Below are 56,318 nucleotides of genomic sequence, written 5' to 3' on the forward strand. Positions count from 1 at the left end.
ATCTCAAATGTCAGCGGGATTGCGTCAGACCCAACATTGGACGCCGATCGGGGGGCAACTTTGCGCGCCGTTTGACACGAGAATGGCCTTCGCGCCAATATGGACGAGGTCGCAACGCTAGCGCACCAGATGATCGCCATCATCAGACGAGGCGCGCTACGGCCTGATCCTCAAACCGGATGGCTCACCTCCGCCCCAGCCCCTGCGAGCGGCGGGGTGGACAGCGCTATAGCCACGATCTGGACGGCGGCCATGGCCGTGGCCTGCAACACCGTCATCATGCGCCAGAACGATCTGAACGACGACGATGGCCCGGTTGATGTCCTGAATGAGCAGGGCGCCATCATCGCGGCGCTGAAGAAGTGGCTACAGCCCGACAGCGTCTATCTCGAAGGCGTGCGGGAGTTGCTTCACCCGGCCGACCTCGCCTCCCTCTCCCCGGCCGCGACGCCCGTGTATGAGGCTGAACCGGAGCGTGTCCTTCTGGATGGCGGGTGGCGCACCAAGCACGATGACCTGTTGCGTGCGAACGGCATCCTGCAGTCACAGCTTCGGGAATGCCAAGAGGCTCGCCGGAAAGCCATGGGCGGGGATGTTGACGAGATTGCGCGATGGAAGCGCGATAGCGAGTTGCTGAGCGCGATCCAAGATGAGTGCTGGGATGTGCGCTTCACGAACAGCCCAAACGCAGATGCGGGCGATTACAACATCAACATCGAGATCGTGGGTCACTTCATGGCCGATCCGCAAGAGCGGGTCGTGGGCGAAAACTACAACGAGAACCTTCGCGCCGCTTTAGAGCAGGCCATGACGGCGGGGCCTTACCCGCCAGCGCGACCGATCTACGATGAGCCCGAAGAGCCCGAAGACGCCGCCCTGTCTCAGGCCACCTCTGCCGGGAGGGACGCCTCCCTCGTCACCAACGCGGAGGCGGGCGCCTGATGGATGACCCGCTCAACAACAATCAGCTGAAATCCATCGTCGAGCGCGTCGAGCGCCTGATCGAAGAGCGCAAGACGATCAACGACGACATCAAAGAGGTCTACGCCGAGGCCAAGGGCAACGGCTACGACACCAAGATTCTCCGCAAAGTCGTCGCCCTTCGCGCCCGCGATCTCGACGAGCGCAAGGAAGAGGAAGCGATCCTCGATCTTTATCTCCAAGCAGTGGGAGAGGTCGCATGACCGACGCCGTCAATCATCCCCAGCACTACACCGAGCATCCGTCCGGCGTGGAGTGCATCACGGTCGTCGAGCACATGGGCTTCAACCTCGGCAACGCCGTCAAATACATCTGGCGCGCCGGTCTGAAGTCGCCAGATGCCGTCGAAGATCTACGCAAGGCTCGCTGGTACTCGACCGCGAGATCGGCCGGATCACCTCCGAAAGCGGGAAAGGGAAAGCTCATGCCGGCGATCACGTTTAAGCTTGAGCTGCCGACGTGGCAGCGCCTGTCCATGCGCTTGCGGATGACGCGTCGCCGCCGCGACCACCGCTCGCGGAATGCGGACAAGCTACGCGCCATCGCGACGCTGGAGCGGGGACTTAGCGGCGAGAATGTCTCGATCCGGGAGACTTTCACGGCCATTGATACGCTTCTTGGTTATTACCGTTCCGCTCGCTGCAGCGAGGATTGCCTTGTCGGCCAGCGCGCCCTGGCGCTCGATCGGCAAGAGATGCACGAGGCATTGGCGCGCGCTCGTCTGGGTCAGATGGAGGATTGCGCCATCCATCTGGGCAGAGGCCTGCCCCCCGAATTTCGAGGAATCGCCGACGCGCTGGAACGCCATCTGGAGCGCAGCCGGTGAAGCTCGTCATCGAACGCACCGACCTGCTCAAGGCCGTCGACCCGGCCGCGAAGGTGATCCAGCGCCGAAACACCATCCCCATCCTGAACAACATCAGGATCGCGGCTGAGGGTTCGCAGATCACCGTCACCGCGACCGATCTTGAAATCGAGATCCGCACGATGGCGCCGGCCGGCGTCGACGTCGCGGGCGCTATCACCGTCCCTGCCGATCATCTGCTCGATCTCATCCGCCGCATGCCGGACGGCAGCCAGATCAGTTTCGAGCTTGAGCCCGATACGCGGCTCAGCATGCGCTGCGGCCGGTCGCATACCCGCCTGCCGACGCTGCCGGCGAGCGACTATCCCGATATCGCGCCGGGCGAGATGACGCATCGCTTCGATATCGCCGGCGACGACTTGACCACGCTACTGCGCGATACCGTCTTCGCCGCATCGAACGAGCCGACGCTCGCTCGCATCTGCGGCGTGCACTGGCACCAGGTCGAGGAGGAGGGCGGCCCCAGGCTCGCCGCCGTCGCGACCGATGGCAGCCGCATGCTCGCGCGGCGCGTCCTGTCCTTGCCGGAAGGCGCGGCAGGCCTGCCGTCCATCACGATCCCGACCAAGACGGTGAGCGAGATCACCCGCCTCGTCGACAAGAACAAGGGCGAGATCGCCATAGCGCTCTGCGCCAGCAAGATCCGCGTCATCATCGGCGAAACGGTCCTCACCTCCAACCTGATCGCCGAGGGCTTCGTCGATTACGCCCGGGTCGTCCCGAAGAATGCGACGAACAAGATCACCGTCGAGTCCTCGCCGTTTCTGGCGGCGGTCGAGCGCGTCAACATCATCGCTGATCGCGAGAACATCCGCTCGACCGCCTTCGCCTTCGAGGAGCGCAAGCTGACGCTCACCATGGCCAACCGCGCCTCGGCCGATCTGCGCGAGGAGGTACCGTGCGACTTCGAGGGCGAGCCTTTCACCATCGGTTACGACCATCGCCTTCTGGCCAAGCTGCTCGGCGTCATCGGCGGCGACACGGTCCTGATGCAGATCGGCGACGGCGATATCGCCAACACCATCTTCAGCACGCGCGCCAACAGCGATCTCTTCGTGCTGCTCGCCAAGATGCAGGTGAAGTGATGGCGGAAACCATGGACAACATGGAGCTGCAGGCGCTCATCGCGGCCGTCGACCGTGGCGAGAGTAGCTATGCCTGGGGAGTTGATCGTCGCGGCGTGATGGTCACCCCGCGCCTCATCGAGACCTTGCACGCTCGCATCGTCGCAACCCGCAAATTCGTCTTTTGGGAGCATGTGCGGCTGATCAATCGGCCGTCATGGCGTGGTCGGATTGTCGGATTCTATCGCACACCCGCCGTCCAATACGGGTATTGCGTGCAGGGCGACCGCGGGCATGGCGAGGTCCGGACCTATCCGGAAGGCAGGCTGGAGCTAGTCGACGAATGATGCTCGGAGGAGAGCGTTTTCGCCCCTCGTGGCACGGGCTTGAACCCGGCGACCCGTGGACCTTCATCACAGGCATTCCGATCCGCCAAGGCGTCAACGGTCACGCGTCCCGCATCGGTTCGACGATTGAATGGCTACCCGACGATGGCGCGCCGCTCTTGTTTCGGGTCGACGATATCGCCGTCGTCGATCAGCGTGTTGGGTTGCTCGCCTACAGCTGCACGCATATCCAGCAGCCGCCGGCGTTTCGAGAGGCGACCTGATCATGCCTCAGGTCGAGACCCGCCCCAGGCGCGCCGATGTTCTGCCGATCTCGCTGCCACCCCGTGGGCTCAACCGTGTTGAGTCGGCCGCCTATATCGGGGTCTCGACCACGAAGTTTGACGAGATGGTCGCCGATCACCGCATGCCTCGCGCCAAGCGCATCGACGGCCGGGTTGTATGGGACCGTAAGAAACTCGATGCGGCCTTCGACCAGTTGCCCGATGATGAGCCCGCAGGCGACGCCAACGACGAATGGGGCGTCGCGGTCTGATGGGGGCAGCGGTGCTCGTCGAGCTGAAGCACGTCTACGAGGATTGGGATCGCCACGGCAACGCGCGCTATTATTTCTGGCGCGGCCGGGGGCATCGCAAGATCCGCATCCGCGAGCAGCCCGGCACCAAGGCCTTCCGCGACGCCTATGATATCGCTGCAGCCAGCGACACGACCAAAGAGACGCAGACACCTCAACAGGCCGCCGGCCATGCTGAGCACTCGACGATCGTCCTGCCCAAGCCCGGCACCTATCGCTGGATGTGCGCTCGCTACATGGCCGAGTGCGCCGAGTACCTGCAGCTCGGCGATCGCACGCGGCATGTCCGCCGGCAGCTGCTTGAGCACACTTGGGCCGAGCCGCTGAAGCCCGGATCGTCGAAGACTTTCGCCGACATGCCGCTAGAGCGTTTCGATCTCGCCGCGGCCTATGTGCTGAGGGACCGTAAGGCGCTCTTGCCCGAAGCGGCGAACGGCCGGATCAAGGCGCTGCGCCAGGTCTTCGCTTGGGCAACGCAGCCGAACGTCGCTCTGGCCAAGCACAATATCGCCCGCGACGTCCCTTACTTCAAAGGCAAGGGCGAGGGCTTCCATACGTGGACGATCGACGAGGTGCGCCAGTTCGCCAAGCGCCACCCGATCGGGACCAAGCCACACCTGGCGCTCGGCCTGCTCCTCTTCACGGGCGTGCGCCGATCCGACGTCGTCAAGCTCGGCCGGCAGATGCGCCGGGAAGGCTGGCTGCATTTCACCGAATTCAAGGGCCGGGAGCGCCAGCCGAAGGTCCGGCAATTGCCGCTTCTTCCCGTGCTCGATCGAATCATCGCCGCGTCCGCGCTCGGCAACATGACCTTCCTTGTCACCGAGTTCGACCGGCCGTTCACCGCCGAGGGCTTCGGCAACTGGTTTCGCGAGCGCTGTATCGAAGCCGGCGTTCCCGGGCGCGCCCATGGCTTACGCAAGGCAGGCGCGACCATCGCGGCCGAGAACGGCGCGACCGAGCATATGCTCATGTCCATCTATGGGTGGGAGAGCCCCAAGCAGGCGGCCCTCTATACGAAAAAGGCCCGTCGCAAGAAGCTTGCGCAGGCCGGCATGCGATATCTCGATTTAGGGGATCTCGACGGGATCGAAGACCTCGACATCGAGGACGGCGAGGGCGCCGACGAGGACGAAGCCTGAACGGACGTTTCCCACTTTTCCGGGGCGGTGGTGCCCGGTGAGAAAAATCAGGCGAAAAAGCTAAGCAAAATCAACGGATCGGGAAAGGAATGGTGCCCAGGGACGGAGTCGAACCGCCGACACTGCGATTTTCAGTCGCATGCTCTACCAACTGAGCTACCTGGGCGAACCGGGAGCGGCGCGAGGCCGTCCGTGTTGGTGGGGGCGATATAGAGGCAGGCGCTCGGCCTGTCCAGTCACTTCAGCCGGCTTTCTTCATCGCGGCGTCAACTGGCTCCGAACCTGTGGATTGAGGCATCGTCAACCTGGCAGCGTGCGAAAGCGCTTCAGGACGCTGCCGCCTGCCGCGACTCGCTGTGTCCGAGCACGGCGGCCAGGCGATCGATGGCCGTGAGCGCCGCATGGCGCGCGCGTTCCGATTCGGCGATCGCCGCCTGGCTGTAGAGCAGCCTGGCGAAACCGATCACGTTGTTCATCACCTGGAACGAGGCCTCATGCAGCTCGCTCGATGCCCGCAGCACATCGTGGAGGCGCGCGACATGGATTTCCGCGCTTTCCTGCAGGGCCTTGGCGTTGAGAACGCCGGCCTTGAGCACGTCGACGCGCAGCGTCTCGATGTCGCGTGCGAGCAGGTCCTGGATACAGTCAGCCATCGCCGCTCCTTTCAAAGGAGGTTGCCCCGGTCAGCCAGAGATCAGATTACCATCGAAGCGTACGGACGGCAGCGGAAAGCCTGACCTTTGGTTAGTCGCTTCTTTCCAGGATCGGGACGGCGCGCAAAAGCCCGCTTGATTCTTCGAAGCCTGCGCGATGACACCGCCCGCTACGCGAAACATGGCGTTGACGCCGCCGGTCGATGCGGAAACGATGGGGCATGCTTGCTGCTGCGGCTCCCGCGTGCCGGGGTCCATTTCGGCCGGGACGATGGCATGAACGCATTTGCGTGAGCGCTCCCGTTTTGCCGCAGAGCTGCCAGGTCCTGATCTCCCGGAGTTTCCAACGATGAACCAGACGAGTCCGCTCGCGGCGGAGGCGGATGCGCCGCTGCGTCTCACCAGCCTGGCCCATGGCGGCGGCTGCGGCTGCAAGCTGGCGCCCGCCGTGCTCCAGCAATTGCTCTCCGGGCATCCGGCCGCCGGCCCTTACGCTCAGCTTCTCGTCGGCACCGAGACCGGTGACGATGCCGCCGTCTGGCAGGTCGATGACGAAACCTGCATCGTCGCGACCACCGATTTCTTCATGCCGGTCGTCGACGATCCCCACGATTTCGGCCGCATCGCCGCGACCAACGCGATCTCCGACGTTTATGCGATGGGCGGCAAGCCGATCATGGCGCTCGCGATCCTTGGTATGCCGCTCGACAAATTGCCGATCGAGGTGACGCGAGAAATCCTGAAAGGCGGCGCCTCGATCTGCGCCGAGGCCGGCATTCCGGTCGCAGGCGGCCATTCGATCGACGCGCCCGAGCCGATTTATGGGCTCGCGGTCATCGGCCTGCTCAAGCCCGCGAACCTGCGCCGCAATAGCGGCGCAAAGCCCGGCGACGCGCTGATCCTGACCAAGGGGCTGGGCGTCGGCATCTATTCGGCCGCCTTCAAAAAGGGCGAGCTCTCCGCTGCGGCCTATGACGAGATGATCGCCTCGACGACGCTGCTCAACCGGATCGGGGCCGAGCTGGCGCAGGACGATGCCGTTCATGCGGTCACCGACGTCACCGGCTTCGGCATTCTCGGCCACGGCCTCGAAATGGCGCGCGGCTCGGAGGTCACGCTGAAGCTCCGGCTCGCTGACCTGCCGTTCCTGTCGCAGGCGGAACGCCTGGCGCAGGAGGGCAGGGTAACCGGCGCCTCCCATCGCAACTGGGCGAGTTATGGCGAGGGCGCTGTCCTGCCGGCCGGCTTGCCGGACTGGCAGCGCCATCTGCTGACCGATCCGCAAACCTCGGGTGGCCTGCTGATCTCCTGTGCGGCGGGGCGGGCCGAGGCCGTGCTGGCGCAGATCAAGGCTGCCGGCTATCCGGCGGCGCGGATCATCGGTTCCGTCGAGGCCGGGCCGGCGCAGGTCGTGGTGAGCTGAGACGCGTCACCGCGTCTCCTGCACCTCAAGGTTCCGGCCCCAGACGTCGAAGAAGGCGCCCTTGTTGAGGGTGAGCCGGTCCTCGCGCAGCGCCGCTTCGAGCTCGCGCAGCCGGTTGCGTGCGGTCGCATCCGGCACGAGCCCGCCATCGTCGTCGCGGGTCGGGAAGAAGGCGGCGCCGTCCCAGTTGACGCCGGCACCGCGCAGCATCAGCACGATGTCGCCCCAGTCGATCTCGTTGCCGACGACATGGACGAAGGTCGAGCGCAGCGGTTCGACCTTGGGCTCGGCGATCTTCACCAGCACGATCAGCGCCGTGAACGGGCCCTTGCGGAAGAGCTTGCCGAGCCAGCGGTCGAAATCGGTTCCCAGCCCCCTAGAAGTCGACACGCGGCGTCTCGGGCATGTAGCGGTCGAACAGGGCGTAGAAATCGCTGCCGGTCTCGGCGCTGTACCAGTCCTCGAAGGCGGCGAGGGCCTCCTGCACGGTGTCCGGGCTGTCGCGGTCGTCGGCCATGGCGGCCTGCAAGGCTTCGAGGACGGGCGTCAGCTGCGTCAGGACGAGGTCCTGCCGTGGCCCGATCTCGTCCCAGCCCAGCGATTGCGCCACGGTGAGCCGTGCGCGAGCGACTGCCTCGCCGGGGTCCTCGGCTGCCGCGAGGGTCGTGCTCGCATGGCGCAGCAAGTTGAGGCGCCGGAAAGCCCGGCTGCGGGCCTGCGCGAGCGCATCGATGCGCCCTGCGGCCTCACGGCGATAGGCGTCCTCGGTCGCGCGCGCGTCTTCCGCCGCCTGCTCGAAGCGGGCGATCAGGTCGAAGGCGGCGGTTTCGGCGTCCGTCATGCGCCCCTCAGTGAACTGGCGGAAGAGAATGGGAGTCGAACCCACCAGAGACCGTCTGACGGCCCCTCCCGGATTTGAAGTCCGGACGCCCCACCGGGGACGCTTCTCCTCCATCGCTCAAGCCGGGCGGGGGACCGAACAGGTCGAGCCGCCGCCGGTTGATGCGTCTCAGGTCGCCGCGGCGGATGGTGACGCCATGGCGATCGAAGAACTCGAGAATCTGGATAGCGACCTTTCGGCCGTTGTCGAGCCTGTCGCGGAACTGGGCCGCATTGAAGCCGGCCGGATGCAGCCCCGCAAGCTCGGCCGATAGGCCGACCATCTCGGCGAGCGTGTCGCGCAGGAAGAAATGGTCGAGCGCGACCTCATGGACATCGCCGCGCCGGCCAGTGAGCCGCAGCAGGCGCCGAATCTCCTCCTCGGGCCGCCCGAGCAGATGGCCGATATCGCGCACGCGGGGCGGACGGAAGCGCTCGCTATCGGCAATCAGCGGCGAGACCTTCTTCCAGAGCGCTTCGTCCTCCGGCAGGAGCCGGGCTTCATGGCCGGGCCGCCTCAGCCATGAGCCGGCGGGCACCAGCACGCCGTCATCCTCGAACCGGACGAGCGCCTGCCGGAACAGCGGCGCCGGCCAGCGCGGCGCGATGGCGAAGCGCAACCGCGCCAGCCCGATGCCCGGCAGGTCCGGATGCTCGGCATGGAAGGTGTCGAGCCTTTCGGTCGCGGCCTGCGCCAGTGCCTGCCAATGCGCGGTGAGCAGCGCGAGCGGGCCGATCCTGACGAGGCCGAGCCGGGTCGTGAGATCTCCCGCCGCACCGGGGCCAAGCGCGCGGTCGCGCACGAAGCCGTCGAGATCGGCATGGTGAGGCGGTGCCGAGAGCAGGGCCTGCAGCGCTTCCGCAGGATCGGGCCGGCGGAGCGCGGCGAGCTGGGCCAGCCGCTCCGGGCTGCGGCGCCGGCGTTCCGGCGCGCGCAGGTCGAGGAAGCGCCCGCCGCCGATCGTGCGCGAGGCGCTGGCATCGCGCAGCACGAAACGGTCGAGGGCCGCGGCGGCGAGCGGCTCGTCGAGCACGAGCTGGATCAGGCCATCTGTGCCGGCTGCCACTTCATCGCCGAGCAGTACAACGCGCCCGCCGATCTCGGACGCGGCATGGTGCAGTCGCACAGGCTGCCACATCGTCAGCGCTTTTTCGCCCGGCAGCAGTGAAACCTCGGCGTCGATCCGCGTCGTGGGAGCATGAAGGGCGGGTGTCACCACCATGTCGCCGTGCCGGATGGCGTCCTTTGTGATACCGGGGCCGCTGAGGTTGAGCGCGCAGCGCTCGCCGGCCATGCCGCGCTCGGCGGGGCGGTTTTGCGCATGGATCGAGCGCACGCGCGCCGGTAGGCCGCCGGGTGAGACGATGACGCTCTCGCCGATCGCCACGCTGCCGGACAGGACCGTTCCCGTCACCACCGTCCCGGCGCCCTGCAAGGTGAAGCAGCGATCGACTGCAAGCCTGAAGGCGCCGTCGCCTTGCCGCGCCTGGCTTTCGTGAGCCCGCGCCGCGAGCAATGCAGCCAACTCTGGTAAGCCTGCCCCGGTTAGCGTCGAGACCGGCAGCATCGGCGCCCCGGCGAAGGGGCCTGACATCAGCAGCGCCGCGATCTCGCCCTCGACCGCCTCGATCCGCTCCGCATCGACCAGATCGGCCTTGGTGATCGCGACGACGGCCTCGCCGATGCCGAGCAGGCGGGCGATGGCGACATGCTCGCGCGTCTGCGGCATCACGCCGTCATCGGCGGCGACGACGAGCAGCATGAGGTCTATGCCGGCGGCGCCGGCCAGCATCGTGTGGACGAATTTCTCATGGCCGGGCACGTCGATGAAGCCGACGACCGAGCCGTCGGCCTGCGGCCAATAGGCGAAGCCGAGCGCGATCGAGATGCCGCGCGCCTTCTCCTCCTTCAATCGGTCGGTATCGACGCCGGTCAATCGCCGGACCAGCGAGGTCTTGCCATGGTCGATATGGCCGGCGGTGCCGATGATCATGGCGTCGTCTCTGTGGGAGAGACGGCTGCGCGCGCGGCCTTGATGAAGGGCGCGGCGAGCGGGCTGCCCTTGCCTTCGGCCGAGAGCAGCAAGGCAAGCGCCCGTTCGGCATCCGGTGACACGCCCTGGCCGAGCAAGGTCGCGGCGCCGAGCATGGCCTCGGAATCCGGGTCGCCGGCCGCCATGCCGCGCTGCCACCATTGTGTGGCCGCCTTGGCGTCGCGATCCACGCCGAGCGCATCGTGATGCATCATCCCGAGCCGGGTCATGCTGGTGGCGATGCCGGCCTCCGCCGCGGCCTGTGCCCAGCGCAGGGCCTCGGCGCGGTCGGCAGGGTCTCCGCCTTCCAGCAGCATCCAGGAGAGCATGTCCTGCGCCGGGGCGTCGCCCTGCTCGGCGGCGAGCCGATAGAGCCGCATCGCCTCGGCATCGCTCTGCTCGACGCTTTCGCCCTTGAAATGCAGGGCCGCGAGATTGCGCCGCCCGACCGGGTCGCCGCCTTCCGCCGACAGGTTCAGCCAGCGCAGAGCCAGGGCCGGATCGCGCGCGACGCCGAGCCCCTCGGCGAAACAGGCGCCGATATTGTTCTGCGCCCGTCCGATGCCGGCATGGGCGAGTGGTCCCCAGAGCGCGAGCGCGGCCGCGTGGTCGCCGCGTTCGACGGCCACCGCGGCGGCGGCCATCTTGGCGGCGACATCGTCATCGGCGGCTTCGTTCCGGCCGAAAAGGCGCTCAAGCCAGCGCATCGGGCGATCCGGATTTCAGGGCGTCGAGCTGGCCCGCGAACAGTGCCTCGTCCTCCAGGCAGCGCAGGTCGAAGATCAGTGCGCCCTGTGCGATCCGCCCGATCACCGGTACCGGCACGGCGCGGAAGGTAGCCGCCAGCTTCTCGACGGCGGAGCCGGCCGCCTTGCCCGCCGGGCGCAATGCAAGTCCAGCGCTCGGCAGCGTCTCCAGCGGCAGCGCGCCGGAGCCGATCTGGCTGGCGCAGTCGATGATCTCGACAACCCAGCCCGGGCCGACCGCCGCTGTGACCTTCGGCTGAAGGCGTTCCGCCAACGCGCGCAGGTCTGCGGCCGTCCGCGTGAACAGCCTGAGCGTCGGCAGGCGCTGCGCCAATCGATCGGGATCGCGATAGAGCCGGAGCGTGGCTTCCAGCGCCGCGAGCCGGAGCTTGTCGAGGCGCAAGGCTCGTTTCAGCGGATTCTTGGCGAGTTTCGCGATCAAATCCTTGCGCCCGGCGACGATGCCGGCCTGCGGGCCGCCGAGCAATTTGTCGCCGGAGAAGGTGACGAGATCGGCGCCGCCTTTCAGGGCATCCTGGACGGTCTTCTCCTTGCGCAGGCCCCAGCGCGAGAGATCGATCAGCGTGCCCGAGCCGAGATCGTCGACGAATGGCAGGTCGTGCTGGCGCGCGAGCTTGGCGAGCTCCGTCGGCTCGACCTCGGCGGTGAAGCCCTGCACCACGTAATTCGAGGTGTGGACCTTCATCAGCAGGCCGGTCTCGGGGCCAATCGCCTCGGCATAGTCCTTGAGATGCGTGCGGTTGGTCGTGCCGACCTCGCGCAAGGTCGCGCCGGCGCGCGCCATGATGTCCGGCATGCGGAACGCGCCGCCGATCTCGATCAACTCGCCGCGCGAGACGATGGCCTCGCGCCCCCTGGCGAGCGTGTTGAGCACGAGCAGCACGGCCGAGGCGTTGTTGTTGACGAGGATCGCGTCCTCGGCCCCGGTCAGTTCGCGGACGAGATCGCGGACATGCGCGTCGCGCTCGCCGCGCTGTCCCGCCTCGACTACATATTCGAGATTGGTCGGCGCCCGCATCGCCGCGACCACGGCCTCGATCGCCTCCTCGGCCAGCAGCGCACGGCCGAGATTGGTGTGCAGCACCGTGCCGGTGAGGTTGATCACCGGGCGCTGCGAGGGCCGTTCGCGCTCTTCGAGCCGGTCCAGCGCCATGCGGCCGACCTGCTCGACCGAGGCGGCTGCCGGTTGGCCATCGGTGCGCAAGCGCTCGACCGCCTGCCGGATCGCATCGGTCGCGGCCGCCCGTCCATGGCGCGCGATGGCGAGTTCGCCATTGGCGCTGCGCAGCACCGTATCGACCGATGGCGGGCGGAAGCGTTCGGGCTTGTTCATCAGGCTCCCTCCGGGAGACGCTTGATCGATAATCCGTTGACTGCCCCAGCCCGAACCACCGCCGTCATTCCGGGGCGGCCCGAAGGGCCGAGCCCGGAACCCATGAACACCGGACGAACCGAATAGAGCCTCCCCTTCGAGCCCGGCCTTCCAGAGCGGTGTTCATGGGTTCCGGGCTCATCGCTGCGCGATGCCCCGGAATGACGGCGGTGTTCCGCGCAAGATCATGTCCACGGCGATTCTCTCAGTATCCGAGCAGGAATGGGTTCACCCCCGCGCGCCGCCAGCCGGCTTCCGTCACCAAGAGGTCGAGCCCGAGGCTCGCGACATCGTCGGCCACGGCCTCCAGCTCGGGCGCCTTGCGCCGGTTCAGGATCTTCACATAGGTCCGGCACTCGTCGCAGGTCTCGGCCTTGATCGTGTCGGCGATCCCTTCGATCTCCTGATAGGCGATGCCCTTGGTCGAGCCGCAGGAGACGCATTTGACCCGGACATGGTTCCACTGCGCCGCGCAGAGCGAGCACTGGACATAGCGCACGCCCTCGACATGGAGGTCGGCGACCACCGCGCTCGCGACCGGCGGCCCGCCGCAGCACGGGCAGACGCCATCGGCGACCGGCTGGGGCAGGGCGGGATCGAGCAGGGCGCTGCGCCCCGCCGCGACGACCTGCAGGGCGGCGGCGGCGAAGATATGCTCGGCCACGGCCTCGACCGGCACCGCATCGGCCAGCACGGCGGCGAACATCGCCCGCCTTGCTTCCGGTTCCGCCGCGGCGGCCCGCGCAAGGGCCTCGCGAGCCAGATCCGGCATGGCGACATCGGCCAGCAGTTCCGCGAGCCGGTCGAAGGCCTCGGAAACGGCGGGATCGGTCGCAAGCTCTTCGCGCGGCAGCAGCGGCATGGCATTGCCGGCGCGCATCCTGAGGTCGCCGGGGGAGGGCATGTCGGGGGCGCCGATCGCTGCCGACAGCGTCGCCTGCGCCTCGCTCACTCCGCCAAGAAAACGGAGATAGGCTTCGAGCTGATGGCCCGACGCGAGCGCGGCAAACCGCGCCGCCCGCCGGTCGAACAGCGTCGCGGGTTCGGGCAGGCGCACGAAAGGCGGCTTGTCGCGTTCGGCAATGCCGACCTCTTCGAGGGCGGCGTAGCCCGGATCGTCACTCATTTGGCATCCTCTCGAACCGCACGGGTCACGGGAGGCGGCGTGGCCTTGGACCGCGCCGCAGGCGAATTCATTCGGCCGGGCCGGGGCTGTGGCGGCGCGGCGGCGTCTGGCGCTCGTCGATCACGCCCTCGCGCGCTTCCTGCCGCAGCCAGAGCCGGTGGTGGCGGAAGGCCCAGCCGCCCGTCACCTTGCCCTCGGTCATGGCGCTGATCGTGCCACGGACATAGAAGCCGGCATAGATATGGACGATGACGACGAGCAGCATGGCGACCGCCGCCAGCGCATGCACGATATGGCCGAGGCGCTGCTGATCGATGGTGAAGCTCGCGCCGAAATACTCGTACCAGATCATGATGCCCGTCCCGAACAGGACGAGGATCAGCAGCGTCATCAGCCAGAAGACGATCTTCTGCGCGCCGTTATACTTGCCGATCTCGGGCAGGTTCTCCTCGCGGCCCGACATCACCTCGCCGATATGGCCCATCCACTTTGTGTCGGCCTTCGTCCAGAAATTGTACTTGACCATCTGGACGAACAGGATCGCGAAGCTCGCGAGCAGGACGACGCCGAGCCAGGGATGCAGTGCCCGCGTATTGGAGCCGCCGCCGAACAGGCTCGACAGGAAGAACAGCGACGGGTGGAACAGCGCGGCCCCGCTCAGCGTGAGCAGGATCAGCGAGATCGCGGTGACCCAGTGATTGACGCGCACGCGGCCGGGATAGCGGTCGACGGTCGTGCGCTCCTCTTCACGCCTGACGGCCACGGGATGCCTCCTCGTCGATCAGATGCTCGGCCTCGCGATCCTCCGCGCGGCTGACATCGTTGCGTCGCGCCACCGTCGCATGGACGAAGGCGAAGGCGGCGGCAAAGCCCACGACCGCCATGCCGGCATATTTGGTCAGCCCCTTCCAGAGCTCGACGACCTGGCTGATCCGCGGATTGTTCGGCAGGTTGGCATAGAGCTGCGGCTTGTCGGCGTGATGCAGGACATACATCACATGCGTGCCGCCGACGCCGGGCGGGTCGTAGATCCCGGCATTCTTGAAGCCGCGCGACTTCAGGTCGGTGATGCGGCCCTGGGCATGGTCGAGCATGGCCTGCTTGGTGCCGAACACGATCGCGCCGGTCGGGCAAGCCTTGGCGCAGGCCGGCGCCTGGCCGACCGAGACCCGGTCCGAGCAGAGCGTGCATTTATAGGCCTTGTGGTCGGCCTTGCTGATGCGCGGGATGTTGAACGGGCAGCCCTTCACGCAGTAGCCGCAGCCGATGCAGTTCTCCGAGACGAAGTCGACGATGCCGTTATTATACTGCACGATCGCGCCGGGCGAGGGGCAGGCCTTGAGGCAGCCCGGATCGGCGCAGTGCATGCAGCCATCCTTGCGGATCAGCCATTCGAGATTGCCGCTGTCCGGGTTCTCCCATTCGGTGAACCGCATCAGCGTCCAGGTGTTTTCGGTCAGGTCGTGCGGGTTGTCGTAGACGCCCCGGTTGATCCCGACTTCCTCACGCAGGTTGTTCCACTCGAGGCAGGCCGCCTGGCATGCCTTGCAGCCGATGCATTTGGAGACGTCGATGAGCTTCGCCACCTCGAAGTCGTGGCGGACATCCGGCGGCCTGAAGGTGGTCGCCGAGATGCGGGCGAAGTCCTGACTTTGCAATCCTGCCATTGGACCCTCCCTAGCTCGTCGCCGGACCGTTGGACGGCTCGACATTCACCAGGAACGCCTTGAACTCGGGCGTCTCGATGTTGGCGTCGCCGACGAACGGGGTGAGGCTGTTGGGGCCGAAGCCCTTGCGTGCCGCACCGGTGAAGCCCCAGTGGAGCGGGATGCCGACGACATGGACGGTCTTGCCGTCGCAGATCAGCGGCTTGATGCGCTTGGTCACCACCGCCTTGGCATAGACCGCGCCGCGGGCCGAGGAGACCTTCACCCAGCCGCCCTTCTGGATGTTCTTCTCCGCGGCCAGCTGCTCGCTGATCTCGACGAAGAACTCCGGCTGGAGCACCGCATTCACCCAGACATGCTTGGTCCAGTAGTGGAAGTGCTCGGTCAGGCGGTAGGAGGTCGCCGCATAGGGGAACTTGTCGGAGGTCCCGAGCGCGGCGAGGTCGTCCTTGAAGATGCGCGCGGCGGGATTGCCGCGGATCTTGGGCGCCATGACGTTGGCGACCGGGCTTTCGAACGGCTCGTAATGGGCCGGGAAGGGGCCGTCCTTCATCATGCCGCGCGAGAACAGCCGCGCCGTTCCCTCGGGGTTCATGATGAACGGGCCGACATCCTGCGGTTTGGCGGTGACCGCGATATCCGGCACGTCGTAGCCGGTCCAGGCCGCGCCGTTCCATTCGATCAGCTTGCGCTTGGGATCCCAGGGCTTGCCGTCGATATCGGCCGAGGCGCGGTTGTAGAGGATGCGCCGGTTGGCCGGCCAGGAGAAGGCCCAGTTGGAATAGGCGCCGGTATTGGCCGGGTCGCTGGTGTCGCGCCGGGCCATCATGTTGCCCCGCTCGGTCCAGCTGCCGGCATAGATCCAGCAGCCGCAGGCCGTCGAGCCGTCGTCGCGCAACTGCCCGAAGGTATCGACCTGCTTGCCCCTCTCCAGCAGGACCTTGGTCGGATCGACCGGGTCGGTCACCGTCGAGACGACATAGCCGTTCATCTCCTTGGCCATCTCGTCCGGCTGCGGGTCGTCCGGCAGGCGATAGGGCCAGTGGAGATTGAGGATCGCGTCCGGGAAGGCGCCGCCTTCCTTCTCGTAGAGGGCGCGCAGGCGCTGGTAGATCTGCGCCATGATCCAAGTGTCGGCCTTGGCTTCGCCCGGAGGTTCCTGCCCCGGCCAATGCCATTGCAGCCAGCGGCCGGAATTGACCAGCGAGCCCTCGTCCTCGGCGAAGCAGGTCGTCGGCAGCTCGAAGACCTCGGTCTGGATCGACTCGGGCTTGACGTCGTTATGGACGCCCTCGTCCTTCCAGAACCGCGCGGTCTCGGTCTGCAGCGGGTCCATCACCACCAGGAACTTCAGCTTCGACAGCGACGCCGAGACCTTGCCGCGATTGGACAGGGAGAGCAGCGGGTTGAAGCCTTGGCAGAAATAGCCGTTCACCTTGCCCTGGTGCATCATGTCGAAGTACCGGAGCATGTCGTAGCCGGGAACGTCGAGCTTCGGCAGCCACTGGTAGGCGAAGTCGTTTTCCGGCGTCGCGGCCTTGCCCCACATCGACTTCAGGAAGCTCACCATGAACTTCTTGTAGTTCTGCCAGTAGCTCATCTGGTTCGGCCGCAACGGCTTGAAGCCGCGCGTCGACATGTAGGTCGTGAAATCGACCTCCCTGTCGGTTCCCAGCGTGAGATAGCCCGGGATCAGGTTCGACATCAGGCCGATATCGGTCAGACCCTGGATGTTGGAGTGCCCGCGCAGCGCGTTCATGCCGCCGCCGCGCACGCCGATATTGCCGAGCAGCAATTGCAGCATCGCCATCGAGCGGATGTTCTGCGAGCCCTTGGAATGCTGTGTCCAGCCGAGCGCGTACATCGAGGTCATGACCTTGTCGCGCGCGGAGGTCTCCGAGATCATCTTGCAGATCGCCAGGAACTTGTCCTTCGGCGTGCCGCAGATGCGCTCGACCATCTCCGGCGTATAGGCCGCGATGTGCTTCTTCAGGAGCTGGTAGACTGAGCGCGGATGCTGCAGCGTCTCGTCGACCTGGACATAGCCGTCCGGCCCGAGCTCGTATTCCCAGCTCGAGCGGTCATAGTCGCGCTTGGCCTCGTCATAGCCCGTGAACAGGCCGTCCTGATAGCCGAAGCCTTCCTTCACGATATAGGGCGCGTTGGTGAAGGCGCGCACGTAGTCGTGCTGGATCTTGTCGTTGTCGATGCAATACTTCATCGCCCCGAGCAGGAAGGCGATGTCGGTGCCTTGCCGGATCGGCGCATAGAAATCCGCGACCGAGGCCGAGCGCGTGAAGCGCGGATCGACGACGATCAGCTTGGCGCCGCGCTGGGCCTTCGCCTCAGTGACCCATTTGAAGCCGCACGGATGCGCTTCGGCAGCATTGCCGCCCATGATGATGACGAGGTCGGTGTTCTTGATGTCCGTCCAGGAGTTGGTCATCGCACCGCGACCGAATGTTGGGGCCAGACTGGCCACCGTCGGTCCGTGTCAAACGCGCGCCTGGTTGTCGAACGCCAGTATCCCGGTGCTTCGCACGACCTTGTAGGTCAGGAAGGCCGTCTCGTTGGTGGTGGCCGACGCGGCCAGGAAGCCCGTGGTCAGCCAGCGGTTGACCGTGACGCCGTCCTGGTTCTTGGCGACGAAGTTCTTGTCGCGATCGTCCTTCATCAATCGCGCGATGCGGTCGAGTGCCTCGTTCCAGCTGATCTGGCGGAAGGCCTTCTCGCCGGGGCCACGATATTGCGGCACCTTGGTGCGCGTCTCGGAATGGACGAAATCGAGGAGGGCGGAGCCCTTCGGGCAGAGCGTGCCGCGATTGGTCGGATGGTCCGGGTCGCCCTCGATATGGATGATCGCCGGATGGGCGTTCTTGGACTTGTCGCCCAGGCTGTACATGATGACGCCGCAGGCGACGGAACAGTACGGACAGGTATTTCGTGTTTCCGTGGTGCGCGCCAGCTTGAAGGGCCGCACGGCCTGGGCAAGCGCCTCCTCGGCACCCCCGAACCCAAGCGCGGCGACGGCAGAACCGGCGACACCCGCACCTGCGGCTTTCAGAAACTGGCGACGCGAGAGCTCATGCAGCATCTCAACCTCCCAGGCGACGACGAAGCGTCGTTCGATTTGGAATAGTGAAACTCTAGGCAGGGGGCGTCAAGGCGCGGTCCCCGTGGCCGGAGAGGTGGGTTCTTAGACTTTCGATCTACGATCCATGCGGCCTTGCGCGGTTCGCCGCAGCGACGTGGTCAGCCGCGAAGGGCCGGCACGGGGGCGGCCGGGAGCGGCTCATGGGCCACGTTGATATCGGCGGCCGCGCCGCCGCCCCAGGCCGATGCGAGCTGCGCGACGACATGCCGGCCGAAGCTCTCGTAGGGAATGCGGATCGAGGTCAGCCAGGGTGCGATCCAGTGGTTGATGGCGTTACCGTCGATGCCGACGAGGGTGCTGCGTTCGGGGATGGCGATGCCGGCTTCCGTGGCGCGGCGATAGGCGCCATAGGCGATCATGTCGCTGACGCAGAGCGCGCCGTCGGGCCAGCCGAAGCTCTCCTCCAGGCTTTTCGCGGCTGCGTAGCCGATCTCGATATGCGACAGGCCGGGCGCGCTGGCCTGCCGGATTTCGGTCTCAGGCACGCCCTGCGCGACGAGGCGGCGGATGAAGCCCTCGGCGCGCTCGGCGGTACTGGAGGCGTTCTGCGTCGCCATCAGCACGGCCGGGCGCCTGATGCCCTGCGCCAGCAGGTGATCGGCGGCGTCGGCGCCGGCCTTGCGGTTGTCGATGCCGACATAGGCGCCGCCGCCGAGCGGATTGCGCCGTGCGACGAAGACCATCGGGTCGCCGCGCGCGAGGGTATCGGCGAGACCGGCGCTGGCGACCGCGCTGACCATGACGTAGCCCGCGACGAACTGGTCGCGCATCGCGCGCAAGTAATCGTCCTGCAGGTCGGCGCGGTCATGCGTGTCGCAGAGGATCATGACGTAGCCTGCGTCGCGCAGCGCCGCTTCGGTCGAGACCGCGATCGCCGCCATCGCGGGATTGTCGAGATTGGGCGCCAGCATCGCGACCACCCGGCTGGCCCGGCGCTTGAGCGCGCGCCCCACTGGATTGGGCCGATAGCCGAGCTGCGTGATCGCCTGCTCGACGCGGGCGATCGTTTCGGCTGAGGCCCGCCCGCTCTTGCCGTTGACGATGCGCGAGACGGTCGCGACCGAGACGCCGGTCTCCCGTGCGACCGTCGCCAGCGAAACGCCGTCCTTCGGCGGTCTTGCGGGTTTTGCCGTCATGGCCTCCTCAGGGTGCCCCGCCAATTCGGTGAATGCGAAGCCGGCTCAAAAGGCTCTCGTGCAGCCATGCCGGTTCGCCTGCCCGTTGACAAGTAAGGCAATCGTTTGCCTTAGTGATTGTCAAGGCGCTCGACGAGGCGCCGTGACCGGTACAGGGATGGAACGCAGATGCAGGGGAAGCACTGGATTTCCGCGCTCGCGCTGACGGCTGGCCTCACTATCGGCGGCGCGGCCTTCGCCCAGACGACGGTGCGCATCGCCTGGTATTCCGATGGCAACGAGGGCGAGGTCGTCTCGGACCTGCTCAAGCGCTTCGAGGCACAGAACAAGGACATCAAGGTCGTGCTCGACCAGGTGCCCTACAAGGCGATCACCGAGAACCTGCCGGTCCAGCTTGCCTCGGGGCAGGGGCCGGACATCGCCCGCGTCGTCGATCTCGGCGGCATCGCCCGTTATGCGCTCGACCTGCGCCCGTATCTCAAGGACGCCGCCTACTGGGAGAAGAACTTCGGGCCGTTCCTGCCCTGGATGCGCCCTGAGGGCGATTCCAGCGCGATCACCGGCTTCATGACGCAGCTCACCGTCACCGGCCCCTTCGTCAACAAGACGCTGTTCGAGCAGGCCGGCATCGCCATGCCCGGCGCCAAGGCGACCTGGGAGGATTGGGGCAAGGCCGCGAAGGATGTCGCCGCCAAGGTGCAGGCGCCGTTCCCGCTGGCGATGGATCGCTCCGGCCATCGCTTCTTCTCGGTCGCGGTCTCGGAGGGCGCCAAGGTCTTCGACGACAAGGGCGAGCCGGCCGTGATCGACGACGGCTTCAAGCGCGCCGCCAAGCGGGTCTATGACTGGCACCAGAGCGGCGTGATGAAGAAGGAGCTCTGGGGCTCGGTCTCCGGAACCGCCTATCGTGGTGCCAATGACGAGTTCAAGAACGCCCAAGTGGTGCTGTACCATTCCGGCTCCTGGCAGATCGCCCAGTTCGACAAGACGGTCGGCGACGCCTTCGACTGGGTCGCCGTTCCCTCGCCCTGCGGCGCCGGCAATTGCTCGGGCATGCCGGGCGGTGCCGGCCTCGTCGCGATCAAGACGACCAAGAGCCCGGAAGCCGTCGCCAAGGTGATGGATTATCTCGCCAGCGAGCCGGTGCTGAGCGAGTTCTATGCCCGCTCGCTCTTCGTGCCCGGCCATCTCGGCATCGCCGCCAAGGGACTCGACTACAAGGACGCCAGCCCGCAGGCCAAGGCCGCGCTCAAGGTCTTCTCGGATCAGGTCGCGCAGCTCTCGCCGGTCGCCTACAAGCTGCAGGGCTATGTCAACAACCGCGTCATCTTCAACGCGGTGATCAGCCGCCTCGGCCAGGCGATCTCGGGCGAGGGCACGCTCGAGGAGGCCTATAAGCGGATCGAATCCGACATCGCCCAGCAGATCGCCGAGCGCAAGAAGTAAGGCCGATGGCCTCCGCCGAGACAAAGCCGCAGCGGGAACATGCGGGCGCCGTCGGCCTTCTCGCCGCGCCGCTCGCGCGCCTGATGCGCCTCGTCGACGGGCCGATGCGAGCGCTCCAGCGCCTGATCGGCGAGCGGCGGATGGCCTATGTCTTCATCCTGCCGAACCTCGCCTTCTTCTCGCTCTTCGTCTTCCTGCCGCTCGTCATCAACTTCGTCTTCTCGGTGACGGGCGGGGCAGGGCTGTTCCCGAGCGAACGGCCTTTCGTCGGGGCGCAGCAATACGGTTATCTCTTCGATTGCGGCTCCTTCCTCGATCCGTCCTCCTGCCGCGAGGACCATTTCTGGCGCGGCGTTTCCAACACCGCCCGTTTCACCGTCTTTCAGGTCACGGCGATGGTGCTGTTCTCGCTGCTGACCGCGATCGTCCTCAACATGAAGATCAGGGCGCGCGGCTTCTTCCGCGCCGTCTATTTCTTCCCGGTCCTGCTTTCGCCGGTCGTGGTGGCGCTGACCTGGAAATGGATTCTCCAGCGCGACGGCCTGCTCAATGCCGCGCTCACCTCGCTCGGCGGCGAGCGCATCCTGTTCCTGGTCGATCCGAGCTGGGCGATGTTCTGGATCGTCTTCGTCTCGGTCTGGGCCCATATGGGCTTCTACACGCTGATCCTGCTCGCAGGCCTGCAGGCCATCCCCGCCGATCTCTACGAGGCGGCCGAGATGGATGCGACGCCGCGCTGGCGCGTGTTCTGGCGCATCACCTTGCCGCTGCTCTGGCCGAACATGATCGTCGTGATCGTGCTCGCGCTGATCAAGGGCGTGCAGACCTTCGACGAGGTCTTCGTGCTGACCGGCGGCGGACCGGGCACGGCGACGCTGATGATCGTGCACTACATCTATGAGACGGCCTTCGCCAATCAGGTCCAGAATTTCGGCCTGGCGGCAGCGGCCTCCGTCGTGCTCGGTGTCGTGCTCTTCGCGCTGACGCTGGCCCAGCTCGCGGCGAGCCGCCGCAAGGGGGCCGCATGAGCCTCGCCAGCCGCATGATGACTGCAAGGCGCAAGCCCGGCCGCTGGCATTGGACCGACATCGCGGCCTATGCCTATCTCGCGCTCGGCGTCGTCCTGATGTTCGGCCCGGTGCTCTGGCTCGGCCTGTCCTCGTTCAAGACGCAGGCCGGTTTGCTCGAATTCCCGCCCTCGCTGCTGCCGATGTCGCAGAAGGAGGTGGCGGTGCCCGGCCAGCCGCAGAAGCTGCCGCTCTTCGAGGTCGAGATGCCCGATGGCACGAAGCGCGTGCTGGCGCAGGTCCGCCGCATCGGCATCCAGGCCCAGATGGTCGATCCCGAGAAGCCCGGCGAGACGATCCGCGTTCCCATCGACAAGCGCACCCCCGTCCGGGAGTTCAAGCTCGCGACCGAGAACTACACCGAACCGCTGGAGCGCTTCGCCTTCACGCGTTTCCTCTGGAACTCGGTCTTCGTCACGCTGGTCGCGACGATCATCACGCTGATTATCAACTCGATGGCGGCCTATGCGCTCTCGATCTACGAATTCCCCGGCAAGACGGCGGTGATGCTGATGGTCATCGGCACGCTGATGATCCCGATCACGATCATCCTCGTGCCGGTCTATCTGGTCATCACCAAGCTCGGCCTCGTCAATTCGCTCTGGGCTGTGATCCTGCCGGGCGCCGCGACGCCGACCGGCGTCTTCCTCCTGCGGCAATACATGCTGACCCTGCCGCGCGACCTGATCGAGGCGGCCCGCATGGACAAGGCCTCGGAGTGGCAGATCTACTGGCGCATCGTCATGCCGCTCGCCATGCCGGCGCTGGCCGTGCTCGCGATCTTCTCGATCATGTGGCGCTGGAACGAGTTCCTTTGGCCGCTTGCCGTGCTGACCAAGACGGAATCCTACACGCTCCAGATCGGCCTCAACGCCTTCCAGGGCGAGTTGCAGACGCAGTGGCACTACCTGCTCGCGATGACCGTGGTGACGCTGTTGCCCGTCGCGCTCGTCTTCGTCTTCCTGCAGCGCTTCATCACCACCGGCATCGCCAATACGGGAATGAAATAATGGCCGGCCTGACGCTTTCCGGGGTCCGCAAGGCCTATGGCGCGACGACGGTGCTGCACGGCATCGATCTCGACGTGGCCGATGGCGAGTTCGTCGTCTTCGTCGGCCCCTCCGGCTGCGGAAAATCGACCCTGCTGCGCTCGATCGCCGGGCTGGAGGAGATCACCGGCGGCACGATCGCGATCGATGGCGCTGACGCCACCCATCTGCCGGCCTCCGAGCGCGGGCTTGCGATGGTGTTCCAGTCCTATGCGCTCTACCCGCATATGAGCGTTTACGCGAACATGGCCTTCGCGCTGGAGAACATGGGGTTCAAGCGCGACGAGATCGACAAGCGCGTGAAGCGCGCGGCCACGATGCTGCGCCTCACCGACTATCTCGAGCGCAAGCCCAAGGCTTTGTCCGGCGGCCAGCGCCAGCGCGTCGCCATCGGTCGCGCCATCGTGCGCGATCCGAAGATCTTCCTGTTCGACGAGCCATTGTCGAACCTCGATGCCGAACTGCGCGTCGCCACCCGCAAGGAACTGGCCGCGCTCCATGCCGAGATCGGCGGCACGATGATTTATGTCACCCATGATCAGGTCGAGGCGATGACGCTGGCCGACCGGATCGTCGTGCTGCAAAGCGGGCGCATCGAGCAGGTCGGCACGCCGCTCGACCTCTACAACCGCCCCGACAATCTCTTCGTCGCCGGCTTCATCGGCTCGCCGCGCATGAACCTGCTGCCCGGCCGGGTGACGGCTGCCGGCAAGGTCGCGCTGGGCGAGGGGGGCCACGAAGTCGCCTGCGCCACCGGCAGCCTCGCCATCGGCAGCAAGGTCACGCTCGGCATCCGTCCCGAGCATCTGGCCCTGGCGCCGGGAGGGCAGGGGCTGCCGCTCGCCATCGACCTCGTCGAGCGGCTCGGCGGCGAGAGCTACCTTTATGGGACCGCCGCCGGTCTTCCCCAGATCACGCTCCGGCTCGACGGCCAGAGCGAGCATGAGCGTGGCCACAGCGTCGCGCTCGCCTTCCCGCAGCAGAGCCTGCACCTGTTCGACGAAGCCGGCCGGGCAATCCGGCCCTAGAGACTGCCGAGAGAGATTCCATGAAAGCCCTCAGCCAAGGCCGCTATCTCGGCCGCAATGGCGAAGCCGCCCTGTTCGATCTCGGGCTCGGCCATGCGCTCACCGTGCGCATTCTCGAAGGCGATATCGGCCGGGTGACGCTGAAGCCGCAGGACGGCTACCGGCTCGACCGCGGCTGGTCGATCGCGCCCGGCGGGCTGGAGCCGGCCTATGAAGGGCGCCCGCGCGACAGTCTCGAAGGCTTCGCCTGTCCGAAGACGGATATCCGGGCGGGCGCCGACAAGGTCGTCATCGCTGCGGGCGGATTGAGCGCCGAAGTCACGCTCTCGCCCTTCGGCATTGCCTGGCGTCGCGACGGTGAGGACAAGCCCTTCCTGCAGGACCGTACGACGCAAGCCTATCTGGTTTCGCCGCGCACTGGCGCGCTCGCCCATTTCATGGCGCGGGATTATCACGAGCGCCATTACGGCCTCGGCGACAAGGCTGGTCCGCTCGACCGCACCGGCCGCCGCTTCGCCATCGACGCCGTCGACCCCTGCGGCTTCGATGCTGAATTGTCGGACCCGCTCTACAAGATGCTGCCCTTCTTCATCGTCGACGGGCCGGCGGGAGCCCACGGCATCTATTACGACAACCTCTCGACCGGCAGCGTCGATTTCGGCTGCACGCTCGACAATTACCATGGCCTGTTCCGCTCCTGGAAAGGCGATGACGGCGATCTCGATTACTACGTCATGGCCGGCCCGACCGTGCCGGATGTCGTCAGGCGCTTTTCCTGGCTGACCGGCGGGCAGGCCTTCGCGCCGCTCTGGTCCTTCGGCTTCGGCGTCACCTCGATGGCGATCGCCGACGCGCCCGATGCCGATGCCCGCATCAGCGACTTCATCGGCAAGCTCACGACGCATCGCATCCCCTGCGATAGCTTCCATTTCGGCTCCGGCTATACCCAGATCGGCCATCGCCGCTACGCCTTCAACTGGAACCGGCAGAAGTTCCCGGACCCGAAGGCGACGATGCAGCGCCTGAACGATGTCGGCATCTTCACGGTCGCGAACCTCAAGCCCTGCCTGCTTGACGACCATCCGCGCCTGAAGGAGACGCTCGACGGCGGTTTCCTTGTTCAGGATGGCAAAAATGGCAAGCCGGCCGTCGCCCAGTTCTGGGACGGGCTCGGCTTCCATCTCGATTACACCAACCCGAAGGGCCGGGCCTGGTGGCGCGACGGCATCGAGACTGCGCTGCTCGATTACGGCTTCACCACCGTCTGGAACGACAACAACGAATACGAGATCTGGGACGAGGACGCGCTCTGCGACGGCGATGGCCGCCCGTTCAGGCAGGCTCTGGCGCGCCCGGCCCAGCCGCTCTTAATGACCAAGCTCTCCTATGAGGCTCAAGCCGATCGCCAGCCCGGCAAGCGCCAATATGCGATCACGCGCGGCGGCTGCGCCGGCATCTCGCGCTATGCCCAGACCTGGTCGGGCGACAACGAAACCGCCTGGAAGACGCTGCGCTACAACCTGACGCAGGGGCTCAACATGAGCCTGTCGGGGATGTTCTCGATCGGCCACGATGTCGGCGGCTTCCATGGCCCGACGCCCGGTCCCGAGCTTTTCGTGCGCTTCAATGAGTTCTGCAGCCTGTGGCCGCGCATGGTGATGAATTCCTGGAACGATGACGGCGTCGTCAACCTGCCCTGGATGTATCCGGAGATGGTGCCGCAGGTGCGCGAAGCGATCTCGCTGCGCTACCGGCTGATGCCCTATCTCTACACGCTGATGTGGCGCGCCAGCCGCGACGGCACCCCGGCGATCCGCCCGCTGCTCTGGGATTTCCCGCAGGATGCGAACGCCGTGAAGGCCGACGACGCCTTCATGCTCGGGCCGGATGTGCTGGTCGCGCCCGTGCTGGAGGAGGGCGCCCGCGAGCGCAGCGTCTACCTGCCGGACCATGAGGGCGGCTGGTACGACTGGCACACCGGCCAGCACTTCGACGGCGGCGCGGTCGTGACGGTCGCGGCCCCGCTCGGCCGTCTGCCTGTCTTCGTCCGCGCCGGCGCGCTGATCCCGCTCGGCAATCCCGAGGGCATCGACGATCTCCGCGAGGTCCTCGTCTGCGGACTCCTCGAGGGTGCATCCGGCGAGCTCTACGAGGATGACGGCGACACCGCCGACTGGCGCGGCACTGGGGCGACCGTCATCCGCTTCCGCGTGAAGGACGGCGAGATCGCGGTCGACCAGCAGGGGGATCGCGATCCTTTCTTCGACCGCATCGCGATCCGGCAGATCGCGGATGGGGCGGCTGCTCGCTAGGCTGCGCCGCATTCCCAGGCAGGCCGCACGCCTGAGCTAGCCACCGCAGTCATGCTCGGGCTTGACCCGGGCATCTCTTGCCGAGGAAGGCTCCCGCGCCTCACTCCTCAGAGATTCTCGGGTCAAGCCCGAGAATGACGCCTTGCCATGGTTACGAACCGCTCCGTCCTGCTCGTAGCTTACGAGCCCAGCCTTGAGGTCGGCTCGGAACGAAGGGGCCATCCCCAGTGGTAGGTTCGACAGCGTCGGCATGACCGCAAAACACAGAAGTAAGGTTGTCAGACAACTGATACCATGACAATGCTGCGAGGGACAGGAACCCGCCATGCAGCTCTCTTCGATTGGATCACGCCCCAATCTCGCCAGCGATGCCGCCACCGCGCTGGCGACGTCGATCCGTTCGGGCGCCTTGCAGCCCGGCGCGCGTTTGCCCTCCGAGACGGAGCTTGCCCGCCAGCTTGGCGTCAGCCGGCCGGTGGTGCGCGAGGCGATCGCCTATCTCAAGGCCGACGGCATCGTCGAAAGCCGGCGCGGGCTCGGGCTCTTCGTCAACCAGCAGGATTCCTTGCGCCTGCGCCGCGCCGAGATCGCGGCTTCCGAGCAGTCGATCCTGCAATTCCTGGAATTCCGCCTCGGGCTGGAGGTCGAGGCGGCGCAACTGGCCTCGCTACGCCATACGCCGGAGGACCTCGCCCGGATGGAAGCGGCCGAGGCCGCTTTGAACGCGGCCGACGATGCCGGCGAGGACAGCGCCGCCCATGACCTCGCGCTTCACCTCGCCATCGCCACGGCCGCGCATAACCCGCTCTTCCTGACCGTGCTCCAGTTCGTGTCGAGCCCGCTGCTCAACTCGATCCGCAGCATGCGCGACAAGGATCGCGGCGAGGATTCCAATATCGCGATCCGCCGCGCCGACCATGCCGCGATCCTCGATCGGATCCGCGCCCGCGACCCGGCCGGCTCCGGCGAGGCGATGCGCAAGCATATCGGTGAATCCTATCGCCGCTACGCCACCCAGCTGACCGCGAGCGGCACGATGCCGGCCCATCCGGCCCTCCAGAACCCGACGACATAGGACGCCTCCCGTGACCTCTCCCTTCGATCTTTCGGGGCGCACCGCGCTCGTGACCGGTTCCTCGCGCGGGCTCGGCCGTGCCATGGCCGAGGGGCTCGCGGCAGCGGGCGCGAGCATCATCCTGAACGGTGCCGATGCCGGGCGCCTCACCGAGGCGGTCGCGGCGATGAATGCGGCCGGCCACAAGGCCCGCGGCCTCAATTTCGACGTGACCGACGAGCAGGCGGTTGTCGCCGCCTTCGCCGCGCTCGATGCCGAGGGCGTCGCGGTCGACATCCTCGTCAACAACGCCGGCATCCAGTTCCGCAAGCCGATGCTGGAGCTGGAAACCGCCGACTGGCGCCGTGTGCTCGACACCAACCTGACCAGCGCCTTCGTGGTCGGCCGCGAGGTCGCCCGCCGCATGGCCAGGCGCGGCCATGGCAAGGTCATCAATATCGGCTCGCTGACCAGCGAACTCGCCCGCGCCACGGTCGCGCCCTACACGGTGGCGAAGGGCGGCATCAAGATGCTGACCAAGGCCATGGCGGCCGAATGGGGCGAGCTCGGCATCCAGGCCAATGCGATCGGCCCCGGCTACATGCTGACCGACATGAACCAGGCGCTGATCGACAACCCGACATTTGACGCCTGGGTGAAGGGCCGCACGCCGGCCCGCCGCTGGGGCCGCCCGGACGAGCTTGCCGGCACCTGCGTCTATCTCGCCTCCTCGGCGTCCGACTATGTCAGCGGCCAGATCATCTATGTCGACGGCGGCATGATCTCGGTGCTGTGAGCCCCCGATAACCGACAAGCGGCGAGGGGGCTTCGCGCCTGCTCGCGACAGATCGAACAGGACGAAACGCCATGAAGATCACCGCCATCGAAACCCTGCATGCCGAGGAATTCGGCAATGTGCTCTGGGTCCGCGTCCACACCGATTCCGGCCATATCGGCCTGGGCGAGACCTTCTACGGCGCCCGGTCGGTCGAGGCGCATATCCATGACACGCTCGCCGGCCGCTTGCTCGGCAAGAACCCGCTGCATATCGAGGCGCTGCATCGCGAGATGACCAACCTGCCGATGGCGCAGTCCTCGACCGGCGCGGAATCCCGCGCGACCTCGGCGATCGACATCGCGCTCTGGGACCATTTCGGCAAGGTCTGCGGCCAGCCGGTGCACCAGATGCTGGGCGGCCTCTGCCGCGACAAGCAGCGCATCTACAACACCTGCGCCGGCACCCGCTATGTTCGCTCCAGCAACATCAAGCCGGTCTCGAACTGGAGCCTGGGCGACGAGGCCAGCCCCTACGAGGACCTGGACGGCTTCATGAACCGCGCCGACGTCTTGGCCGAAAGCCTACTGGAGCAGGGCATCAGCGCGATGAAGATCTGGCCCTTCGATCCCGCCGCGATCGAGAACCACGGCCTCCACATCACCGCCGAGCAGATGAAGAAAGCCGTCGAGCCCTTTGAAAAGATTCGCAAGGCGGTCGGCGACAAGATGGAGATCATGGTCGAGTTCCACTCGCTCTGGAACCTGCCGACCGCCAAGCAGATCGCCCGCGTGCTCGAGCCCTACAAGCCGACCTGGTACGAGGACCCGATCCGGATGAACTCGCCGCAGGCACTGGCCGAATATGCCCGCTCGACCGATGTCTGGGTCTGCGCCAGCGAGACTTTGGGCTCGCGCTGGCCCTACAAGGACATGCTGGAGCGCGACGCCGCCCATGTCGTGATGGTCGACCTCTGCTGGACCGGCGGCCTGACCGAGGGCCGCAAGATCGCCGCGCTCGCCGAGACCTGGCACCGCCCCTTCGCACCGCATGACTGCATCGGCCCGGTCGGTTTCGTCGCGGCGGTCCATACCTCCTTCAGCCAGCCGAACACGCTGATCCAGGAATCGGTGCGCGCCTTCTACCGCGGCTGGTATCTGGAGCTGGTCACCGAGATGCCGCGCATCGAGAACGGTTATGTCTACCCGATGGAAGCGCCGGGCCTCGGCGTCGATCTGCTGCCGGCCGTCTACGAGCGCTCTGACCTGACCGTGCGCCGCTCGACGCTCTGACGCGCCGCCACAAGCCTGGAAACAAAAAAGCCGCCGCCGGGATGCCGGCGGCGGCTTTCGTCTTGTTGCGGGCCGGGATTACTCGGCCGGGGCCATCAGGGGCTCGTCGAGGAAGTCCGGCAGTTCGCCGGCGAGCGCCGCCTTCAGGCGGTTCTCGTCGAGCTCGCCTTCCCAGCGCGCCACCACGATCGTGGCGACGGCATTGCCGATGAAGTTGGTCACCGCGCGGCATTCCGACATGAAGCGGTCGATGCCGAGGATCAGCGCCATGCCGGCGACCGGCACGGCCGGGACGACGGAGAGCGTCGCGGCGAGCGTGATGAAGCCCGCTCCGGTGATGCCGGCCGCGCCCTTCGAGGACAGCATCGCGACGAGCAGCAGCAGGATCTGGTCGCCGAGCGGCAGGTGGATATCCATCGCCTGCGCGATGAACAGCGCCGCCAGCGTCATGTAGATGTTCGTGCCGTCGAGATTGAAGGAATAGCCGGTCGGGATGACCAGGCCGACGACCGAGCGCTTGCAGCCGGCCGCTTCCATCTTCTCCATCAGGCTCGGCAGCGCTGCTTCCGAGGAGGAGGTGCCGATGACGAGGAGTATCTCGTCCTTGATGTAGCGGATCAAAGCCAGGATCGAGAAGCCGTTATAGCGGGCGACAGCGCCGAGCACGACCAGCACGAACACAGCGGCCGTGATGTAGAAGGTCAGGATCAGGAAGGCGAGATTGGCGACCGAGCCGATGCCGTAGCGGCCGATGGTGAAGGCCATCGCGCCGAAGGCACCGATCGGGGCCGCCTTCATCAGGATCGCGACCAGCTTGAAGATCGGGGTCGAGAGCGCCTGCAGGAAGTCGAGTACCGGCTTGCCGCGCTCGCCGACCATCGCCAGCGACAGGCCGAACAGCACCGAGAAGAACAACACCTGCAGGATGTCGCCCGAGGCGAAAGCGCCGACGATCGTCTCCGGGATGATGTTCTGCAGGAAGCCGACGATGCTGGTGTCATGCGCCTTGGCGGCGTAGCCCTGCACGGCCTTGGCATCGAGGCTGGCGGGATTGATGTGCAGGCCGGCGCCGGGCTGGATCAGGTTGCCGATGACGAGGCCGACGATCAGCGCCAGCGTCGAGAAGCACAGGAAATAGATCATCGCCTTGCCGGCGACGCGCCCGACCTTCTTCATGTCGGTCATGCCGGCGATGCCGGTCGAGACCGTCAGGAAGATCACCGGCGCGATGATCATCTTCACCAGCTTGATGAAGGAATCGCCGAGGGGCTTCAGGGCAGCGCCCTGTTCTGGCCAGAAATGGCCGAGCAGGATGCCCGCCGCGATGGCGAACAGAACCTGCACATAGAGATGCTGGTAAAACTTCTTCGGGCGCGCCGGCTGAGCGGGCGCGATGTCGATCATGGTCGCCATGTTCTGCTCCTTGGGTCGGCGGTCGTCTTGGTTTTGTTCGAAACCGCTACCCCTCTTTCGCAACCCGCGTGCCAATCGGCCGGAATTAGGGAAGACAAACGAAATCAATGAGTTGCGATTCCTGGTAGAATCAGTTTGCGAAAGCTCCGAGCGGAATTCCGCACGCTCCCTCTTGATTTGTGCGGAATTCCGCACAACGACTTGGCGATGAGCCGTTCCGGGCGCGATCCATGGCAGAGTGGCGCGACGCAGCGCTGGCTGGTCTTCGGGCTGGTCGTGGCGGCGCTGGCTATCGCCTCGCTCTTCGCCGCCGGTGAGATCGGTCGCAGCCGCGCCGTCGCCGCGACCGAAAGCCGGGCGACCGATGGTGGCACGCTGGCGCTGGCGATCCTGCGCGGCGAGCTGGAGAAGCAGCGCGCGCTTCCCGTCATCCTGGCCCGCGATCCCGATGTCCGGCAGGCCCTGACCGGCGGCAGCCGCCACGGGCTCGACCTCAAGCTGGAAGCCATCGCGAAGGAGGCCCGCACCGCGGTGATCTACCTGCTTGGCCCGGACGGCGTCGCGATCGCAGCGAGCAACTGGAACGAGCCGACCAGCTTCGTCGGCAGCGACTATAGCTTCCGCGACTATTTCAGGGGCGCCGTCGCGAACGGGGCTGCCGAGCAGTTCGCGCTCGGCACGGTCAGCCAGCGCCCCGGCCTCTACATCACCCGGCGGATCGAGGAGGGCGGCCGCAGCCTCGGCGTCATCGTCGTCAAGGCCGAGTTCGACCGCGTCGAGGCGGATTGGCGCGCGCTCGGCGGCCAGACCTATGTCGTCGACAAGCGCGGCGTCGTGCTGCTCTCGACGGTCGAGGACTGGCGCTTCCGGGTCGAGGCGCCGCTCGATCCGGCCACCGCGGCCGCGATCCGGGATTCGCTCCAGTTCGGCACCGCGCCGCTGACCCTGCTGCCGCTGCAGGAGCGCGGCGATCTGGTTCAGGGCACGGGCGCCTTTGCCGGCCGCTCTATCCGCATCCGCCAGCCCGTCGCGACGACCGACTGGCTCCTGGAAGTGCTCCAGCCGGTCGATGCAGCGATCACGGCGGGGCGCTCGCAATCGCAGGCGCTGGCGGCGCTGCTGCTCATGCCGGGGGCGGCGCTGGCCGGTTTCGCGCTCTATCGCCGCCAGCGCAATCTTGTCCGGCAGGAGGCCGATGCCCGCTCCAAGGCCGAGCTGGAGGAGCGCGTCGTCGAACGCACGGCCGAGCTTGCCGGCGCCAACGAGCGCCTCGTCGCCGAGATGGCGAAGCGCACCCGCGCGCAGGAGCGTCTCTCCAATCTCCGCGAGGAACTCGCCAAGGCCAATCGCCTCGCGACGCTCGGCCAGATCACGGCCGGCGTGGCCCATGAGGTCAACCAGCCGCTCGCGGCCTTGCGCACCTATGCCGAGAACGCCCGCACCTTCCTCAAGCGCGCCGAGCCGGCGGATGCGGACGGCGCGCTGGTCCGGATCGTCTCGTTGACGGACCGGATCGGCGCGATCACCGAGGCTTTGCGCGGCTTCGCCCGCCGCAGCAAGGAACCATTGGCCCCGGTCCCGATCGGCGCGATCATCGATGGCGCCCTGACCCTGCTCGAAGGCCCCTTGCGGCAAGCGGGCGTGACGCCGCTCGTCACCGTCCCGCCGGAGCCGGTCCATGTCATCGCCCGCCCGATCGAGCTGGAGCAGGTCTTCGTGAACCTGCTGCGCAATGCGATCGAGGCGCTGATGGAAGGCGGGCAGGGTGGCGAGCCTGCGCTCGCGATCACGGTCACGCCAAATGACGAGCGGGTCGAGATCGCGATCACGGATCGCGGCCCCGGCCTGTCCGAGCAGGCGCTGGCGCAGCTCTTCACCCCGTTCAGCACCTCCAAGCCGAAAGGGCTCGGCCTCGGGCTGGTGATCTCTCAGGACATGATCGTCTCCTTCGGCGGCACCTTGACCGCGACGAGCGTCCTTGGCGCCGGCGCCAGCTTCGTCATCACTCTCGAAAGGGCGGCGGCATGAGCGATTCCGCAGGCTCCATCGCCGCGATCGAGGTCTCCTTCGTCGACGACGATCCCGACCTGCGCGACGCCAATGTTCAGGCTTTGCGCCTCGCCGGCTTCCAGGCGGTGGCGCTGGCCTCCGGCGAGGCGACGCTGGCGCGGATTGGCTCGGATTATGCCGGCATCGTCGTCACCGATATTCGCATGCCCGGCATGGATGGGATCGAACTGTTCCGGCGCTTGCGGGCGCTCGATCCCGATATCCCGGTGATCATGATCTCCGGCCATGCCGATATCGCCACCGCCGTCGGCGCGATGAGCGAGGGCGCCTATGACTTCATCGCAAAACCCTATGCCGGCGAGCGCCTCGTCGAGACGCTTCGGCGCGCCGCCGAGAAGCGTGCGCTCGTCCTCGAGAACCGGCGCCTGCGGGCGCTGGCCGAGCAGGGCGAGGAGGAGACCGCGCTGATCGGCGAGACCGCCGCGATCACCCGCCTGCGCCAGACCATCCGCGAACTCGCCGATGTCGATGTCGATGTGCTCGTGCTCGGCGAGACCGGCACCGGCAAGGAGGTCGTCGCCGGCCTGCTGCACCGGCTCGGCCGCCGCCGCGACAAGCCCTTCGTCGCGCTGAATTGCGGCGCGCTGCCCGACAGCGTCATCGAGAGCGAACTGTTCGGTTACGAGCCCGGCGCCTTCACCGGCGCGCAGAAAAAGCGTATCGGCCGCATCGAGCATTCCAGCGGCGGTACGCTCTTCCTCGACGAGCTGGAGAGCATGCCGCCCTCGGCACAGGTCAAGCTGCTGCGCGTTCTGGAGATGCGCGAGATCGCACCGCTCGGCTCGAACGACCTTCGGCGCGTCGATCTGAGGGTCGTGGCCGCGACCAAGGCCGATCTCGGCGACCCCGCCCAGCGCCGCGATTTTCGCGAGGATCTCTATTACCGCTTGAACGTCGTGACGCTGCGCATTCCGCCCCTGCGCGAACGCCGCCGCGACATTCCGCTGCTCTTCACGCGCTTTCTCGCCCGCGCGGCGGAAAAGTATCGCCGGCCGGTGCCGATGCTGGATCGTGCCGTCGAGCGCCATCTGGTCGAGAACGATTGGCCCGGCAATGTCCGAGAACTCGTCCATTTCGCCGAGCGCGTCGCACTCGGCCTCTCCAGCGACTTGCCGGCGCAGTCCAACCGCTCCGATGCCCCGGTGGCCAGCCTGCCGGATCGGCTCAACGCGATCGAGGCGAACCTGATCCGCGAGGCGCTGGAGGCCAATCGCGGCGATGTCCGCGCGACTCTGGAGATGCTCGGCATCCCCCGCAAGACTTTCTACGACAAGCTCACCCGCCACGGCATCGACCGCGCCGCCTATACGATAACGGAGTGAGCGAGGCTCACCCGAACAGCGCCTGCGGGTCCGGCGTGTACCGCCCCAGCTTGTCGCGATCGATGGTCACGCCGAGCCCCGGCAGGTCGGGGATCGTCAGCCAGCCCTCGGCATCGAGCGCGAAGGGCTTTGCCAGGATGCCATCGACATAGGGGCTGCCACCGATGAACTCGACGAGATCGGCATCGGGGAAGGCGCAGGCCATCTGCAGGTCGGCGGCGAGGCCGAGCGCCGTGTTCCAGCCGTGGCCGACATATTTGATGCCGAGATCATAGGCCATCCAGGCGATGCGGCGCTGCTCCGAGATGCCGCCGACCTTGGTGACGTCGGGCTGGACGATGTCGAGCGCACCCGTCGTCAGCCAGGGAATGAAGCTCTGGCGCCGGGTCAAAACCTCGCAGCCGGCGATCGGCACGGGCGAGGAGCGGCGTAACTCGCGGTAATCGTCGATCGCGTCAGGGCGCACCGGCTCCTCGAACCAGCCGACCTCGTAGTCCGCCAGCATTTCGGCCGTGCGCTTGGCCCATTTCAGCCCATGCGGCCAGAGTGCGTCGCTGGCCCCGGCATCGACGAAGAGCTTGGATTTCTCGCCGGCCGCCTCGCGCGCGGCGCGCACGATTGCCTCGTCGAGCTTGGTGTCGAGCGCCCGGCCGAACGGCCCCCAGCCGATCTTGAAGGCGCTGAAACCCTTGTCGCGATAGCTTGCGACGACATCCTTCATCGCCGCGGGCTCCTCCATCAGGAGCGAGCAATAGGGCTGGACGCGCTCGCGATAGCGCCCGCCGAGCAGGCGCCCGACGCTGAGCCCCGTGGCCTGGCCGAGAATGTCCCACATCGCGATGTCGATGCCGCTGATCGTATGGGTCAGCGTGCCGCCGCGCCCCATCCAGAAGGTGTTCTGGTGCAGCTTCTCGCTGACGAAATCGGGCGAGAGGGCATCGGCGCCGAGGAAGAGCGGCTCCAGCACCTTCAGGCCCGCCTGCACGAGGCGGCCATCGGTGAAGACGCTGCCATAGCCGGTCAGGCCCTGGTCGGTATGCACCGCGATCAGCGCATGGATCGAATCCTCCGGCCGGATCTCGGCCGACCAGCCGCCCTTCGGGCTTTCGCCGAACAGGGGAGCGGCCTCGATGCGGGTGATGCGGAAGGGCGGGAGCCCCGCCGTCCGCCCGGCTGCGCGCGTCTGGATCGGCTGGTCGTTCACGGCAAATCCCTTTCCTTGCGGCGCTGCGCGACGATGGCCTCGTAATCCATCGCGTGGTTCATGACGGTGATGTGCTCGTCGAGCGTGCGCGTGATCACCGCGATATCGCCGGCCTCGAAGGCCGCGAGCAGGTCGACATGCTCCTCGACCACGCCGGCCATCGGCTTGCCGAAGGTGGCGAGGCCGAAAATGATCGTGCATTGCGGCGCAAGCGTCTCCCACAGGTCGAAGGTGACGCTGTTGCCGCCGAGCCGGCAGAGTGCGCGGTGAAAGCCGGTATCGGCGACCGCGACGCCATAGGCGCTGCCGCGCGCCGCCATCAGCTCCATTTCGGCAACGGCGGCGCGGAGTTCATTGAGATGGGCGCCGCGATTGCGGCCGGCCGCGACAGCGCGCACGACCGCGCTGGCTTCCAACGCGATCCGCGCCTCGATCAGGTCCGAGACACGCTCGTTCGTTACGGGGCGCAAGCGGATGCCCTTGTAGTGCTCGCTGACCACGACGCCCTGGCTTTCAAGCAGGCGCAGCGCCTCGCGAACCGGTACGCGGCTGACGCCCAGCTTGCGGGCGAGATCGACCTCGACGATCCGGTCGCCCGGCAGGATCAATCCGGCGGCGGCGCCGGCGATGATCGCCTCGATCGCATGGTCGACGAGCGTCTGCGGCTGTAGTGGCTGCCAATCGGGAGCGGCGCTTTTCGCCCGCTCCTGTGTCGCTGTTTCGGCTGCCCGCATCTGCTCGCTCGTATCCGTCATCCGGCTCTCTGCCTCTCGCTTGACAGGTCGTATGATCGTATACAATCATACGAAACGCAAGAGCGAGGAGGGGTTCGCCATGGCGTCGGAAAGTCGGATTCGGTGCGAGATCGACTTCGAGGCAGCGGGGCGGCAGGCCGGCTATTTGCGCGCGCCGCTCTCGCGCAACACCTCCGGCTGGGGCGTCGTCGAAATCCCCGTGATCAGCGTGAAGAACGGCTCCGGCCCGACGATCCTCTTCACCGGCGGCGTCCATGGCGACGAGTACGAAGGCCAGATCGCCGTCTCGCGCCTCGCCCGCAGCCTTGATCCGGCGAAAGTGCAGGGGCGGGTGATCATGATCCCGGCGCTTAACATGCCGGCCGTGCTCAACGATACCAGGCTCTCGCCGGTCGACAACCGCGACATGAACCGCTGCTTCCCGGGCAATCCGCGCGGCACCTTCTCGGAGATGCTGGCGCATTTCGTCGATACCGTCGTGCTGCCGCTGGTCAATGTCTCCGTCGATCTCCACACGGCCGGCCATTCCGGTGACTCGGCGCTTTCGACCAATATGCATTATGTCGCCGATGCGAAGCTGCGCGAGCGCACCATGGCAGCGGCGGCAGCTTTTGGGGCGCCCTACAATGTCGTGTTCTGGGGCGTCGACGAGGGCGCGACGCTGACCTCCTCGGTCGAGCGGCGCGGCATCCTCTCGCTCGGCACCGAGCTCGGCGGCTGGGGGCGGGTCAATGTCGAGGGCGTTCGCATCGCCGACCGGGCGCTGACCAATATCCTCAAGCATTGCGGCCTGATGGACGGAAAGCCCGACACGACGCAGCGCGACGGCTCGCCCGGCACCCGCCACATGATGGTGCGCGATGCTGCCGGCTATTCCTTTGCGCCGGCAGGCGGCTTGTTCGAGCCGCGCAATGTCGTCGGCGATCTCTGCCGCGCCGGCGATCTCGCGGGTTACCTGCATTTCGTCGAGGACATCGATCGCGACCCGCTGGAGGTGCGCTACCGCCGTGACGGCGTGCTCTGGATGTCGGCGGGACCGGGTCGCGTCCAGCGCGGCGATGCGGTTGCCGTGCTGATGGAGGATTACGACGCGGTGCGCGCCGCCGCCTGATCAAGCTTACGCCTGAACCACAACGTGCCTGACCATCAATCCTGAGGGGACAAGAACATGGCAAAGCACATCATTTTCGGCGCCGCCCTCGCGGCGGCACTCATGCTCGGAGGGGCTCAGAACGCTCTGGCCCAGCGCAAGGGCGGCGACGTCGTCATCGGCATCAGCCAGGCGCCGCCATCGCTCGATGCGCAGATCACCTCGGCGCAGGCCTCGCGCAACGTCACGCTCCATATCTTCGAGACGCTCTATGCCCGCGACGAGAACGCCAAGCCCGTGCCGGAGCTGGCCGAGGGCGTGACGGTCTCGCCCGACGGCAAGACCTATGTCTTCCCGATCCGCAAGGACGTGACCTTCCATAACGGCAAGAAGCTCGATGCCGCCGATGTCGTCGCCTCGCTGGAGCGCTACCGCAAGGTCGGCGCCTCGCCGGCGCTGGTCGCCGCCATCGACACGATCAAGGCGAGTGGCGAGCACGAGGTCACGGTCACGCTGAAACAGGCGCAATCGACCTTCCTCGACAATCTCTCCTCGCCGCGCGCCCCGATCGCGATTTATCCGGCGAGCGAGGCCGCCAAGGAAGCCGGCAAGATCGAGATCATCGGCACTGGCCCTTACAAGTTTGTCGAGTACAGGCCGGACAGCCACGTCAAGCTGACGCGCTATGACGGCTATGCGCCCAATCCGAAGGGCACCGGCCGCGACGGCTTCGCCGGCAAGAAGGAGGCCTTCCTCGACACCGTCACTTTCCGCTTCATGCCGGAAGGCGGCGCCCGCAGCGCGGCGCTCGAAGCCGGCCAGATCCAGTTCAACGAGACCGTGGATGGTCCCACTGCCAAGCGGCTGGGCACCGATAACCGCTTCACCATCCACAAGATGGTGCCGTTCGGCCTGCAGGTGATCAAGTTCAACCAGGCGCAGGCGCCGGCCAACGACGTGAACTTCCGGCTGGCTGTCCAGGCGGCGCTCGACATGGAGGAGATCATGGCGATCTCCTATGCCGATATCTACCAGATGGACCCGAGCTGGCTCTATCCGGGCGCGGCCTTCCATTCGGCCGTCGGCAGCGACAAGTACAACAAGTCCGACGTCAAGCTCGCCAAGGAACTGCTCGCCAAATCCTCCTACAAGGGCGGCAAGATCACCTTCATCACCGACAATCTGCGCCCCAATGTCGACACCGCGACGCTGGTCCAACAGAAGCTGAAGGAGATCGGTGTCGAGGTCGACATCTCCGTCGCCGACTGGCCGACCGTCTCGAAGATCGGCTTCACGCCGACCGGCTGGACCTTCTGGACGCACGGCTTCGGCATCGAGCCCTATGAGGGGCCGGGCTCGGTCATGGCGCCCTGGGTCAACGGCCTCTCGCAGCAGGCCAAGGACCCGGAGATCGACCGCATCGCCGCTGCCTTCAACGCCGAGATGGACGAAGCCAAGCGCAAGGCCCTCTTCGACGCCTTCCAGAAGCACATGTACGATGCGGCGGTGGCGATGAAGGCCGGCAATTACGGCATCTTCCAGGCCTCGACGGCCAAGCTCAAGAACTTCAAGCCCTATCGCATCCCGCGCATGTGGGGCGTCTGGCTGGAGCCCTGAGCGCAGTTCTCAACTGTCCAGAACGAAGTCATCCCGGGCGACCGGAGGGAGATCCGGGATCCATGCCTGAACCTTCTTCGGAAACGCTCCGGCATGGATCCCGGATCTCCCTCCGGTCGCCCGGGATGACACGCATCCCTTTCCGATCATCGACAAGCGCTCGAAAGGAGGGCGGCATGGGGCATTTCCTGATCCGCCGGCTCGCGGGCGCCTTCCTTGTGCTCGTCCTGGTCTCGCTGATGTCCTTCGCGTTGATCTGGCTGGTGCCGGGTGATCCGGCGGCGGCCTTCCTCGACGCCTCGGCGACGCCTGAGCAGGTCGCCAAGCTGCGCAGCGCGCTCGGGCTCGACCTCTCGCTGCCGCAGCAGATGTTCGGCTGGTACGGCCGCATCCTCAGCGGCGATCTCGGCCAGTCGATCCTGCTCAACCGTTCGGTGACGGCGGCCTTGATCGAGCGCCTGCCGGTCACGCTCTCGCTGGCGGCGCTGGCGCTGGCCTTCGCCGTCTTCTTCGGCGTCGCGGCCGGCATCGTCGCCGCCGTCAATCACAACCGCTGGCCCGATCAGGCGGTGATGACCACGGCCTTGCTCGGGCTTTCGGTGCCGGATTTCTGGCTCGGCCTCGTCATGGTTCTGGTCTTCGCGGTGTCGCTCGGCTGGCTGCCGAGCGGCGGCTTCACGCCCTTCCTGGAATCGCCGGGTCAGTGGCTGCGCGGCATGATCCTGCCGGCGCTGACCCTGGGGCTGGTGCAGGTCGGCTTCATCGCCCGGATGGCGCGCGCCTCGATGCTGGATACGCTCAGCCAGGATTATGTCCGCACCGCCGATGCCAAGGGGCTGGCCAAGCTCCATGTCGTCCTGCGCCATGCCCTGCCCAACGCGATGATCCCGATCCTCACTGTCATCGGCATCGTCTCAGGCGCTCTGCTCGGCGGCGCGGTCATCGTCGAGCAGGTCTTCTCGATCCCCGGCATCGGCCGCCTGATCGTCGGCGCCATTGCCTCGCGCGACTTTCCGGTTCTGCAGGGCGGCCTGCTCTTCCTCGCGGTCGTCTATCTCGCGATCAACCTCGTCGTCGACATCCTCTACGCCGTGGTCGATCCGCGGGTGAGGCTGGCCTGATGCAGCGCACGCCCCTCATTGGCCGCGCCGTCTGGGGGCGCCTCTTTCGCAACCGCTCCTTCGTGATCGGGGCCGTACTTGTGCTCGTCATGGTCGCGGTCGCGCTCTCCGCCGACTGGCTCACGCCCTTCGACCCGCTCAAGAGCAATGTCCGCGCGCGGCTCGCGGAGCCCAGCGCCGTGCACTGGTTCGGCACCGATCATTTCGGCCGCGACATCCTCTCCCGCGTCATGATCGGCGCCCGCATCTCGCTCGCCATCGGCGCCTTCACCGTGGTGCTGGCCGGCATCGCCGGCACGCTCTGCGGCGCCATCGCCGGCTATTTCTATCATCTCGATCAGCCGATCATGCGGATCATGGACGCGCTGATGGCGTTTCCGTCGATCGTGCTGGCCATGGTCGTCTCGGCGGTGCTCGGCGCCTCGCTGACCAATGTCGTGATCGCGCTCGCCATCGCCACGACGCCGCATACGGCCCGCATCGTCCGCGCCTCGGTCCTCATCGAGAAGGAGCAGGAATATATCGCCGCCGCCCGCTCGATCGGCGTCGGCGAATGGACCATCCTGTTCAAGCATGTGCTGCGCAACGTCGCCGGCCCGTTGATCGTGCGCCTGACCTATGTCTTCGCCATCGCGGTGCTGGCCGAGGCCGCGCTCTCCTTCGTCGGCGCCGGCCCGCCGCCGCCGGCCGCCTCCTTCGGCTCGATCATCGCCCAGGGGCGCGATTTCATGCGCGAGGCGCCCTGGATCACGGTGTTCCCGGGCCTCGCGATCATCGCCTGCGTGCTCGGCCTCAACCTGCTCGGCGACGGCCTGCGCGACGTGCTCGACCCCCGCCTGAAATTCTGACCCGCCGGAGCCGCCTGATGAAGCGCATCCTGATCGCCGACTGCAAGCAGGAGATCTCCTCCTTCAACCCGCTGCCGTCGCATTACGAGAACTTCCTGATTCACCATGGCGATGGCCTCTACGTCCAGCGCGGCCAGAATCAGGAACTGGGCGGCGCGCTCGCGGTCTTCGAGGCGAGGCCCGATATCGAGATCGTGCCGACGATCTGCGCCCGCTCGGGCAGTGCCGGCCCGCTTTCGGCCGCAGGCTGGAAGAAGCTCTCCGCGGAAATCCTCGCCGCGATCTTCGCCAAGCTCGACCGCATCGACGGCATCTATGTCTCGCTGCATGGCGCGATGGGCGCCGATGGCGAACTTGATCCGGAAGGCTACCTGCTGGAGAAGCTGCGCGAGCGCGTCGGGCCGGACATGCCGATCGTGATCTCGCTCGACCTGCACGGCATCCTGACCGACCGGATGCTGCGCCAAGTCGACGGCTTCGCGATCTACTGGACCTATCCCCATGTCGATTTCGCCGATACCGGCCGGCGCGCCGCCGAACTCCTGCTGAAGCTGATGGCTGGCGGCATGAGGCCCGTTGCCGCCCGCGTCGTCATTCCCGCTTTGGTGCGCGGCGACGAGCTCATCACCAAGACCGGCTGCTACGGCGAGCTCCTCGCCGAATGCCGCCGGCTGGAGGAAGAGGGGCGGGCGCTCGCGGCCGGCATCATGATCGGCAACCCCTTCACCGACGTGCCCGAGCTCTGCTCGCAGGTGCTGATCCTCACCGATGGCGACAAGGCAACCGCCGAGCGCGAGGCGATCCGGCTGGCCGAGGAGTTCTGGCCCTTGCGCTTCCGCATGCAGGGCAAGCTCGTTCCGCTCGACCGTGCCATCGCCCAGGCCCGCAGCATCGACGGCCCGGTGATTTTCACGGACGCTGCCGACGCGACCTCGTCGGGCGCCTCCGGTGACAGCAACCTGATCCTCGCTGCCTTGCGCAAGGCGCGCTACGGCAAGCGCGTGCTGGCGCAGATCGTCGACGCGCCGGCCGCCGCAGCCGCGCACAAGGCCGGTATCGGCGCGACGATCGAGATCACGCTCGGCGGCTCGATCGATCCCGCCCGCTTCTCGCCGATGCAGGTCAAGGCCAAGGTCAAGCTGCTCTCGGACGGCGAAGCGGCGCTGGAGACGATGAAGGCGCCGTTGAGCGCCGGGCCGACCGCGGTTCTGACCTGGGACAATGTCACCGTCGTGGTGATGAGCCGCTCGGTCAGCCTGTTCGACCGCGCGATGTACTACGCCAACGGCATAGGCCCGACCGATTTCGACTTGATCGTCGTGAAGTCGCCCCACACCGAATTCCATATGTTCGACCAGTGGTGCGCGCGAAACTTCAACATCGATGCGCCCGGCGCGACCTCCGCCAACCTGAAAAGCCTCGGCCACACCATCTGCGCCCGGCCCATCTACCCGCTCGACGAGGGCGTCACCTTCGCGCCCCGCGCCACGATCTACGAACTGTGAGGAGAAGACCCGTGCCCAGGATCGAGGCCGTCGATTTCTTCTATCTCGCCATGCCCGTCGTCACCGACGAGGCCGATGGCAGCCAGGATGCGCTGCTGGTCAGGGTCGCGGCTGGCGGCCATGTCGGCTGGGGCGAATGCGAGGCGGCGCCGCTGCCCTCCATCGCCGCCTTCATCTGCCCGATGTCGCATGGCGTCTGCCGGCCGGTCGCCGATTCCGTGCTTGGCCAGACCTTGGAAAGCCCGGAGGACATCGCCCGCATCGCCGCCGCCGTCGCCTATAACTCGATGGACCTGCTGCAGGCGCCGCATACCTTCTCGGGCGTCGAGATGGCGCTGTGGGATATCCTCGGGAAGATGCGGTCCGAGCCGGTCTGGCGCCTGCTCGGCTACGCGAAAAGCCATCCCAAGACGCCCTATGCCTCGGTCCTCTTCGGCGACACGGCGCAGGAAACCCTCGAACGCGCCCGCGATGCCCGCAGCCGCAGCTTCCGCGCCGCCAAGTTCGGCTGGGGGCCGATCGGGCGGGGCAGCGTCGAGGCCGATGCCGAGCATTTCGTCGCCGCTCGCGAGGGTTTGGGGCAGGACGGCATCCTGCTGATCGATACCGGCCAGATCTTCATCGAGGATGTCGAGCGCGCTGCTGCCCGTCTGCCTGCGATGGAGAAGGCGAAAGTGCTCTGGTTCGAGGAGCCCTTCCACGCCAGCGCGCTCGAAGCCTATGGCAGCCTGGCCAGGCGCAGCCCCAAGGTCCGTTTGGCCGGCGGGGAGGGCGCCCATAACGAGTCGATGGCCCGGCAGCTCATCGATTATGGCGGCATCGGCTATGTCCAGATCGATTGTGGCCGCATCGGCGGCATCGGCCCGTCCAAGGCGGTCGCGGATTATGCGGTCGCGAAGGGCGTGACCTTCGTCAACCACACCTTCACCTCGCATCTGGCGTTGTCGGCCTCGCTCCAGCCCTATGCGGGCTTGGCCGAGCACGAAATCTGCGAATACCCGGCGATGCCGAAGCCGCTCGCCACGGCGATCTCGGCCAATCATCTGGAGCGTGACGCGAACGGGCAGGTCGCGGCGCCCGACGCGCCCGGCCTCGGCATCAAGGTCGCGACCACGGCGCTACGCGGCTATCTGCAGGAGGTCGAGATCTCGGTAGGCGGCAAGCGGCTCTACAGCACGCCCAGCCTCTGAAGAGCTGTTCGCTTGACGCAGCGCCAAGCCCTTATAGGGTGTGCGCCGATCGAGGTTCTCCGGGTTGCTTCCGGAGCTAAGAGGGAATTCGGTGCTGCGCGCTTACGCGCAAAAGCCGAGGCTGCCCCCGCAACTGTAAGCGGCGAGCTTTCCGTCCATCGTCCACTGGCGCCTGATGCGCCGGGAAGGCCGGGCGGAAGCGGCATCGACCCGCGAGCCAGGAGACCTGCCCCGGTCGTCGAAGACGTCTTTCGGACGGGGTGTTCCGGAGCTGTGTGTGTCGATGGCGGCCTTGTGCCGCCTTCCCGTCCCACATGCCCAAAGCTGCCCCGGCCGTCATCTCGGGGAGCGATGAAGTCCATGTTCACGAAGACAAATGCACAGGCCGCTCGGGGCGGCTTGACGGCCGCGTGCCGCGCACTCTATCAGAAATGCAACATTATTACATTTCGGATGGCCTCGATGCCGGCTGCGCGCCCGTTCAATACCTTGCTTCGCCTCTCGGCCGCCGCGCTGTTCGGCGCTCTCGCCGCCGGCGCGGCCAGCGCGGCGCCGACCAAATACCCGCTGACGCTGGAAAATTGCCGCGAGACGATCACCTTCAACGCCGCGCCCAAGCGCGTCGTCGCGATCGGCCAGACCCAGACGGAAATCCTCTATGCGCTCGGCCTCGGCGATCGCGTCGTCGGCACCGCGGTCTGGTTCTCGCCGGTGGCCAAGCCCTATGAGGCGGTCAACGCCAAGGTGAAGCGCCTCGCCGATAACGACCCGAGCTTCGAGGCGGTGCTGGCGCAGGAGCCCGATCTCGTCACCGCGATGTTCGAATGGCATGTCGGGCCCAACGGCATCGTCGGCAAGCGCGACCAGTTCGCCAAGGTGAAGGTGCCGGCTTACGTCTCGCCGACCGATTGCGTCGGCAAGGACAATTCCGGTGCCGGCGACGGCGTGCGCACCCAGATGTTCACGATGGAGTTGGTCTATCGCAACATCCGCGAATTCGGCGCGGTCTTCGACGTCGCCGACCGGGCCGAGACGCTCGTCGCCGAGCTCAAGGCCCGCGAGGACAAGGCGGTCGAGCAGGTCGCCAAGCTCAAGGCGCAGGACGTGCCGGTCGTCGTCTGGTTCTCCAGCAAGGACATCAAGGGCGACGGCTTCATGGCCGGCAAGAACGGCGTGCCCGCCTATATCCTGTCCAAGCTCGGTGCCCGCAACATCATCGCGACCAACGAGGAATGGCCGCTGGTCGGCTGGGAGAGCATCGCCGCCGCCAACCCGGCCGTGATTGTCACCGTGAAGATGGACCGCCGCCGCTTCCCGGCCGATGATATCGAGAAGAAGCTGGAATTCCTCAAGACCGACCCGGTCGCCAGCAAGCTCGATGCCGTCAGGAACAACCGCGTCGTCATCCTGGATGTCGGCGCGACCCGCGCCGGGCTCGACACGGTCGACGGCATCGAGACCCTCGCCAAGGCAATCGCCGGCTTCGGTCTCTCGCGTTGAGCCACGCCGCCCATGGGCCGAACTGGCCGGCGCGGATCGGCATCGCACTGGCCTCGCTGCTGGCGCTGACCTTATCGGTCGCGCTGGCGGTGACGATCGGCGAGATGCGCATCCCGCTGGACACGGCCCTGAAGGCGCTCGGAAACGGGCTGTTCGATCTCGACTTCCCGGTCAGCGCGATCCAGCAGGGCGTCATCTTCGATTATCGCCTGAGCCGCGCGCTGATGGCGGGGCTCTGCGGCGGCGCGCTCGCTCTGTCCGGCGCGATCCTGCAGGCGCTGCTGCGCAATCCCTTGGCCGAGCCCTATATCCTCGGCATCTCGGCGGGCGCCTCGACCGGCGCCGTCGCGGTACTGATCCTCGGCATCAGCATCGGCGGCGCGGTGCTCTCGGTATCGGCCGGCGCCTTCATCGGCTCCTGCGCCGCGCTCGTCGTCGTCGCCTTGCTGGCGGCAGGGGCGGGCGGCGCGAGCGACCGCGTCATCCTCGCCGGTGTCGCCACCTCGCAGCTCTTCAATGCGGCCACCGCGACGATCGTGACGACGCTCGCGAGCGCCGAGCAGGCGCGCGGCGTGATGTTCTGGCTGCTCGGCAATTTCGGCGGCGTGCGCTGGCCCGATCTCTGGATGGCGGCGCCGGTTGCCTTCATCGGCTTCGGCATCTGCATGCTCCACGCCAAGGTGCTGGACGCGTTCGCCTTCGGCGTCGATGCAGCCGCCTCGCTCGGCGTCGCGGTGACGCGGGTGAAGGTCGTGCTCTTCGCGACCACGGCGGTGATGACGGCGGTGATGGTCTCGATCGTCGGCACCGTCGGCTTCGTCGGATTGATCATCCCTCATGCCGCGCGCTTCCTCGTCGGCTCCGGCCATGCCCGCCTGCTGCCGGCCTGCCTCGTCATCGGCGCGATCTTCATGATCCTCGCCGACATCCTCTCCCGCATCCTGATCCCGCAGCAGATCCTGCCGATCGGCGTGGTCACCGCCCTGTTCGGCGCCCCGGTCTTCGCGCTCATCCTTTACCGTGCCCGGAGGCCGGCATGACGCTCGCCACCCGCGAGGTCCGCTGGGGTGCCGGCGGCCGGATGATCGTCGACGGCGTGACGCTGGAGGCTGCGCCCGGCCGCGTGCTCGGCCTGATCGGTCCCAACGGCTCCGGCAAGTCGAGCCTGCTCCGGTTGCTCTGCCGCCTACGCAATGTCGCGAGCGGCGTCGTCACCCTCGACGGAAACGACATCGCCGCCGTGCCGCGCCGCGAGCTCGCCCGCCGTCTCGCCTTCGTCGAGCAGCAGGCGACGACCGAAATCCAGCTCTCCGTCTGCGATGTCGTTCGGCTCGGCCGCACGCCGCATCGTGCCGCGTTGGCCTCCTGGAACGACGCCGACGAAGCCGCCGTCAACGAGGCGCTGGCGCGGGTCGGGCTCACCGAGCGCCATGACCAGTTCTGGCATACGCTCTCAGGCGGAGAGCGCCAGCGCGTCCATATCGCCCGCGCGCTCGCGCAGGAGCCGAGCGAGCTGATCCTGGACGAGCCGACCAATCATCTCGATATCCAGCATCAGCTCTCGATCCTGAGCCTGGTCCGCCGCCTCGGCATCACCTGCATTATGGCGCTGCACGATCTCAACCTCGCCGCCATGTTCTGCGACGAGATCGCGCTGCTGCATGATGGGCGGCTTCAGGCGGCCGGCGCGCCGGAGGAGGTCCTGACGGCCGAGGCGATCCAGCGCATCTTCGGTGTCGCGGTCTCGATCCGCTTGGGAGACTCAGGCCGCCGACACATCGAATACCTGATCGAGGCCGAACCGCGGAAGGCTGCACCCGGAAGCGATTGAGGCCGGGCCTCTACTCCGCGGCCGCCTGCCGCTTGTCGAAGAAGCGTTCGCAGGCTTCGGCGACGCGCGCGACGGAGGCGTCGTTCACATCGAGATGGGTGACCCAGCGCAAAGTGCCGTAACGCCCGCTGACGGCGATGCCGCGCTCGCGCAGGAAGGTGGCGAAAGCCGCAGTGTCGAACGCCTTGGGCGACATGAACACCATGTTCGTGCGGGCTGGCCCGGCGCCGAGCTCCGGAAAACGTCCGAGCACCTCGGCGAGCGCCGCAGCGCGCCGATGATCCTCGCTGAGTCGGTTGACGTTATGCTCCAGCGCATAGATCGCTGCTGCCGCGATCACGCCGGTCTGGCGCATGCCGCCGCCCAGCATCTTGCGGATGCGGCGGGCCTTCGCGATGAAATCCTTGGGGCCGACCAATATCGAGCCGATCGGCGCACCCAGTCCCTTGGACAGGCAGAGCGACACCGTGTCGAACTGCCCGGCGATCCAAGCTGCATCGCGATTGCTCGCCGCTGCCGCGTTCATCAGGCGGGCGCCGTCGAGATGGGTGGCGAGCCCACGCGAACGGGCAAGCCCGGTCGCGGCTTCCAGATAGGCGTCCGGTAGGACAAGGCCGTTGAAGGTGTTCTCCAGCGCCAGCAGCCGCGTCATCGCGAAATGGAAATCGTTCGGCTTGATCGCGTTGGCGATGGCATCGAGTGCGATCGTGCCGTCCGGCTCGTTGGGCAGGGGCTGCGGCTGGATCGAGCCGAGCACGGCCGCGCCGCCGCCTTCCAGCCGATAGGTATGGGCCATCTGGCCGACGATATATTCCTCGCCGCGCTCGCAATGGGCCATCAGCCCGGCGAGATTGGCTTGCGTGCCGGTGGGGAAGAAGAGCGCCGCTTCCTTGCCGAGCCGCTCGGCGGTCATGGCTTCCAGCCGCTTGGTCGTCTGGCAATCGTCATAGACGGCGTCGCCGACCTCCGCCGCCGCCATGGCGGCGCGCATCCCGTCGCCGGGGCGCGTCACCGTATCCGAGCGGAAATCATCCACGATCATCGATCCGATCCTTGCGGGCTGTGTGGCCACACTACCCGGCACTCGCCCGAGCCATCATGCAAAATTGACGGGGGAGGGCTCAGCATTCCGGCAGGTTGACCGCGAGCCCGCCGAGGCTGGTTTCCTTGAAACGCTCGTTCATGGCCTCGCCGGTCTGGCGCATCGCCTCGATGCAGTTGTCCAGCGGCATGAAATGCGAGCCGTCGCCGCGCAGCGCCAGCGACGCGGCCGCTACCGCCTTGATCGCGCCGATGCCGTTGCGCTCGATGCAAGGCACCTGGACGAGACCGGCCGCAGGGTCGCATGTCATGCCGAGATGGTGCTCCAGCGCGATCTCGGCCGCGTTCTCGATCTGGGCGGGCGAGCCGCCGAGCACCGCGCAGAGCCCGGCCGCGGCCATGGCGGCGGCGGAGCCGACCTCGCCCTGGCAGCCGGCCTCGGCCCCGGAAATCGAGGCATTGTGCTTGATCAGCCCGCCGATCGCCGCCGCCGTCAGCAGGAAGTCGGCGACCCTCTCCGGCTCCGCGCCGACGCAATGGTCGAGATAATAGCGCAGCACGGCCGGCACGACGCCGGCCGCTCCGTTGGTCGGAGAGGTCACGACCCGGCCGCCGGCCGCGTTCTCCTCGTTCACAGCCATGGCGTAGACACTGAGCCAATCCGTCGAGGCATGCGGCTGGGCGCGGTTGGCGAGCTTTTCGGCTGCCAGTTGCTGGTGGATGCGCGCCGCCCGGCGCCGCACGCGCAGGCCGCCAGGCAATTCACCTTCCTGGCTCATGCCGCGCTCGATGCAGTCGTTCATCACCGACCAAAGCCGGGCGAGGCCGCTATCGACCTCTTCCTGCGACAGGCGATGGATTTCGTTGGCGCGCTTCATCTCCGCGATGGAGAGGCCGCTTTCCCGGGCCATGCGCAGCATCGCCGCCGCATTGGCGAACGGGTAGGGCCAGGATGCGGCTTCCGTAGCGGCGGCCGGCGCCTCGCGCTCCTGTGCCGTCACCACGAAGCCGCCGCCGATCGAGTAATAGGTCTCGGACAGAATTTCCGTACCGGCGGAATCGCGGGCGCTGAAGACGAGCCCATTGGCATGGCCGGGCAGGGGCGGCCCGTAGTCGAAGACGATGTCCGTTGCGGGGTCGAAGACCAGCGGCGGCAGGCCGTCATGCCGCAGGAGATGGCTGCGGCCGAGTTCGTCGAGCCCACGCTCAGCCGCGTCGAAATCGAAGGCGGCGGGCGTCCAGCCGAGCAGGCCGAGCGCCACGGCGCGGTCGGTGGCATGGCCTTTTCCGGTGAAGGCGAGCGAGCCGTAGAGCGTCGCGCGGACCGCCGCGGCGCGATCGCGCGACGGGGCCTGGCGCAGCAATTCGAGGAAATGCCCCGCCGCCGTCATCGGCCCCATCGTGTGCGAGGACGACGGGCCGATGCCGATCTTGAAGACGTCGAATACGCTCAGGAACATTCCTACCCCCTGTCGAACTTGCTTTATGTGTCCGGCGCGAAGCCCAGAGGGAAATCGTCACGCCGTCACGCTTTGGATCGCCTCCGTCCGCGCGCAGGCCATCGCCTATTCCGATGGCATGACGGGCGGCGAAAGGGAATGTCCGGCCCAGCCGGAGACGGCCTTCGCCATGGTCTCGAGATGATCGGCGGCAGAAAAGCCGGATACGCGCTTGCGCGGCTTCAGGTCGTGGTCGCCATCTTCCAGCCAGAGCAGCTCGATCGCCGGCGAAAGCGCATAGGTCGAGACCTCGTCGCGCGTACCGAACTCGTCCCGCGTGCCCTGCACGATCAAGGCGGGTGTCCTGAGATCGACGAGATGCGCGGTTCGCAATTGCCCGGGCTTGCCGGGCGGGTGGAAGGGATAGCCGAGGCAGAGTAGGCCCTGGACCCGTCCGGTTTCGAACAGGGAATCGGCCACCATGCTGGCGACGCGCCCGCCCATCGACTTGCCGCCGATGATGAGCGTGCCCTTGGTACCGAGTGCCTCGATCGCGGCGAGATATTGCTGATTGAGCTTCTCGGCCTTTGGCGGGGGTGTGCGTCCCGTTCCGGCTCGTCTCGCCGCCATATAGTCGAACTCGAAGCGGGCGACGCGAAAGCCGGCGCCAGCCAGCGCCTCGGCGGCCGCCGTCATCGATGCCGAATCCATCGGCGCACCGGCTCCGTGCGCCAGGAGAATGGTCACATCGGCTCTGTCAGGGCCATTGAACAGAAACATCGGCTTCAGGTCCCGCAGAACGTCGCCAGCACGCGCTCATGCAGGGCGGGCGGCCGCGCATAGTCTTCACGGCCGGGCTGATCGTCGAAGGGCCGGGAGAGCACCTCGAGAAGGGTTTCGAACGGCGCGAGATCATCGCGCTCGACAGCTGCCTCGATCACAGCCTCGACCTGGTGGTTCCGCGGGATGAACAGAGGATTGGTACGCAGCATCGCATCCCGCCGCGTCTCGGCCGACGCCGGCTCCCGCAGCAGGCGCTGGCGCCACCGGTTTTCCCAGGCGTCGAAGGCCGAGGGATTGCCGAAGAGGCTGAGGCAGGCATCGGCATTGCCCGCTGGACCGGCAGCCTCGCTGAGGCGGCGGAAGACCAGCGTGAAATCGGTTTCGCCCTGCTGCATCGCCTCGAGCAGCGTCCTGATGAGATCGACATCCTCCGCTTCCTCGCTCGCAAGACCGAGCTTTCGGCGGAAGCCCGCGATCAGATGCGCCTGGAACTGGGGATCGAACCGGTCGAGCGCTCCTTGCGCGATCGGCACGGCCTTGTCGATGTCCTCGTCCAGCAGCGGCAGCAGCGTCTCGGCGAAGCGGGTGAGGTTCCAGCGGGCGATCGGCGGCTGGTTGGCATAGGCATATCGGCCGCGCTCGTCGATCGAGGAGAACACGGTCGTCGGGTGATAGGTGTCCATGAAGGCGCAGGGGCCGTAATCGATGGTCTCGCCGGCAATCGACATGTTGTCGGTGTTCATCACGCCGTGGATGAAGCCGATCGTCATCCATTGCGCGATCAGCGCGGCCTGCGCGGCGACGACCGCCTCCAGCAGGGCGAGATGGCGCCCGTCGCCGGTGCAGGCCGGATAATGCCTGATGATGACATGGTCGGCGAGCAGGCGCAGGGCCTCGTGATCGCCGCGCGCGGCGAAGAACTGGAAGGTGCCGATCCGGATATGGCTGGAGGCGACGCGAGTCAGCACGGCACCGGGTAGCAAGGTCTCGCGCCGGACGGAATCGCCTGTCAGGACGGCGGCCAGCGCGCGCGTCGTCGGCACGCCGAGCACCGCCATCGCCTCGCTGACGATATACTCGCGCAGCACCGGGCCGAGCGCGGCGCGGCCATCGCCCCGGCGCGAGAACGGCGTCGGGCCAGCGCCCTTGAGCTGGAGATCGTGACGCCGGCCGTCCCGGTCGACGAGCTCGCCGAGCAGAATGGCGCGCCCGTCGCCGAGTTGCGGGCTGAACCCGCCGAACTGGTGTCCGGCATAGGCCGTTGCGATCGAGGCGGCGCCCGCCGGCACGTCATTGCCGGCCAGCATCGCCACGCCGTCGGGGCTCTTCAGCCAGCCTGCGTCAAGCCCGAGCTGCGCTGCCAGCGGCTCGTTCAGCCGCAAGAGCTGCGGCGCCGGAACCGGTGTCGGGGCGACCGTGGCGTAGAAGCGCTCAGGCAGGCGCGCATAGGAATTGTCGAAGGGGATCGCAACCATCGGCCATAGATATACCCGGCTGGCCAAGGCGCAACACGGCGGAGCTTGGGCGATCGGTGAGCCGCGAGCGCGCAAGCCCCGCGGCGGCGTCGTTTAATATATATCATTTCTGCATAGCGACGTTCTGCAAAAGAATTTTCCGTATTTCCTCCAGGCTCTATCCTTGGATCTGCCGGCAGGGGCCTTGCACCCTACACGCCGGCCGCGCGCCTGAAGTCGCCGTCACCGGAGGCATCGGGCACGCCGCTGGACGTCGCGCTGCGCGTTGCCGATCCGCATTCCTGGGAGGAACCCATGAAACAGACCCGCTTTTCGATCGGCGTCGCCGCTTTGCAGTTCGCGGCGGTGTGCGGCGTCATGGTGGCGAGCATCTCCACCGGCCACGCGCAGGTGTTGCAGCGCGGATGGGTTTCCGTGTCGGCCTGCACGCCGGCTGGCCTGCTGATCCCGACCAATACGACCGAGAGCTGCGGCTCAGATGTCCTGCAGCCGATCCTGGCCGGGCTCGTCACGAACGATGCGAAGACCGGCGCGATCATCGAGGATCTCGCTGAGGCGGTGACCACCGCCGACAACAAGACCTGGACGATCAAGCTCCATAAAGGGCGCAAGTTCCACGACGGCACCGAGGTTCTCGCCAGGAACTTCGTGGATGCCTGGAACTGGGCCGCCTATGGCCCCAATGGCCAGTCGAACAACGACTGGTTCTCCATCGTCGTCGGCTATGAAGCCCTCAATCCCAAGGCGCCGAAAGGCGAGAAGCCGCCGGCTCCCGCGACCAACCGGATGAGCGGGCTCAGGATCGTCGGTGACCATGAATTCCAGGTCGAGCTGAAGAATCCGGTGCCGGTCTTCAAGGCCCAGCTCAGCTACAAGGCCTTCTATCCGATGCCGGATTCGTTCTTTGCAGACCCCGCCGCCTTCGGACGCAAGCCGATCGGGGCCGGGCCGTTCCAGCTCGTCTCCGGTTCCCCGGATTCAGGCTACAAGCTCGCGGCCTTCGCCGGCTATACCGGACCGGCCAAGCCCACGATCAAGGGGATCGATCTCAAGATCTACACGAGCCGCGAGGCGGCCTATAATGACCTGGTCGCCGGCAATCTCGACCTGCTGCGCGACATCCCGGCCTCCAAGCTCGTTGCCGACCTCTGGAAGCGCGACTTGCGTGGGCGCATCGTCGTTCAGCCGCGCGCCAACATCCAGGCGCTGGGCATGCCCTATACCGACGCCAACCCGCAATTGCTCAAGCCGGCGGTCCGGCAGGCGCTGTCGATGGCGATCGACCGCAAGGCGATCGTCGACATCCTCTTCAACGGCATCGGGCAGCCCGCCACGGGCTGGGTACCGCCCGGCGTCGAGGGCTACCAGCCCGGCGCCTGCGGCGAATATTGCAGCTTCGATCCCGCCAAGGCGAAAGAACTGCTGGCCAAGGCCGGCGGCTACAAGGGCGACGTCAAGCTCTACTATGCCGGCGACAGCGAGGTGAAATCCGCGATGGATGCGGTCTGCAATAGCATCCAAAACACGCTCGGCATCACCTGCGTGACCTCGGCGCTGTCCGACAACGCGACCTTCCGATCCTATACCCGCTCCGGCAAGGCCGATGGGCCGTTCCCGTCCAACTGGACGATGGACTACCCCTCGATCGACAATGCCCTGATCCCGCTCTACTCGAAGGACGGCACGTCCAACCGCGGCGCCTATGAGAGCGCGGCCTTCGATGCGCTGATGGACAGGGCCGCGAAGGAAGATTCGGCGGCTGCGATCAAGACCTATCAGGAGGCCGAGCGGCTTCTGGCGGCGGAGATGCCGCGCGTGCCGCTGTGGAACCCGGCCATGACGGTCGGCCACTCGCCAAAGGTGCGCTCCGTCACGCTCTACGCCAATGGCCGGATCGACTACTCGGCGCTGTCGCTGAAGGACTGACGCGAGGCATCCGCCACGGCCGAGAAACGCGAGCGACGACATGACGGGCTATATCCTGCGCCGCCTCCTGCAATTCATCCCGGTGTTCCTGGGCACGACCTTCGTGGTCTTCTTCCTGGCCTGGGGCATGCCGGGGGATCCGCTCGCCGGCAAATGCGGCGACCGGGAATGCCCGGACGCCTTCGTTGCGGCGGCGACCGAGGAGTTCAAGCTCGATCGCCCGCTGATCGTGCGCTACGGCTATTATCTCGGCGATCTCGCGCGCGGCGATCTCGGCCGCTCCTTCACGGGACGCGACGTCTCGGAGCAGCTCGTCGCGGCCTTTCCCGCGACGGTGCGGCTGGCGCTGCTCGCCGTGCTGATCGAGGTCCTGCTCGGCATCACCATCGGCGTCGTCGCGGCGCTGCGGCCGGGCAAGACATTCGATACCGCGACCATGATGCTGGGGCTGGGCATCATCGCCTTTCCCAGTTTCGTCGTCGCAAACCTGGCGCAGCTCGTGTTCGGTGTCCGGCTCGGCTGGTTCCCGGTGACGGTAAGCGATCCGACGAGCTTCTTCGAGCTCCTGCTGCCGGCGATCGTGCTTGCGCTGGCACATCAGGTCACGCTTTCCCGCCTGACGCGCTCGGCCGTGATCGAGACCATGCAGAGCGACTATGTCCGCACGGCCCGGGCCAAGGGGCTCGGCGAAGCGCGCATCGTCATCGTGCACGCCCTGCGCAACAGCCTGATCCCGGCCGTGACCTATATCGGCAAGGATATCGGCGGGCTGCTCGCCGGCGCCGTCGTGGTCGAAGGCGTCTTCAACATCAGCGGCGTCGGCGGGCTGATCGTCCAGTCGATCCGCAGCCATGACGGCATCACCATCGTCGGCGCCGTCACCGTGGTCGTCGTCGCCTACCTGTTCATCAATCTCCTCGTCGACCTCTCCTACGCCGTGCTGGACCCCCGGATCCGCTATGACTGATCTTCTTCAGGCCACACCGCTCGCCGCGACGGAGCCACACCGGCGCAGCCGCTCGCTCACCGGCGAGGCACTGGCGCAGCTCGCCCGCTCGCCCCTGGTCTGGATCGCGCTCGTGGTCCTTCTGGTCCTTGTCGCGATGGCGATCGCGCCCGGCCTCTTCACCTCGGTCGATCCGCAGCGCTGCATCCTGCTGAACTCGCGCAAGCCGCCGGCCTATGGAAGCTGGTTCGGCTTCGACATCCAGGGCTGCGACGTGTTTGCGCGGACGGTCCATGGCGCCCGCGCCTCCCTGTCCGTGGCGCTTCTGGCGACGCTGGGGAGCACGTTCATCGGCGGGATGCTGGGGCTGGTCGCCGGCCTGAAGGGCGGCGTGGTCGATGCCGTCATCTCGCGCGTCACCGATGTCGTCCTTGGCCTGCCGACCCTGCTCGGAGCGATCGTCATCCTCGCCACGCTGGGCAGCTCGGGCAGCGGCGTGCTGCGCCTCGCTCTGGTGCTGTCGCTGCTCGGCTGGGCCACGGAGGCGCGGCTGATGCGCGCCAGCGTCCTGCAAACCCGTAACGCCGAATATGTCGATGCCGCTCGCGCCGCGGGGGCAAGCAGCCTGCGGATCGCGCTGCGCCATGTGCTGCCGAACTCGGTCGCCCCGCTGCTCGTTCTCGCGACGCTGTCGCTCGGCGGCTATGTCGGCACCGAAGCGACCCTGTCCTATCTCGGCCTGGGCTTGCAGCCACCCGTGATCTCATGGGGCACCGCGATCAGCGACGCTCAGCCCTATCTCGCCAGCGCGCCGCACATGCTGCTCTTCCCCAGCCTCGTGCTGACCGTCACCGTGCTGGCGCTGGTGTTGCTCGGCGAAGCCGTCCGGCGTGCCTTCGATCCGCGCTCGCGCTGATGCTGTCCGGTTGAGCAACGATCCCGACCACCAAGGCAATTGGCTGTCATGAACCCCTTCGCATCCTTCCTGAACAACCGGCTCATCGCAGGCGGCCCCAGTGACACGGTCGTCACGCGCAGGGAGGCGCAGGCCGATCTGGAGGCGCTGCACGACATCATCCGGGATCGCCACTCGTATGTGTCCGCCGTGGCCTATCCCTATGAGCGCGCCATCGCGGTGATGAGCGAGCAGCTGCCGGAACAGGTCTCGGTCCGCAATCTCGCGCTGCAGGTCCAGAAGCTCGTCCAGCATCTCGGGGATTCCCACGCCCAGGTCGTCGACTGGATGCAGGCCCTGCCGGGCGGCTATAGCCCCTTCGCGATCGGCATCGAGAACGACCGGGCCTTCGCCTATGATCCGCAGGCACGGGTCCTGCTCGATGCGGACCATCCCTTTGTCCGGTCGATCGATGGCTTGCCGTTCTTTCAATGGCTGGAGCGAGCCGGCGACATCACCAGCGGCCCCTATGCCTCGCGCTCGCAGCGCGTCGCCCGCAGCCTGCGACTCCTGCGCCATGTCGGCTATATGCGCCGGGAACTCGGGCTGCCGGATGAGCCGACCATCGCCGTCGAGCTCTGCGATGCGGCCAACCGCTCGGCCAGGACCGTCATGATCCCGGTCGCGGAGACGCTGGAGGCGTTCGGGCCACTGCTGCCGCTGTCGAACGAAAGCGGCGTCCGGCCAGGGAATATCGGCTATCTCCGCATCTACTCGCAGAGCGACAGCGCGCTTGCCGCCCGCATCGACGCGCTGATGGCACCGCTGCGCGATACGGACGCCCTGATCATCGACGCAAGGCAATGCGGCGGCGGGACGCGCGAATGCCTGTCGGCGCTCTTTCCCTATTTCATGACGCCGGAGGACGGACCCTACATCCATAACGTCGCGAGGTTGAGGGCGCCGGCCGATACGCCTGTCCAGACCCTGATCGACCTGCTCAAGGTCGATGACAAGGCGATGTTCTTCCGTGCCGACCCGAGCCGCCCCGCCGATGAGAAGGCCGCTCTGGAAGCTCTGCTGGCGGGTTTCCACCCGCAATGGCAGGTGCCTGAGGGGGATTTCACCGACTGGTATTACG

The 56,318-nt window shown here is 66.8% G+C and carries 49 protein-coding genes, 2 tRNA genes, 1 pseudogene and 1 riboswitch (1 of these 53 running past the window's edge); of the genes and pseudogenes, 32 read left to right on the top strand and 20 right to left on the bottom strand.

All coding sequences use genetic code 11. From position 1 onward, the window contains the following. The first annotated feature begins 252 nt into the window (after positions 1 to 252). The 8 genes from AC07NY_RS16220 to AC07NY_RS16255 are packed head-to-tail and all read left to right on the top strand — an operon-like array spanning position 253 to position 4,973. Positions 253 to 942 (top strand): hypothetical protein, encoded by a 690-nt coding sequence (locus AC07NY_RS16220; protein ID WP_494584697.1) that lies wholly within the window; start codon positions 253 to 255, stop codon positions 940 to 942. Next, complete coding sequence (locus AC07NY_RS16225; RefSeq protein ID WP_494584698.1) at positions 942 to 1,184, top strand: DUF2312 domain-containing protein; 243 nt, start codon at positions 942 to 944, stop codon at positions 1,182 to 1,184. Before AC07NY_RS16220 ends, AC07NY_RS16225 begins: the two co-directional genes overlap by 1 nt. Beyond that, on the top strand, positions 1,181 to 1,807 hold the full coding sequence (locus tag AC07NY_RS16230) for a DUF3310 domain-containing protein (RefSeq protein ID WP_494584699.1): 627 nt from the start codon (positions 1,181 to 1,183) through the stop codon (positions 1,805 to 1,807). The genes AC07NY_RS16225 and AC07NY_RS16230 overlap by 4 nt, the downstream gene beginning before the upstream one ends. Then, positions 1,804 to 2,931: a DNA polymerase III subunit beta gene (dnaN, locus tag AC07NY_RS16235; protein WP_494584700.1), complete on the top strand. Its 1,128-nt coding sequence runs from the start codon at positions 1,804 to 1,806 to the stop codon at positions 2,929 to 2,931. The genes AC07NY_RS16230 and dnaN overlap by 4 nt, the downstream gene beginning before the upstream one ends. Further along, a complete protein-coding gene (locus tag AC07NY_RS16240; protein ID WP_494584701.1) occupies positions 2,931 to 3,257 on the top strand; it encodes a hypothetical protein in 327 nt (108 codons plus the stop codon). The genes dnaN and AC07NY_RS16240 overlap by 1 nt, the downstream gene beginning before the upstream one ends. Continuing rightward, complete coding sequence (locus AC07NY_RS16245) at positions 3,254 to 3,520, top strand: hypothetical protein (protein WP_494584702.1); 267 nt, start codon at positions 3,254 to 3,256, stop codon at positions 3,518 to 3,520. Before AC07NY_RS16240 ends, AC07NY_RS16245 begins: the two co-directional genes overlap by 4 nt. 2 nt (positions 3,521 to 3,522) lie before the next feature. Further along, positions 3,523 to 3,792, top strand: a complete 270-nt coding sequence (locus tag AC07NY_RS16250) for a hypothetical protein (RefSeq protein ID WP_494584704.1) — start codon at positions 3,523 to 3,525, stop codon at positions 3,790 to 3,792. Beyond that, on the top strand, positions 3,774 to 4,973 hold the full coding sequence (locus tag AC07NY_RS16255; RefSeq protein WP_494584705.1) for a tyrosine-type recombinase/integrase: 1,200 nt from the start codon (positions 3,774 to 3,776) through the stop codon (positions 4,971 to 4,973). The genes AC07NY_RS16250 and AC07NY_RS16255 overlap by 19 nt, the downstream gene beginning before the upstream one ends. 90 nt (positions 4,974 to 5,063) lie before the next feature. Here the strand turns inward: AC07NY_RS16255 and AC07NY_RS16260 are convergent. Further along, positions 5,064 to 5,139: transfer RNA gene (locus AC07NY_RS16260), tRNA-Phe, on the bottom strand. Between the two features lie 160 nt (positions 5,140 to 5,299). Further along, positions 5,300 to 5,626, bottom strand: coding sequence for a hypothetical protein (locus AC07NY_RS16265; protein WP_492283876.1), 327 nt, complete (start codon positions 5,624 to 5,626; stop codon positions 5,300 to 5,302). Positions 5,627 to 5,975: 349 nt separating this feature from the next. On the opposite strand from AC07NY_RS16265, the gene selD reads away from it, so the two are divergent. Further along, a complete protein-coding gene (gene selD, locus AC07NY_RS16270) occupies positions 5,976 to 7,049 on the top strand; it encodes a selenide, water dikinase SelD (RefSeq protein WP_494584706.1) in 1,074 nt (357 codons plus the stop codon). A gap of 6 nt (positions 7,050 to 7,055) precedes the next feature. Here selD and AC07NY_RS16275 read toward each other — a convergent pair whose 3' ends face one another. The 11 genes and pseudogenes from AC07NY_RS16275 to AC07NY_RS16325 form a co-directional block, all read right to left on the bottom strand. Beyond that, positions 7,056 to 7,439 (bottom strand): hypothetical protein, encoded by a 384-nt coding sequence (locus tag AC07NY_RS16275; protein ID WP_492283874.1) that lies wholly within the window; start codon positions 7,437 to 7,439, stop codon positions 7,056 to 7,058. Then, a complete protein-coding gene (locus AC07NY_RS16280; protein ID WP_494584707.1) occupies positions 7,426 to 7,890 on the bottom strand; it encodes a hypothetical protein in 465 nt (154 codons plus the stop codon). The genes AC07NY_RS16275 and AC07NY_RS16280 overlap by 14 nt, the downstream gene beginning before the upstream one ends. A gap of 16 nt (positions 7,891 to 7,906) precedes the next feature. Next, a tRNA-Sec gene (locus AC07NY_RS16285) sits at positions 7,907 to 8,002 on the bottom strand. A 105-nt stretch (positions 8,003 to 8,107) separates the two neighbouring features. After that, positions 8,108 to 9,922 (bottom strand): annotated as a pseudogene (gene selB / locus AC07NY_RS16290) (selenocysteine-specific translation elongation factor); the annotation flags it as partial. Continuing rightward, entirely contained in the window at positions 9,919 to 10,668 is a 750-nt protein-coding gene (locus AC07NY_RS16295; protein ID WP_494584708.1) for a tetratricopeptide repeat protein, read from the bottom strand. The pseudogene selB and the gene AC07NY_RS16295, both read right to left, overlap by 4 nt. Then, positions 10,655 to 12,061 carry an L-seryl-tRNA(Sec) selenium transferase gene (selA, locus tag AC07NY_RS16300; protein ID WP_494584709.1) on the bottom strand — a complete coding sequence of 469 codons (1,407 nt, stop codon included), beginning with the start codon at positions 12,059 to 12,061 and terminating at the stop codon, positions 10,655 to 10,657. The genes AC07NY_RS16295 and selA overlap by 14 nt, the downstream gene beginning before the upstream one ends. 244 nt (positions 12,062 to 12,305) lie before the next feature. After that, positions 12,306 to 13,226, bottom strand: coding sequence for a formate dehydrogenase accessory protein FdhE (gene fdhE, locus AC07NY_RS16305; protein WP_494584710.1), 921 nt, complete (start codon positions 13,224 to 13,226; stop codon positions 12,306 to 12,308). 67 nt (positions 13,227 to 13,293) lie between these two features. Next, positions 13,294 to 13,989, bottom strand: coding sequence for a formate dehydrogenase subunit gamma (locus AC07NY_RS16310; protein ID WP_494584711.1), 696 nt, complete (start codon positions 13,987 to 13,989; stop codon positions 13,294 to 13,296). Further along, positions 13,973 to 14,893, bottom strand: coding sequence for a formate dehydrogenase subunit beta (gene fdxH / locus AC07NY_RS16315; RefSeq protein WP_494584712.1), 921 nt, complete (start codon positions 14,891 to 14,893; stop codon positions 13,973 to 13,975). The genes AC07NY_RS16310 and fdxH overlap by 17 nt, the downstream gene beginning before the upstream one ends. A gap of 10 nt (positions 14,894 to 14,903) precedes the next feature. Further along, positions 14,904 to 17,987 (bottom strand): formate dehydrogenase-N subunit alpha, encoded by a 3,084-nt coding sequence (fdnG, locus tag AC07NY_RS16320; protein WP_494584713.1) that lies wholly within the window; start codon positions 17,985 to 17,987, stop codon positions 14,904 to 14,906. 158 nt (positions 17,988 to 18,145) lie between these two features. Next, complete coding sequence (locus AC07NY_RS16325; protein WP_494584714.1) at positions 18,146 to 19,183, bottom strand: LacI family DNA-binding transcriptional regulator; 1,038 nt, start codon at positions 19,181 to 19,183, stop codon at positions 18,146 to 18,148. A 168-nt stretch (positions 19,184 to 19,351) separates the two neighbouring features. Here AC07NY_RS16325 and AC07NY_RS16330 point away from each other — a divergent pair, with 168 nt between their 5' ends. The 8 genes from AC07NY_RS16330 (at position 19,352) to AC07NY_RS16365 (ending at position 29,206) form a co-directional block, all read left to right on the top strand. Beyond that, on the top strand, positions 19,352 to 20,629 hold the full coding sequence (locus AC07NY_RS16330) for an ABC transporter substrate-binding protein (RefSeq protein ID WP_494584715.1): 1,278 nt from the start codon (positions 19,352 to 19,354) through the stop codon (positions 20,627 to 20,629). A gap of 5 nt (positions 20,630 to 20,634) precedes the next feature. Then, positions 20,635 to 21,657: a carbohydrate ABC transporter permease gene (locus AC07NY_RS16335; protein ID WP_494584716.1), complete on the top strand. Its 1,023-nt coding sequence runs from the start codon at positions 20,635 to 20,637 to the stop codon at positions 21,655 to 21,657. Then, a complete protein-coding gene (locus AC07NY_RS16340) occupies positions 21,654 to 22,706 on the top strand; it encodes a carbohydrate ABC transporter permease (RefSeq protein ID WP_494584717.1) in 1,053 nt (350 codons plus the stop codon). The genes AC07NY_RS16335 and AC07NY_RS16340 overlap by 4 nt, the downstream gene beginning before the upstream one ends. After that, positions 22,703 to 23,773, top strand: a complete 1,071-nt coding sequence (locus AC07NY_RS16345; protein WP_494585131.1) for an ABC transporter ATP-binding protein — start codon at positions 22,703 to 22,705, stop codon at positions 23,771 to 23,773. Before AC07NY_RS16340 ends, AC07NY_RS16345 begins: the two co-directional genes overlap by 4 nt. A gap of 20 nt (positions 23,774 to 23,793) precedes the next feature. Continuing rightward, complete coding sequence (locus AC07NY_RS16350; RefSeq protein ID WP_494584718.1) at positions 23,794 to 26,085, top strand: TIM-barrel domain-containing protein; 2,292 nt, start codon at positions 23,794 to 23,796, stop codon at positions 26,083 to 26,085. A 325-nt stretch (positions 26,086 to 26,410) separates the two neighbouring features. Then, positions 26,411 to 27,160, top strand: a complete 750-nt coding sequence (locus AC07NY_RS16355; protein ID WP_494584719.1) for a FadR/GntR family transcriptional regulator — start codon at positions 26,411 to 26,413, stop codon at positions 27,158 to 27,160. 10 nt (positions 27,161 to 27,170) lie between these two features. Then, positions 27,171 to 27,935 (top strand): SDR family oxidoreductase, encoded by a 765-nt coding sequence (locus tag AC07NY_RS16360; RefSeq protein ID WP_494584720.1) that lies wholly within the window; start codon positions 27,171 to 27,173, stop codon positions 27,933 to 27,935. A gap of 71 nt (positions 27,936 to 28,006) precedes the next feature. Next, positions 28,007 to 29,206 carry a mandelate racemase/muconate lactonizing enzyme family protein gene (locus AC07NY_RS16365; protein WP_199089499.1) on the top strand — a complete coding sequence of 400 codons (1,200 nt, stop codon included), beginning with the start codon at positions 28,007 to 28,009 and terminating at the stop codon, positions 29,204 to 29,206. A gap of 78 nt (positions 29,207 to 29,284) precedes the next feature. On the opposite strand, the gene AC07NY_RS16370 is transcribed toward AC07NY_RS16365, so the two are convergent. Continuing rightward, positions 29,285 to 30,610 carry a dicarboxylate/amino acid:cation symporter gene (locus AC07NY_RS16370; protein WP_492284731.1) on the bottom strand — a complete coding sequence of 442 codons (1,326 nt, stop codon included), beginning with the start codon at positions 30,608 to 30,610 and terminating at the stop codon, positions 29,285 to 29,287. A gap of 216 nt (positions 30,611 to 30,826) precedes the next feature. On the opposite strand from AC07NY_RS16370, the gene AC07NY_RS16375 reads away from it, so the two are divergent. Then, a complete protein-coding gene (locus AC07NY_RS16375) occupies positions 30,827 to 32,647 on the top strand; it encodes a sensor histidine kinase (RefSeq protein ID WP_494584721.1) in 1,821 nt (606 codons plus the stop codon). Further along, positions 32,644 to 34,011 carry a sigma-54-dependent transcriptional regulator gene (locus tag AC07NY_RS16380; protein WP_494584722.1) on the top strand — a complete coding sequence of 456 codons (1,368 nt, stop codon included), beginning with the start codon at positions 32,644 to 32,646 and terminating at the stop codon, positions 34,009 to 34,011. Before AC07NY_RS16375 ends, AC07NY_RS16380 begins: the two co-directional genes overlap by 4 nt. 7 nt (positions 34,012 to 34,018) lie before the next feature. On the opposite strand, the gene AC07NY_RS16385 is transcribed toward AC07NY_RS16380, so the two are convergent. Both AC07NY_RS16385 and AC07NY_RS16390 read right to left on the bottom strand, forming a co-directional pair. Beyond that, entirely contained in the window at positions 34,019 to 35,215 is a 1,197-nt protein-coding gene (locus AC07NY_RS16385; protein WP_494584723.1) for a mandelate racemase/muconate lactonizing enzyme family protein, read from the bottom strand. Then, a complete protein-coding gene (locus tag AC07NY_RS16390) occupies positions 35,212 to 35,970 on the bottom strand; it encodes a GntR family transcriptional regulator (protein WP_494584724.1) in 759 nt (252 codons plus the stop codon). Before AC07NY_RS16390 ends, AC07NY_RS16385 begins: the two co-directional genes overlap by 4 nt. A 79-nt stretch (positions 35,971 to 36,049) precedes the next feature. Between AC07NY_RS16390 and AC07NY_RS16395 the strand changes: the two genes are divergently transcribed. The 9 genes from AC07NY_RS16395 to AC07NY_RS16435 all read left to right on the top strand — a co-directional run bounded on the left by AC07NY_RS16395 (position 36,050) and on the right by AC07NY_RS16435 (position 46,672). After that, entirely contained in the window at positions 36,050 to 37,081 is a 1,032-nt protein-coding gene (locus AC07NY_RS16395) for a succinylglutamate desuccinylase/aspartoacylase family protein (RefSeq protein ID WP_494584725.1), read from the top strand. 57 nt (positions 37,082 to 37,138) lie between these two features. Next, positions 37,139 to 38,677, top strand: a complete 1,539-nt coding sequence (locus AC07NY_RS16400; RefSeq protein ID WP_494584726.1) for an ABC transporter substrate-binding protein — start codon at positions 37,139 to 37,141, stop codon at positions 38,675 to 38,677. Between the two features lie 176 nt (positions 38,678 to 38,853). Beyond that, on the top strand, positions 38,854 to 39,798 hold the full coding sequence (locus AC07NY_RS16405) for an ABC transporter permease (protein ID WP_494584727.1): 945 nt from the start codon (positions 38,854 to 38,856) through the stop codon (positions 39,796 to 39,798). Beyond that, entirely contained in the window at positions 39,798 to 40,646 is an 849-nt protein-coding gene (locus AC07NY_RS16410) for an ABC transporter permease (RefSeq protein WP_492283850.1), read from the top strand. Before AC07NY_RS16405 ends, AC07NY_RS16410 begins: the two co-directional genes overlap by 1 nt. 17 nt (positions 40,647 to 40,663) lie before the next feature. After that, complete coding sequence (locus AC07NY_RS16415) at positions 40,664 to 42,151, top strand: M81 family metallopeptidase (RefSeq protein WP_494584728.1); 1,488 nt, start codon at positions 40,664 to 40,666, stop codon at positions 42,149 to 42,151. A gap of 11 nt (positions 42,152 to 42,162) precedes the next feature. Then, complete coding sequence (locus tag AC07NY_RS16420) at positions 42,163 to 43,341, top strand: mandelate racemase/muconate lactonizing enzyme family protein (RefSeq protein ID WP_494584729.1); 1,179 nt, start codon at positions 42,163 to 42,165, stop codon at positions 43,339 to 43,341. Between the two features lie 35 nt (positions 43,342 to 43,376). Continuing rightward, positions 43,377 to 43,589, top strand: a riboswitch (cobalamin riboswitch). A 214-nt stretch (positions 43,590 to 43,803) separates the two neighbouring features. Then, complete coding sequence (locus AC07NY_RS16425) at positions 43,804 to 44,841, top strand: ABC transporter substrate-binding protein (RefSeq protein ID WP_494584730.1); 1,038 nt, start codon at positions 43,804 to 43,806, stop codon at positions 44,839 to 44,841. Beyond that, positions 44,838 to 45,881: a FecCD family ABC transporter permease gene (locus AC07NY_RS16430; protein WP_492283847.1), complete on the top strand. Its 1,044-nt coding sequence runs from the start codon at positions 44,838 to 44,840 to the stop codon at positions 45,879 to 45,881. Before AC07NY_RS16425 ends, AC07NY_RS16430 begins: the two co-directional genes overlap by 4 nt. Continuing rightward, positions 45,878 to 46,672 (top strand): ABC transporter ATP-binding protein, encoded by a 795-nt coding sequence (locus AC07NY_RS16435; protein ID WP_492283846.1) that lies wholly within the window; start codon positions 45,878 to 45,880, stop codon positions 46,670 to 46,672. The genes AC07NY_RS16430 and AC07NY_RS16435 overlap by 4 nt, the downstream gene beginning before the upstream one ends. 10 nt (positions 46,673 to 46,682) lie before the next feature. Here the strand turns inward: AC07NY_RS16435 and ltaE are convergent, their stop codons facing one another. The 4 genes from ltaE to AC07NY_RS16455 all read right to left on the bottom strand — a co-directional run bounded on the left by ltaE (position 46,683) and on the right by AC07NY_RS16455 (position 51,410). Beyond that, entirely contained in the window at positions 46,683 to 47,714 is a 1,032-nt protein-coding gene (gene ltaE, locus AC07NY_RS16440; protein WP_494584731.1) for a low-specificity L-threonine aldolase, read from the bottom strand. A gap of 79 nt (positions 47,715 to 47,793) precedes the next feature. After that, the gene (locus AC07NY_RS16445) at positions 47,794 to 49,173 is read right to left on the bottom strand and encodes an L-serine ammonia-lyase (RefSeq protein WP_494584732.1); all 1,380 of its coding nucleotides are present in this window, start codon (positions 49,171 to 49,173) and stop codon (positions 47,794 to 47,796) included. A 105-nt stretch (positions 49,174 to 49,278) separates the two neighbouring features. Next, entirely contained in the window at positions 49,279 to 49,941 is a 663-nt protein-coding gene (locus AC07NY_RS16450; RefSeq protein WP_494585132.1) for an alpha/beta hydrolase family protein, read from the bottom strand. Further along, positions 49,938 to 51,410, bottom strand: coding sequence for a protein adenylyltransferase SelO (locus AC07NY_RS16455; RefSeq protein WP_494584733.1), 1,473 nt, complete (start codon positions 51,408 to 51,410; stop codon positions 49,938 to 49,940). Before AC07NY_RS16455 ends, AC07NY_RS16450 begins: the two co-directional genes overlap by 4 nt. 294 nt (positions 51,411 to 51,704) lie before the next feature. Between AC07NY_RS16455 and AC07NY_RS16460 the strand changes: the two genes are divergently transcribed. The 4 genes in view from AC07NY_RS16460 to AC07NY_RS16475 are tightly spaced (at most 48 nt apart) and all read left to right on the top strand, a layout consistent with a single transcriptional unit that may run on beyond the window. Then, entirely contained in the window at positions 51,705 to 53,336 is a 1,632-nt protein-coding gene (locus AC07NY_RS16460) for a peptide ABC transporter substrate-binding protein (protein ID WP_494584734.1), read from the top strand. Positions 53,337 to 53,376: 40 nt separating this feature from the next. Continuing rightward, entirely contained in the window at positions 53,377 to 54,303 is a 927-nt protein-coding gene (locus tag AC07NY_RS16465; RefSeq protein ID WP_494584735.1) for an ABC transporter permease, read from the top strand. Continuing rightward, positions 54,296 to 55,198 carry an ABC transporter permease gene (locus tag AC07NY_RS16470; RefSeq protein ID WP_494584736.1) on the top strand — a complete coding sequence of 301 codons (903 nt, stop codon included), beginning with the start codon at positions 54,296 to 54,298 and terminating at the stop codon, positions 55,196 to 55,198. The genes AC07NY_RS16465 and AC07NY_RS16470 overlap by 8 nt, the downstream gene beginning before the upstream one ends. A 48-nt stretch (positions 55,199 to 55,246) precedes the next feature. After that, positions 55,247 to 56,318: the 5' portion of a S41 family peptidase gene (locus tag AC07NY_RS16475; RefSeq protein WP_494584737.1), read on the top strand. It continues 359 nt past the right edge of the window; the window shows 1,072 of its 1,431 coding nt (coding positions 1-1,072); it begins with the start codon at positions 55,247 to 55,249; its stop codon lies beyond the right edge, outside the window.

The organism is Allobosea sp. GW821-FHT09G06 (genome assembly GCF_059416005.1).

What these genes read in the sequence shown, in the direction of transcription:
- AC07NY_RS16340 (WP_494584717.1), top strand. Translation starts at nt 21,654, where the DNA reads ATGAGCCTCGCCAGCCGCATGATGACTGCAAGGCGCAAGCCCGGCCGC.
- AC07NY_RS16435 (WP_492283846.1), top strand. Translation starts at nt 45,878, where the DNA reads ATGACGCTCGCCACCCGCGAGGTCCGCTGGGGTGCCGGCGGCCGGATG.
- AC07NY_RS16325 (WP_494584714.1), bottom strand. Translation starts at nt 19,183, where the DNA reads ATGACGGCAAAACCCGCAAGACCGCCGAAGGACGGCGTTTCGCTGGCG.
- AC07NY_RS16400 (WP_494584726.1), top strand. Translation starts at nt 37,139, where the DNA reads ATGGCAAAGCACATCATTTTCGGCGCCGCCCTCGCGGCGGCACTCATG.
- AC07NY_RS16470 (WP_494584736.1), top strand. Translation starts at nt 54,296, where the DNA reads ATGACTGATCTTCTTCAGGCCACACCGCTCGCCGCGACGGAGCCACAC.
- AC07NY_RS16220 (WP_494584697.1), top strand. Translation starts at nt 253, where the DNA reads ATGGCCGTGGCCTGCAACACCGTCATCATGCGCCAGAACGATCTGAAC.
- AC07NY_RS16465 (WP_494584735.1), top strand. Translation starts at nt 53,377, where the DNA reads ATGACGGGCTATATCCTGCGCCGCCTCCTGCAATTCATCCCGGTGTTC.
- AC07NY_RS16455 (WP_494584733.1), bottom strand. Translation starts at nt 51,410, where the DNA reads ATGGTTGCGATCCCCTTCGACAATTCCTATGCGCGCCTGCCTGAGCGC.
- AC07NY_RS16410 (WP_492283850.1), top strand. Translation starts at nt 39,798, where the DNA reads ATGCAGCGCACGCCCCTCATTGGCCGCGCCGTCTGGGGGCGCCTCTTT.
- AC07NY_RS16365 (WP_199089499.1), top strand. Translation starts at nt 28,007, where the DNA reads ATGAAGATCACCGCCATCGAAACCCTGCATGCCGAGGAATTCGGCAAT.
- AC07NY_RS16405 (WP_494584727.1), top strand. Translation starts at nt 38,854, where the DNA reads ATGGGGCATTTCCTGATCCGCCGGCTCGCGGGCGCCTTCCTTGTGCTC.
- AC07NY_RS16370 (WP_492284731.1), bottom strand. Translation starts at nt 30,610, where the DNA reads ATGATCGACATCGCGCCCGCTCAGCCGGCGCGCCCGAAGAAGTTTTAC.
- AC07NY_RS16390 (WP_494584724.1), bottom strand. Translation starts at nt 35,970, where the DNA reads ATGACGGATACGAGCGAGCAGATGCGGGCAGCCGAAACAGCGACACAG.
- ltaE (WP_494584731.1), bottom strand. Translation starts at nt 47,714, where the DNA reads ATGATCGTGGATGATTTCCGCTCGGATACGGTGACGCGCCCCGGCGAC.
- AC07NY_RS16230 (WP_494584699.1), top strand. Translation starts at nt 1,181, where the DNA reads ATGACCGACGCCGTCAATCATCCCCAGCACTACACCGAGCATCCGTCC.
- AC07NY_RS16425 (WP_494584730.1), top strand. Translation starts at nt 43,804, where the DNA reads ATGCCGGCTGCGCGCCCGTTCAATACCTTGCTTCGCCTCTCGGCCGCC.
- AC07NY_RS16415 (WP_494584728.1), top strand. Translation starts at nt 40,664, where the DNA reads ATGAAGCGCATCCTGATCGCCGACTGCAAGCAGGAGATCTCCTCCTTC.
- AC07NY_RS16350 (WP_494584718.1), top strand. Translation starts at nt 23,794, where the DNA reads ATGAAAGCCCTCAGCCAAGGCCGCTATCTCGGCCGCAATGGCGAAGCC.
- fdhE (WP_494584710.1), bottom strand. Translation starts at nt 13,226, where the DNA reads ATGAGTGACGATCCGGGCTACGCCGCCCTCGAAGAGGTCGGCATTGCC.
- AC07NY_RS16240 (WP_494584701.1), top strand. Translation starts at nt 2,931, where the DNA reads ATGGCGGAAACCATGGACAACATGGAGCTGCAGGCGCTCATCGCGGCC.
- selA (WP_494584709.1), bottom strand. Translation starts at nt 12,061, where the DNA reads ATGAACAAGCCCGAACGCTTCCGCCCGCCATCGGTCGATACGGTGCTG.
- AC07NY_RS16460 (WP_494584734.1), top strand. Translation starts at nt 51,705, where the DNA reads ATGAAACAGACCCGCTTTTCGATCGGCGTCGCCGCTTTGCAGTTCGCG.
- AC07NY_RS16380 (WP_494584722.1), top strand. Translation starts at nt 32,644, where the DNA reads ATGAGCGATTCCGCAGGCTCCATCGCCGCGATCGAGGTCTCCTTCGTC.
- AC07NY_RS16280 (WP_494584707.1), bottom strand. Translation starts at nt 7,890, where the DNA reads ATGACGGACGCCGAAACCGCCGCCTTCGACCTGATCGCCCGCTTCGAG.
- AC07NY_RS16245 (WP_494584702.1), top strand. Translation starts at nt 3,254, where the DNA reads ATGATGCTCGGAGGAGAGCGTTTTCGCCCCTCGTGGCACGGGCTTGAA.
- selD (WP_494584706.1), top strand. Translation starts at nt 5,976, where the DNA reads ATGAACCAGACGAGTCCGCTCGCGGCGGAGGCGGATGCGCCGCTGCGT.
- AC07NY_RS16255 (WP_494584705.1), top strand. Translation starts at nt 3,774, where the DNA reads ATGGGGCGTCGCGGTCTGATGGGGGCAGCGGTGCTCGTCGAGCTGAAG.
- AC07NY_RS16395 (WP_494584725.1), top strand. Translation starts at nt 36,050, where the DNA reads ATGGCGTCGGAAAGTCGGATTCGGTGCGAGATCGACTTCGAGGCAGCG.
- AC07NY_RS16445 (WP_494584732.1), bottom strand. Translation starts at nt 49,173, where the DNA reads ATGTTCCTGAGCGTATTCGACGTCTTCAAGATCGGCATCGGCCCGTCG.
- AC07NY_RS16265 (WP_492283876.1), bottom strand. Translation starts at nt 5,626, where the DNA reads ATGGCTGACTGTATCCAGGACCTGCTCGCACGCGACATCGAGACGCTG.
- AC07NY_RS16355 (WP_494584719.1), top strand. Translation starts at nt 26,411, where the DNA reads ATGCAGCTCTCTTCGATTGGATCACGCCCCAATCTCGCCAGCGATGCC.
- AC07NY_RS16250 (WP_494584704.1), top strand. Translation starts at nt 3,523, where the DNA reads ATGCCTCAGGTCGAGACCCGCCCCAGGCGCGCCGATGTTCTGCCGATC.
- AC07NY_RS16295 (WP_494584708.1), bottom strand. Translation starts at nt 10,668, where the DNA reads ATGCGCTGGCTTGAGCGCCTTTTCGGCCGGAACGAAGCCGCCGATGAC.
- AC07NY_RS16335 (WP_494584716.1), top strand. Translation starts at nt 20,635, where the DNA reads ATGGCCTCCGCCGAGACAAAGCCGCAGCGGGAACATGCGGGCGCCGTC.
- fdxH (WP_494584712.1), bottom strand. Translation starts at nt 14,893, where the DNA reads ATGGCAGGATTGCAAAGTCAGGACTTCGCCCGCATCTCGGCGACCACC.
- AC07NY_RS16330 (WP_494584715.1), top strand. Translation starts at nt 19,352, where the DNA reads ATGCAGGGGAAGCACTGGATTTCCGCGCTCGCGCTGACGGCTGGCCTC.
- AC07NY_RS16375 (WP_494584721.1), top strand. Translation starts at nt 30,827, where the DNA reads ATGAGCCGTTCCGGGCGCGATCCATGGCAGAGTGGCGCGACGCAGCGC.
- AC07NY_RS16225 (WP_494584698.1), top strand. Translation starts at nt 942, where the DNA reads ATGGATGACCCGCTCAACAACAATCAGCTGAAATCCATCGTCGAGCGC.